General features: G+C 70.7%; 54 protein-coding genes, 2 tRNA genes and 2 pseudogenes (1 of these 58 running past the window's edge). 29 read left to right on the top strand and 29 right to left on the bottom strand.

Annotated features, from left to right (window positions below; translation table 11 throughout):
• Together ACFHWY_RS17055 and ACFHWY_RS17050 are read right to left on the bottom strand one after the other, a co-directional pair.
• On the bottom strand, positions 1 to 242 hold the 5' portion of the coding sequence (locus ACFHWY_RS17055; protein ID WP_416581178.1) for a hypothetical protein. The gene continues 34 nt to the left of window position 1, outside the view; only the first 242 of its 276 coding nucleotides appear in the window; its start codon is at positions 240 to 242; its stop codon lies beyond the left edge, outside the window.
• Entirely contained in the window at positions 239 to 823 is a 585-nt protein-coding gene (locus ACFHWY_RS17050) for a nucleotidyltransferase family protein (RefSeq protein WP_416581177.1), read from the bottom strand. Before ACFHWY_RS17050 ends, ACFHWY_RS17055 begins: the two co-directional genes overlap by 4 nt.
• A gap of 136 nt (positions 824 to 959) precedes the next feature.
• Between ACFHWY_RS17050 and ACFHWY_RS17045 the strand changes: the two genes are divergently transcribed.
• Positions 960 to 1730 (top strand): dTMP kinase, encoded by a 771-nt coding sequence (locus ACFHWY_RS17045; RefSeq protein ID WP_416581176.1) that lies wholly within the window; start codon positions 960 to 962, stop codon positions 1728 to 1730.
• On the opposite strand, the gene ACFHWY_RS17040 is transcribed toward ACFHWY_RS17045, so the two are convergent.
• Positions 1715 to 2410, bottom strand: a complete 696-nt coding sequence (locus ACFHWY_RS17040; protein WP_416581175.1) for an SDR family NAD(P)-dependent oxidoreductase — start codon at positions 2408 to 2410, stop codon at positions 1715 to 1717. The genes ACFHWY_RS17045 and ACFHWY_RS17040 overlap by 16 nt on opposite strands.
• A 123-nt stretch (positions 2411 to 2533) precedes the next feature.
• On the opposite strand from ACFHWY_RS17040, the pseudogene ACFHWY_RS17035 reads away from it, so the two are divergent.
• Positions 2534 to 2791 (top strand): annotated as a pseudogene (locus ACFHWY_RS17035) (MurR/RpiR family transcriptional regulator); the annotation flags it as partial.
• Positions 2792 to 3265: 474 nt separating this feature from the next.
• Positions 3266 to 4255, top strand: a complete 990-nt coding sequence (locus ACFHWY_RS17030) for a sigma-70 family RNA polymerase sigma factor (RefSeq protein ID WP_416581231.1) — start codon at positions 3266 to 3268, stop codon at positions 4253 to 4255.
• Between the two features lie 103 nt (positions 4256 to 4358).
• Here ACFHWY_RS17030 and ACFHWY_RS17025 read toward each other — a convergent pair whose 3' ends face one another.
• Positions 4359 to 5330: an NlpC/P60 family protein gene (locus tag ACFHWY_RS17025; protein ID WP_416581174.1), complete on the bottom strand. Its 972-nt coding sequence runs from the start codon at positions 5328 to 5330 to the stop codon at positions 4359 to 4361.
• A gap of 468 nt (positions 5331 to 5798) precedes the next feature.
• Between ACFHWY_RS17025 and ACFHWY_RS17020 the strand changes: the two genes are divergently transcribed.
• A complete protein-coding gene (locus ACFHWY_RS17020; protein ID WP_416581173.1) occupies positions 5799 to 6326 on the top strand; it encodes a DUF6232 family protein in 528 nt (175 codons plus the stop codon).
• On the opposite strand, the gene ACFHWY_RS17015 is transcribed toward ACFHWY_RS17020, so the two are convergent.
• Both ACFHWY_RS17015 and ACFHWY_RS17010 read right to left on the bottom strand, forming a co-directional pair.
• Positions 6323 to 6658 carry a DUF3817 domain-containing protein gene (locus tag ACFHWY_RS17015; protein ID WP_416581172.1) on the bottom strand — a complete coding sequence of 112 codons (336 nt, stop codon included), beginning with the start codon at positions 6656 to 6658 and terminating at the stop codon, positions 6323 to 6325. The genes ACFHWY_RS17020 and ACFHWY_RS17015 overlap by 4 nt on opposite strands.
• 25 nt (positions 6659 to 6683) lie before the next feature.
• A complete protein-coding gene (locus ACFHWY_RS17010; RefSeq protein WP_416581171.1) occupies positions 6684 to 7142 on the bottom strand; it encodes a hypothetical protein in 459 nt (152 codons plus the stop codon).
• A gap of 125 nt (positions 7143 to 7267) precedes the next feature.
• Here ACFHWY_RS17010 and ACFHWY_RS17005 point away from each other — a divergent pair, with 125 nt between their 5' ends.
• From ACFHWY_RS17005 to ACFHWY_RS16995, 3 genes are all read left to right on the top strand, one after another.
• Entirely contained in the window at positions 7268 to 7591 is a 324-nt protein-coding gene (locus ACFHWY_RS17005) for a DUF6158 family protein (RefSeq protein ID WP_416581170.1), read from the top strand.
• Positions 7591 to 7911, top strand: a complete 321-nt coding sequence (locus ACFHWY_RS17000) for a hypothetical protein (RefSeq protein WP_416581169.1) — start codon at positions 7591 to 7593, stop codon at positions 7909 to 7911. The genes ACFHWY_RS17005 and ACFHWY_RS17000 overlap by 1 nt, the downstream gene beginning before the upstream one ends.
• A 68-nt stretch (positions 7912 to 7979) precedes the next feature.
• Positions 7980 to 8510, top strand: coding sequence for a DUF1360 domain-containing protein (locus tag ACFHWY_RS16995; protein ID WP_416581168.1), 531 nt, complete (start codon positions 7980 to 7982; stop codon positions 8508 to 8510).
• A 56-nt stretch (positions 8511 to 8566) separates the two neighbouring features.
• Here the strand turns inward: ACFHWY_RS16995 and ACFHWY_RS16990 are convergent, their stop codons facing one another.
• The 3 genes from ACFHWY_RS16990 to ACFHWY_RS16980 form a co-directional block, all read right to left on the bottom strand.
• Entirely contained in the window at positions 8567 to 8764 is a 198-nt protein-coding gene (locus tag ACFHWY_RS16990; RefSeq protein ID WP_416581167.1) for a hypothetical protein, read from the bottom strand.
• A gap of 36 nt (positions 8765 to 8800) precedes the next feature.
• A complete protein-coding gene (locus ACFHWY_RS16985; RefSeq protein WP_416581230.1) occupies positions 8801 to 9088 on the bottom strand; it encodes a hypothetical protein in 288 nt (95 codons plus the stop codon).
• Between the two features lie 230 nt (positions 9089 to 9318).
• On the bottom strand, positions 9319 to 10425 hold the full coding sequence (locus ACFHWY_RS16980) for a 3-deoxy-7-phosphoheptulonate synthase (protein ID WP_416581166.1): 1107 nt from the start codon (positions 10423 to 10425) through the stop codon (positions 9319 to 9321).
• Between the two features lie 302 nt (positions 10426 to 10727).
• Between ACFHWY_RS16980 and ACFHWY_RS16975 the strand changes: the two genes are divergently transcribed.
• The 10 genes from ACFHWY_RS16975 (at position 10728) to ACFHWY_RS16930 (ending at position 20216) form a co-directional block, all read left to right on the top strand.
• Positions 10728 to 11882 carry an alkaline phosphatase PhoX gene (locus tag ACFHWY_RS16975; RefSeq protein ID WP_416581165.1) on the top strand — a complete coding sequence of 385 codons (1155 nt, stop codon included), beginning with the start codon at positions 10728 to 10730 and terminating at the stop codon, positions 11880 to 11882.
• Between the two features lie 130 nt (positions 11883 to 12012).
• Positions 12013 to 12228, top strand: coding sequence for a hypothetical protein (locus ACFHWY_RS16970; protein WP_416581164.1), 216 nt, complete (start codon positions 12013 to 12015; stop codon positions 12226 to 12228).
• A gap of 160 nt (positions 12229 to 12388) precedes the next feature.
• Positions 12389 to 13681, top strand: a complete 1293-nt coding sequence (locus ACFHWY_RS16965; protein ID WP_416581163.1) for a M16 family metallopeptidase — start codon at positions 12389 to 12391, stop codon at positions 13679 to 13681.
• Positions 13678 to 15027 (top strand): M16 family metallopeptidase, encoded by a 1350-nt coding sequence (locus ACFHWY_RS16960; protein ID WP_416581162.1) that lies wholly within the window; start codon positions 13678 to 13680, stop codon positions 15025 to 15027. Before ACFHWY_RS16965 ends, ACFHWY_RS16960 begins: the two co-directional genes overlap by 4 nt.
• A 56-nt stretch (positions 15028 to 15083) precedes the next feature.
• Positions 15084 to 15281: a hypothetical protein gene (locus tag ACFHWY_RS16955; RefSeq protein WP_416581161.1), complete on the top strand. Its 198-nt coding sequence runs from the start codon at positions 15084 to 15086 to the stop codon at positions 15279 to 15281.
• On the top strand, positions 15278 to 16300 hold the full coding sequence (locus tag ACFHWY_RS16950) for an aspartate-semialdehyde dehydrogenase (protein ID WP_416581160.1): 1023 nt from the start codon (positions 15278 to 15280) through the stop codon (positions 16298 to 16300). The genes ACFHWY_RS16955 and ACFHWY_RS16950 overlap by 4 nt, the downstream gene beginning before the upstream one ends.
• Positions 16301 to 16362: 62 nt before the next feature.
• A complete protein-coding gene (locus tag ACFHWY_RS16945) occupies positions 16363 to 16779 on the top strand; it encodes a CBS domain-containing protein (protein ID WP_416581159.1) in 417 nt (138 codons plus the stop codon).
• Between the two features lie 172 nt (positions 16780 to 16951).
• Entirely contained in the window at positions 16952 to 17320 is a 369-nt protein-coding gene (locus ACFHWY_RS16940; protein ID WP_416581158.1) for an SCP2 sterol-binding domain-containing protein, read from the top strand.
• The gene (locus ACFHWY_RS16935) at positions 17320 to 19380 is read left to right on the top strand and encodes a glycogen debranching N-terminal domain-containing protein (protein ID WP_416581157.1); all 2061 of its coding nucleotides are present in this window, start codon (positions 17320 to 17322) and stop codon (positions 19378 to 19380) included. Before ACFHWY_RS16940 ends, ACFHWY_RS16935 begins: the two co-directional genes overlap by 1 nt.
• 86 nt (positions 19381 to 19466) lie before the next feature.
• Positions 19467 to 20216 carry a lysophospholipid acyltransferase family protein gene (locus ACFHWY_RS16930; RefSeq protein ID WP_416581156.1) on the top strand — a complete coding sequence of 250 codons (750 nt, stop codon included), beginning with the start codon at positions 19467 to 19469 and terminating at the stop codon, positions 20214 to 20216.
• 31 nt (positions 20217 to 20247) lie between these two features.
• Here the strand turns inward: ACFHWY_RS16930 and ACFHWY_RS16925 are convergent, their stop codons facing one another.
• The 4 genes from ACFHWY_RS16925 to ACFHWY_RS16910 form a co-directional block, all read right to left on the bottom strand.
• Positions 20248 to 20949, bottom strand: a complete 702-nt coding sequence (locus tag ACFHWY_RS16925; protein WP_416581155.1) for a hypothetical protein — start codon at positions 20947 to 20949, stop codon at positions 20248 to 20250.
• Between the two features lie 73 nt (positions 20950 to 21022).
• Complete coding sequence (locus ACFHWY_RS16920) at positions 21023 to 21736, bottom strand: response regulator (RefSeq protein ID WP_416581154.1); 714 nt, start codon at positions 21734 to 21736, stop codon at positions 21023 to 21025.
• On the bottom strand, positions 21709 to 22905 hold the full coding sequence (locus ACFHWY_RS16915; protein ID WP_416581153.1) for a hypothetical protein: 1197 nt from the start codon (positions 22903 to 22905) through the stop codon (positions 21709 to 21711). The genes ACFHWY_RS16920 and ACFHWY_RS16915 overlap by 28 nt, the downstream gene beginning before the upstream one ends.
• Positions 22895 to 24073, bottom strand: a complete 1179-nt coding sequence (locus tag ACFHWY_RS16910) for a sensor histidine kinase (protein ID WP_416581152.1) — start codon at positions 24071 to 24073, stop codon at positions 22895 to 22897. The genes ACFHWY_RS16915 and ACFHWY_RS16910 overlap by 11 nt, the downstream gene beginning before the upstream one ends.
• A gap of 457 nt (positions 24074 to 24530) precedes the next feature.
• Between ACFHWY_RS16910 and ACFHWY_RS16905 the strand changes: the two genes are divergently transcribed.
• Positions 24531 to 25376 carry a cellulose binding domain-containing protein gene (locus ACFHWY_RS16905; RefSeq protein ID WP_416581151.1) on the top strand — a complete coding sequence of 282 codons (846 nt, stop codon included), beginning with the start codon at positions 24531 to 24533 and terminating at the stop codon, positions 25374 to 25376.
• A gap of 160 nt (positions 25377 to 25536) precedes the next feature.
• On the opposite strand, the gene ACFHWY_RS16900 is transcribed toward ACFHWY_RS16905, so the two are convergent.
• The 8 genes from ACFHWY_RS16900 to ACFHWY_RS16865 form a co-directional block, all read right to left on the bottom strand.
• Positions 25537 to 26142: a GTP-binding protein gene (locus ACFHWY_RS16900; protein ID WP_416581150.1), complete on the bottom strand. Its 606-nt coding sequence runs from the start codon at positions 26140 to 26142 to the stop codon at positions 25537 to 25539.
• A complete protein-coding gene (locus ACFHWY_RS16895; RefSeq protein WP_416581149.1) occupies positions 26123 to 26500 on the bottom strand; it encodes a DUF742 domain-containing protein in 378 nt (125 codons plus the stop codon). The genes ACFHWY_RS16900 and ACFHWY_RS16895 overlap by 20 nt, the downstream gene beginning before the upstream one ends.
• A gap of 8 nt (positions 26501 to 26508) precedes the next feature.
• The gene (locus ACFHWY_RS16890) at positions 26509 to 26922 is read right to left on the bottom strand and encodes a roadblock/LC7 domain-containing protein (protein WP_416581148.1); all 414 of its coding nucleotides are present in this window, start codon (positions 26920 to 26922) and stop codon (positions 26509 to 26511) included.
• Positions 26923 to 26939: 17 nt separating this feature from the next.
• Positions 26940 to 29390, bottom strand: a complete 2451-nt coding sequence (locus ACFHWY_RS16885) for a nitrate- and nitrite sensing domain-containing protein (RefSeq protein ID WP_416581147.1) — start codon at positions 29388 to 29390, stop codon at positions 26940 to 26942.
• Positions 29391 to 29557: 167 nt separating this feature from the next.
• The gene (locus ACFHWY_RS16880; RefSeq protein ID WP_416581146.1) at positions 29558 to 31150 is read right to left on the bottom strand and encodes a prenyltransferase/squalene oxidase repeat-containing protein; all 1593 of its coding nucleotides are present in this window, start codon (positions 31148 to 31150) and stop codon (positions 29558 to 29560) included.
• Positions 31137 to 32042, bottom strand: coding sequence for a terpene synthase family protein (locus ACFHWY_RS16875; protein WP_416581145.1), 906 nt, complete (start codon positions 32040 to 32042; stop codon positions 31137 to 31139). The genes ACFHWY_RS16880 and ACFHWY_RS16875 overlap by 14 nt, the downstream gene beginning before the upstream one ends.
• A gap of 9 nt (positions 32043 to 32051) precedes the next feature.
• Positions 32052 to 33431 carry a cytochrome P450 gene (locus ACFHWY_RS16870; RefSeq protein WP_416581144.1) on the bottom strand — a complete coding sequence of 460 codons (1380 nt, stop codon included), beginning with the start codon at positions 33429 to 33431 and terminating at the stop codon, positions 32052 to 32054.
• Between the two features lie 318 nt (positions 33432 to 33749).
• A tRNA-OTHER gene (locus ACFHWY_RS16865) sits at positions 33750 to 33825 on the bottom strand.
• Positions 33826 to 34499: 674 nt separating this feature from the next.
• Between ACFHWY_RS16865 and ACFHWY_RS16860 the strand changes: the two genes are divergently transcribed.
• Positions 34500 to 35444, top strand: coding sequence for a hypothetical protein (locus ACFHWY_RS16860; RefSeq protein WP_416581143.1), 945 nt, complete (start codon positions 34500 to 34502; stop codon positions 35442 to 35444).
• A 373-nt stretch (positions 35445 to 35817) separates the two neighbouring features.
• Here ACFHWY_RS16860 and ACFHWY_RS16855 read toward each other — a convergent pair whose 3' ends face one another.
• From ACFHWY_RS16855 to ACFHWY_RS16835, 5 genes are all read right to left on the bottom strand, one after another.
• Entirely contained in the window at positions 35818 to 37236 is a 1419-nt protein-coding gene (locus tag ACFHWY_RS16855) for a tyrosine-type recombinase/integrase (RefSeq protein WP_416581142.1), read from the bottom strand.
• 129 nt (positions 37237 to 37365) lie between these two features.
• Positions 37366 to 37438: transfer RNA gene (locus tag ACFHWY_RS16850), tRNA-Arg, on the bottom strand.
• Between the two features lie 89 nt (positions 37439 to 37527).
• Positions 37528 to 38577, bottom strand: a complete 1050-nt coding sequence (locus tag ACFHWY_RS16845) for an alpha/beta hydrolase (protein ID WP_416581141.1) — start codon at positions 38575 to 38577, stop codon at positions 37528 to 37530.
• A 66-nt stretch (positions 38578 to 38643) separates the two neighbouring features.
• A complete protein-coding gene (locus tag ACFHWY_RS16840) occupies positions 38644 to 38850 on the bottom strand; it encodes a hypothetical protein (RefSeq protein ID WP_416581140.1) in 207 nt (68 codons plus the stop codon).
• Between the two features lie 58 nt (positions 38851 to 38908).
• On the bottom strand, positions 38909 to 39319 hold the full coding sequence (locus ACFHWY_RS16835; RefSeq protein WP_416581139.1) for an HPF/RaiA family ribosome-associated protein: 411 nt from the start codon (positions 39317 to 39319) through the stop codon (positions 38909 to 38911).
• Positions 39320 to 39662: 343 nt separating this feature from the next.
• Here ACFHWY_RS16835 and ACFHWY_RS16830 point away from each other — a divergent pair, with 343 nt between their 5' ends.
• From ACFHWY_RS16830 to ACFHWY_RS16820, 3 genes are all read left to right on the top strand, one after another.
• On the top strand, positions 39663 to 40490 hold the full coding sequence (locus ACFHWY_RS16830) for a single-stranded DNA-binding protein (protein WP_416581138.1): 828 nt from the start codon (positions 39663 to 39665) through the stop codon (positions 40488 to 40490).
• Positions 40491 to 40577: 87 nt separating this feature from the next.
• Complete coding sequence (locus tag ACFHWY_RS16825) at positions 40578 to 41555, top strand: cobalamin biosynthesis protein (RefSeq protein ID WP_416581137.1); 978 nt, start codon at positions 40578 to 40580, stop codon at positions 41553 to 41555.
• Entirely contained in the window at positions 41552 to 43135 is a 1584-nt protein-coding gene (locus ACFHWY_RS16820; RefSeq protein WP_416581136.1) for a cobyric acid synthase, read from the top strand. The genes ACFHWY_RS16825 and ACFHWY_RS16820 overlap by 4 nt, the downstream gene beginning before the upstream one ends.
• Here ACFHWY_RS16820 and ACFHWY_RS16815 read toward each other — a convergent pair.
• The gene (locus tag ACFHWY_RS16815) at positions 43104 to 43505 is read right to left on the bottom strand and encodes a rhodanese-like domain-containing protein (protein WP_416581135.1); all 402 of its coding nucleotides are present in this window, start codon (positions 43503 to 43505) and stop codon (positions 43104 to 43106) included. The genes ACFHWY_RS16820 and ACFHWY_RS16815 overlap by 32 nt on opposite strands.
• Between ACFHWY_RS16815 and ACFHWY_RS16810 the strand changes: the two are divergent.
• The 4 genes and pseudogenes from ACFHWY_RS16810 to ACFHWY_RS16795 form a co-directional block, all read left to right on the top strand.
• Positions 43440 to 44345, top strand: a pseudogene (locus ACFHWY_RS16810) (uridine kinase family protein); the annotation flags it as partial. The gene ACFHWY_RS16815 and the pseudogene ACFHWY_RS16810 overlap by 66 nt on opposite strands.
• Positions 44323 to 45693: a dipeptidase gene (locus ACFHWY_RS16805; RefSeq protein ID WP_416581134.1), complete on the top strand. Its 1371-nt coding sequence runs from the start codon at positions 44323 to 44325 to the stop codon at positions 45691 to 45693. The pseudogene ACFHWY_RS16810 and the gene ACFHWY_RS16805, both read left to right, overlap by 23 nt.
• A gap of 62 nt (positions 45694 to 45755) precedes the next feature.
• Positions 45756 to 45962, top strand: a complete 207-nt coding sequence (locus ACFHWY_RS16800) for a hypothetical protein (protein ID WP_416581133.1) — start codon at positions 45756 to 45758, stop codon at positions 45960 to 45962.
• A 104-nt stretch (positions 45963 to 46066) separates the two neighbouring features.
• The gene (locus ACFHWY_RS16795; RefSeq protein ID WP_416581132.1) at positions 46067 to 47635 is read left to right on the top strand and encodes an ATP-dependent DNA ligase; all 1569 of its coding nucleotides are present in this window, start codon (positions 46067 to 46069) and stop codon (positions 47633 to 47635) included.
• A gap of 62 nt (positions 47636 to 47697) precedes the next feature.
• Here ACFHWY_RS16795 and ACFHWY_RS16790 read toward each other — a convergent pair whose 3' ends face one another.
• Positions 47698 to 48507: an SURF1 family protein gene (locus tag ACFHWY_RS16790; protein WP_416581131.1), complete on the bottom strand. Its 810-nt coding sequence runs from the start codon at positions 48505 to 48507 to the stop codon at positions 47698 to 47700.
• A gap of 283 nt (positions 48508 to 48790) precedes the next feature.
• Here ACFHWY_RS16790 and ACFHWY_RS16785 point away from each other — a divergent pair, with 283 nt between their 5' ends.
• The gene (locus tag ACFHWY_RS16785; protein ID WP_416581130.1) at positions 48791 to 50260 is read left to right on the top strand and encodes a cobyrinate a,c-diamide synthase; all 1470 of its coding nucleotides are present in this window, start codon (positions 48791 to 48793) and stop codon (positions 50258 to 50260) included.
• Here the strand turns inward: ACFHWY_RS16785 and ACFHWY_RS16780 are convergent, their stop codons facing one another.
• Entirely contained in the window at positions 50261 to 52393 is a 2133-nt protein-coding gene (locus ACFHWY_RS16780; protein WP_416581129.1) for a transglycosylase domain-containing protein, read from the bottom strand.
• Between the two features lie 121 nt (positions 52394 to 52514).
• Here ACFHWY_RS16780 and cobC point away from each other — a divergent pair, with 121 nt between their 5' ends.
• Complete coding sequence (cobC, locus tag ACFHWY_RS16775) at positions 52515 to 53588, top strand: Rv2231c family pyridoxal phosphate-dependent protein CobC (RefSeq protein WP_416581128.1); 1074 nt, start codon at positions 52515 to 52517, stop codon at positions 53586 to 53588.
• Positions 53588 to 54688 (top strand): nicotinate-nucleotide--dimethylbenzimidazole phosphoribosyltransferase, encoded by a 1101-nt coding sequence (cobT, locus tag ACFHWY_RS16770; protein WP_416581229.1) that lies wholly within the window; start codon positions 53588 to 53590, stop codon positions 54686 to 54688. Before cobC ends, cobT begins: the two co-directional genes overlap by 1 nt.
• The last annotated feature ends 139 nt before the right edge of the window (positions 54689 to 54827 follow it).

Raw genomic sequence — 54827 nt, 5'->3', positions numbered from 1 at the left:
GTGCGGATCACCCCGATATCGCTGGTGATCGGCACATTCGGGAAGCGCTCAGCCACCCGGCGCACAATCTCCTCTCGCCGATGCGCGCTCTCGACCTCGCCGTGCAGCACGAGGGCGCGTTCGGTGCGGACCACGGTGATTCCCTGCTCGGCGACGGCCGGATCCCCGGCGAGCAAATTGTGGATCTCCGCCTCGACGTACTCGTCGGGCGGCCCGGCCCCGGAGTCGTGTTGCGCGGTCACAATGTTCCCCTCCCGTCGGCCGTGCCGGGCTGCGGCACGACGTCCAGCCTGTCCAGCAGCACCAGGAACGATTCGGCGTACGGCGAGTGCTGCGTTTCCTTGCGTACCCGTTCCCAGTCGATCTGCTCTCGCAGCGACCGGGCGAGCGGCAGGCCGCGAGCGAAGTCGCAGTAGTGCTGGGAGAAGCTCAGCAGTTTGTGCACCATCAGCTGCGTGGCCGACAGCACCGGCATGTGGATCGCGTCGACCGGCCGTACCACCGTGTCACCGAAGGTCTCCTCGGTCACCGGGGTCTCGATCGGGCGGTGGATCAGGTCCACCATCCGGCCGCCGTCGTAGACCTTGACCAGCCAGTCCTCCGGAGGCCGTTCGGCGGTGAAGCCGGCCTGAACCAGCGCCTCCATCGCGGGCTCGACGTCCTGTTCCTGGATGAGGAAGTCGACGTCGTGCTCGCTGGAGTGTCCGCCGTGCGCGTACACGGCGAAGCTGCCGCCAAGGGCGAATGCTATGTCCGACTGCTTGAGCACGGCGGCGACCTTCTTGAGAGTGTGTAGGAGAGTTTCGTCGTCGCGCTCGGCCATCTCGCCTCTCCCGTCGACCTGATCGGGGTGCCACCGGTGGGATCCCGATCGGTACCCGGCATTCCGGTCGCCCACACCTGCACGCCTTGTGGAACGGTGCGAACAGTTAACGAAGAGGACAACTGGGACAGGGCGTATGCGTGGGTCGGATAACCTGTGGAGAGTGGCCAGTTCGACGGGAGTCCCCGGATCGACGGGAGTCCGGCGCGTCGCGACCCGGCTCCGTACCGTAGCCCTGATCGGTATCGACGGATCGGGCAAGACCACCCAGGCCCACCGGCTCGCCGAGGCACTCAACGCGGCGGGACACCCTGCCACCTACCATCGCAATGCCGGCGGCCGGCGGTGGTTGGGGCGGGCCGCCCAACGGCTCGGCCGGCCGGACGCGCAGGGGCTCGTCGGCCGCGACGGGATGCTCCTGGTGGAGTCCCTACTGCGGTGGCTGGCTATCGCGATGACCCTGCTCGGCAGCCTGTTCAGCGGACGGGTGGCCGTGATGGACCGCTACGCCGCCTGCCAGTACGCCAGCCTGCACGCGCACGGCGGGCACCTTTGGGAACGTCTCGTCAGAGCGGCCTACCGACTCTTCCCCCGACCGCAGGTGACGTTTCTGCTGACGGTGGAGCCGGGTGTGGCGTACCGGCGGATCGAGCGTCGGGGCACCGACCACGAGAGCCTGGAGTATCTGAGCGCCGCCGACGGGGCCTACCGGGCGCTGCCGGAGTATCCGACGTTCGTACTGGTCGACGGGGATCGACGGCCGGACGACATCGCACGCGACATTCGAGGGCACCTGGCCGGCTGGCTGGCAGCCGATGCCGAGCCGGTCGGGCAGGACCGGACGAGGGCCCATGGGCCGGATCCGGGCCCGGCATGGGACCTGGTGCCGCTTCAGGCCCGACCGTAGACCGGAACGGCCGCGCCGCTGGTCGGCGCCGACTCGTCCGAGGCCAGGAAGCGGATCACCGAGGCGATCTCCGCCGGATCGACCCAGCGCGACTGGTCGGCGCCGGGCATCGAGTCCCGGTTGGTCGGCGTGTCGATGACGCTCGGCAGCACCGTGTTGCAGCGGACCCCGGCGTTCTTGTACTCCACCGCCACAGCGGCGGCGAAGCCGAGTACGGCGGCCTTCGCGGTCACGTAGCCGGCGACGCCCGGAAAGGGCGTGAGGGCCGCCCGGGCGGCCATGCATACCACCGCGCCGCCTCCGGCGGTGACCAGGTGGGGCAGCGCGGCCCGGGTGACGAGGTGGGTCGGGCGGAGGTTGAGAGTCAGCATCCGGTCGAAGTCGTCGATCGAGGTCTCGTGGACCAGGCCGGTGCTGGCGTACCCCCCGACAAGGTTGACCACGGCGCGCAGTGGCGCCGCCGGATCGCCGGCAGCCACCTCGGCCGCCCGGGCGGCATCCTTCGGGTCGGTCAGGTCCGCGACGAGCCGGACCGGCGCGTTGGCCTCCGGCCGGCGGGTCGGGGTCGGCTGCTGGCGTTGCGGTGCGACCACGCGCCATCCCGCATCGACGAACGCGGCGGTGACGGCCGCGCCGAGCCCGCCCGTGCTCCCGGTGACCAGCACACTGCGATCCGCCATGACGTGAGGCTAGTACCGCCGCCCGGTCGGTGGGCAGCCGGCCCCCACCCGACCGGGGCTTCTCGGCCCGGCGGGGAGGGCGGCCCCGGTGGACCGGTGGCAGGCTGGTGCCGGCATTCCCCCGCCGGGGGAGCCACGACGGTGGCGCTGACCAACTTTCCGCGCTCGCCGGTCACCGGGGCCGCCGAGGATGTGCTGACCACCGCGGCCCGCGAGACCACCTACCGTGACGGCCAGCCGGCTCGCCCAACTGACCGTGGTCGACTGCCTGTACGTCGGCGTGGCCGTGCGCAACCGTGTCCCCGGACCCGCAAGGCGCTCGAGGTGACCGCCGAGGCCGTCCGCTCCCACCGGCTCGGCTCCGCCCGCAGGCGGGCATGATCGGTGTGGCGGACCGGCGAGGCGCCCGTTGCGGCCCGGAGTCTCAGGCGACCTTCGCCAGGGTGCGCTGGCCCCGTTCGCCGACCGGGCATAGGACCGGGGCGCGGATTGTTCACCATGGCGTGGGGTATTACCACCGGCGTGGATGAACCAACTGGTCCGCGTACGCGTATCAGGCAGTGACCAGGATCGCAGTACGGCGGTGACCCGGTCGCTGTGCCTGAGGGGCCGGGCAGTGTTGCCTGGACCGGGACGGACGGCGGTCTGTCGATCCGTCGACCTTACGAATGCCTGCCGGTGACACCCAGGCAGGATGCTGACAGCAAACATGGACCGTGCTCTCAGCTGATTATCAGGCATTCGTGACACTTTCGACCCACGACGAGGAATCCCCGACACGTCTCATCTGTTGTGTAGATGTCAGCACCTGTGGGCACAGCGGATGTTGACCGGGGAGCGCTGATGGACGTGGGGATGGCAAGGAACCGGGCAACCGGCGCGAGCGAGGGGACCGTGGGCACCGTGGACAAGAACATCGGGATGCGTACCGACGAGGTTGCCGAGGAGCGCGACCTGGTCGGAGTCTACCTGCACGAGATCTCCCGGACGCCACTGCTGGACGCCGCCAAGGAGGTCGACCTCTCCAAGGCCGTCGAGGCCGGGCTCTACGCCGAGCATCTGCTCGGCGAGGACCGCGTACCCGACGGGGCCACCCGGGATGACCTGGCGCGGTTGGTCTCCGACGGAGAGCAGGCCAAGGACCTGTTCATCCGGGCCAACCTGCGACTGGTCGTGTCGATCGCCCGGCGCTACGTCCGTTCGGGGATGCCCATGCTGGACCTGATCCAGGAAGGCAACACCGGCCTGGTCCGAGCGGTGGAGAAGTTCGACTACGAACGTGGCTACAAGTTCTCGACCTACGCGACCTGGTGGATCCGTCAGGCGATCAGCCGGGCGATCGCTCAGCAGGAGCGCACCGTGCGGCTACCGGTGCACCTGGTGGAGGACGTCAACCGGATGCGCAACGTGACCCGGCAGCTAACCCGTGAACTGGGCGGCGACCCGGAGCCGGAGCAGATCGCGGCCTCCCTGGGCGTGACCGTCGAGCGGGTCAACGAGCTGGTCCGCTGGTCGCAGGACACCGTGTCGCTGGACACCCCGATCGGTGACGACGGCGACACCAACCTCGGCGACCTGGTTGCTGACAGCGACGCCCCCTCGCCTGAGGAGATCGTGCTGACCGGGCTGGAGCGGCAGCGCATCGAAGGGCTGCTGAACCACCTCGACGACCGCTCGGCCGGCATCATGCGGGCCCGCTACGGGCTGGAGGACGGCCGGGAGCACTCCCTGACCGAGGTGGCCTCGCGGTTCTCGCTCTCCCGGGAGCGGATCCGGCAGCTGGAGATCCAGGCGCTCGGCCGGCTTCGTGAGCTGGCCCGCGCCGAAGGCCTGCAGGCCGCCTGAGCTGGTAGAGATCGACGGCGAACGGCCGGCGTCCGACAAGGGAACGCCGGCCGTTCGCCAGCTGCGGCGGCCACCGCCACCGACCCCGACGCGCGGGATCAGGTCAGCGGACCCTGCCGTAGCCGTACGGTGTCATCAGGTCCACGTCGCGCTTTTCGACGTTGCGGCCGAAGGTTGGTGCGTGGATGACCTGCCCGCTGCCCACGTAGATCGCCACATGGCCGAGGCCGCGGTAGAAGACGAGGTCCCCGGGGCGCAGCTCAGCGCGGCTGACGTGTGCCACCACACCCCACTGCATCCGGGTGTTGTGCGGCAGCGAACTCCCTGCGGCCCGCCACGCGGCCGACGTCAGCCCGGAGCAGTCGTAGCTGCCCGGCCCGTCGTTGCCCCAGCCGTACGGCTTGCCGAGCGCACCGTAGGCGTACCGCACGGCGACGCCCGCCTTTCCGGAGACGGCGGGGGCGTCGGCTGCGTTGCTGGCCTGGTTGGTCGGGCGTTCAGCCGCCCGGCCGTACGCCTGCCGACGCAGCTCGTAGAGCCTGGCCAGGTCGCGTTCGATTCGCTGCTTCGCCGAGGCCAGTTCCCGTGACTGCGCCGCCTGCCGGTTGAGCGTGACGTCGAGGCGGGTCTTCTCGTCGAGTAGCCGGCGCTGGTCGGCGGTGAAGCCGGCGATGGTGGCCTGCCGTTGTCGGGTCAGGTGATCCAGCGTCCCGAGCCGGTCGAGCACCGTGGTCGAGTCGCCGCCGTGCAGCAGCGCGTCCACCGTGCCGAGATTGCCGGTCTTGTACGCGGTCACCGCCATCTCACCGACGTCCGCTCGGCTCCGCTCGGTCTGCTGCTCCAGCGGGCCGATCCGGGACTCCAGCCGCTCGACGGCGGTTCGGTTCTCCTTGATTTTCTCTCGCAGTTCGTTGTGGGATTCCACCACGCGTTCCAGTTCGGTGGAGGACTTCTCGATCCGCCGGGTCAGCTCGGCGGGCGAGGGTTCGGCCCGGGCCACCGTCGCCGGCACGACCAGTGCCAGCGAAAAAGCGGCGGCTGTCAGGGCACGCAGCGTGTGCGTCAGGGACGACAAGAGCTCGGACGCTCCTCTCCCGGGGCCGGCGCGGGCTGCTGATGCTCCGCGACGGCGTCGGCCCGGTGCCGTCCGGTCGGACGGCGGCCGGCCGAGCCGACCTGCCCAACCTAGTACGGGGCGGGAGTCGACCGCAGAGAAAGTCGGGACGATTGGTGGTGGTGGGGCGGTGTAGAGCCAGGCAAGTAGGATTAATTCCTTATATAGCCAAATATCGGACTAGTCGCTCTCGGCGCATGACGTCGGATGCCCGGCCGCTATAACCGATAAGACGGACTTGGCATGCTCTTTCCGGCGGGGTGGCCCCCGGCCTGCCCGCCCTGACCACCGCAAACGGCGGGAAGGACTGGCGCCGACGGCACACAATGAAGCGCACAGCCGGAACTTTCGCCTACCGGTCTCGCCAGCCGGTATCGATGGAAGAGGTCGGCGGGGCCGACCCGGCACCCCGGTCGTGGGAGGAGGGCCGTGAACCCCGAAGGCGCGAGGACCCACCCGCCGCGGCCACCACGCGGCGCCGGCCGGGAACCGACGCTGCTCTACGCCCGACCCGGGATCATCGTCACCGTCGACCGGTTCACGGTCGGCCGCACCAGCTGGCGCGTCGCCGAACTGACCCACCTGCAGAGCACCCGAGGACCGCACGACCGGGTGGCGACCCGAGCCGTCCTGGTCACCGTCACGGTGATCGGTGGTGTCGGCCTGCTGCTCGGGTTCACCGGAGGGCTGCAACGGCTCACCGCCGGGGCCTACCTCATCCTGGGCGCCGTGTTCCTGGTGCCGGTGCTGCTCGCGGTCGCCGGCGACCGGTGGCGTCCGCCGGCGTACGAACTGTGGGGCCGCGTCGCGGGGTCGGACGAGTTGCTGTTCAGCAGCGACGACGAACGCCAGTTCGGCCAGGTGAGCCGGGCGTTGCGCCGGGCGCGGGAGATGAACAGCTACGGCGCCTGGGAGGACCCGCTCACAGTCGCGCGACCTTGGCGACCCCGGCGCTAGCCGGCAACCGGTTCCGGCGCCTGCTCCTGGCCTCGCTGCTCGGCCGCGACCAGGGCACTCACCCGGCGCTCGGCCCAGAACGAGACGAACGGCACGGTGCCGGCGAGCATCACCAGGATCATCCGCCTGAGTGGCCAGTTGGCCCGCCGGGACAGGTCGAAGGCGGCGACCAGGTAGACCATGTAGAGGAAGCCGTGCGCCTGGCCCACGGTCTCCACCACGATCGGCTGGTCGAAGCCGTACTTGAGTGGCATGCCGATCACGACCAACAGGATCAGCACCACGCCGACGACCCAGGCGATCACGCGGTAGCGGGTGAGGGCAGCGCGCACTCTCTCGTCCGTTCTTCAGACCCGGTCAGCCGGGATAGTCGCCGGGCTTCGCGCCCGGATTGGCGTTCAACCAAGACAGGTAGCGGTTGTAGGCGGCCAGATCGGCGTCGCCTTCACCGGCGGTGACCCGGGTGGCCCGTACCGGCCGACGAATCCCCGGTCGCGGACGGCCCGCACCGGCGGTGCCGGCCAGGCCGGCCGTGGTGCCGATGGTGGCGGCGTCATCGGCCAGCCCGGTGCCGCGTTGCGCCGAGCCGGCCACGTCGGTGGTGGACCTGTCGCCCAGCGCGTGACGGACCTCCCGCCACCAGACGAAGACCACGAACCCCGCGAAGATCGGCCACTCGACGGCGTAGCCCCAGCTGATGGCATTGCCCGCCGAGGCCCGGCTGACCTGCCACCAGCCCAGCGTGAGGAAGGTGATCACCAGAACGACCATGGCCGCGTGGCGGAAGATCCACGCCGGGGTCCAGAGCCGCTTCATGGCAACGAGGGTACCGGGAGCCGTCGGAGCTCTCCGACACGGCGTCGTAGTGGCGGCGATGGTTTGGCCCCACCCGCAGCGGGCAACCGTACAGATGCCAACCCACGACTGACGAGGGGGCGGAGATGACGGCATCGGGACCGCAGGACGGATTTCCTGCCAGCGGCACGGAGGTTAGCCCCGAGCAGCGGATCCCCGAGTGGGGAGACGATCGTGTCGCGGCCCCGGCGGCCGACGCCGACCTGCCCGGCATCGATCCGGCCGAGCTGGCCGAAGAGGATCTCATCCGTGAGGTGCAGAGCCTGCACCGCACCCGGCTGGACACGCTCCGGCACGCGACCGACTCGGCGCTGGCCAACCACCTGCGGCGGACCGCCGAACTGGAGACCGAGTACCTGGCCCGGCACCCCGGACGCGAGGTCGACCCGAGTCGGCTGCGGGGCCACTGATGGGGTACGCGCAGCGGGGCGTCTCCGCCCCTCCCGAAGTCGCCTTCAACACGGCGACCGACCCCGACCGGATCTCCGCCTGGCTGCCCGAGCCACTGCTGTCGGCCGATCCCGATCGCGACGGTGACGTCCAGCGGTTGCGGGCCCGGTGGGGTGCCCGGCACGACGACTGGTCCGCCGAGCTCTGGGTGGAGCCGGCCGATGCCGGTGGGTGCTGGCTTCGGCTCGAACTCGGCGGGGGCGACGAGGCCGACCGGTTGGCCGACGAGGCGTTGACCAACCTCGCCCGCGAGGTGGCCGACAACCTGCAGGCAGGCTGAGGCGGGGCGGCCCGTACCGGGCCAGCCCACCCCCGCCGGGCGATCGTTGCGTGACTCGAAGGAGACCGGTGAGCGAACTGAAGCAGAAGGCGGCGCGCCTCCGCCAGGCGTACGCACCGCACGAACACCGTCCACTCGGCGGATACCTGGCGGCGATGGGCACCTACGCCGCGGTGACCGGCGCGATCGCGGGCCTGGCCAAGGTGACCGGCCGCAGTGTGCCCGAGCGGCCGGCCACATCCGACGTGGTGCTCGTCGCCATCGCCACCCACAAACTCAGCCGGCTGCTGTCCAAGGACGCGGTGACCAGTCCGCTGCGGGCGCCGTTCACCCGCTACGACCGGCCGATCGGCAGTGGCGAGGTGATGGAGCAGGTGCGCGACTCGGGCAGCTCCACCCGGCACGCCATCGGCGAACTGCTCAGCTGTCCGTTCTGTCTGGCGGTATGGGTGGCCACCGGACTGACCGGCGGCCTGGTCCTGGCCCCTCGGCTCACCCGGATGGTCGCCACCGCCCTCACCGCGGTCGCCGCCTCCGACTTCCTGCAGATGGGGTACGCGGTCGCCCAGCAGGCCGCGGAGGGCAAGAAGGAGACCTGAGTCCCACCAGACGGCCGGCCCGGGATGCGTGGGCCGGCCGTCTGGTGCTCGCGGACTCAGCGCTGCATGCCGGACCAGCCGCGCGGAGACTCCGGTTCCCGTTCGTCCTCGTCGGCCCCGGTGATGATCTCCCGGTCGACGGCGGTCCTGTCGTGCTCGTTGGCGAAGTCGGGCTCGGGCAGGGTGTCCGTGCCCTCCGGGGGCTGGCCGAGCGCCTGCATCCGTTCGTGCCGATCTTCCTCGGGCTGGGACATCGCGCTCCTCTCCTCGTCGCCGACCTGCCGGGTGGCTCAGCCCACCGAACCACCCAGCAGGTCGGTCACCTCGTCGACCGCGTACTCGCCCTGCGGCAGCGCGTTCAGCCGGGCGAGCAGTTGCGCGGGCAGCTCCGCGGCCACGGCGCGACGGTAGATGTCCACCTGGCTGATCCGTTCCTGCCCGTGGTAGAGGTCGTCGAGCAGCTCGTCCAGCGGCCGGGTGTCCACCTTGTCGATGTCCACCTCGTCCGGGGCGGCGGCGGCCGTGCCGGGCAGTTCGGTGTTCAGCGGATCGAGCGCGGCGGTGTCGACCACCGGCATGTCGGCCAGGATGGCCTCGGGCAGTCGTGCCTCGGTCGTGGGCACCGCGGGTGCCCCGTTCACGGGTACGTCGTCGGTCACGCTTGTCGCCTACCCGCGACCGAACCACCAAAACCCCGCACCCCACCGCCCGCTCTCCCCGGTTGACCAAGAGGTTCTTGTTGTCCTGAGGGCGCCTTTCCGCGGCAGAGACCCTCCGACCAACGCGGCGGGGGCGGGGTGGCGGTTGGTCAGGCGGGGGTGGGGAGAGGGTAGGGGTGGGTGGCTCGGCGGGTGCGGACGGCGCCGGCGAGTTCGGCGAGCACCTCGTCGGTGCTGTCCCAGCCGATACAGGCGTCGGTCACCGACTGGCCGTAGGTCAGCTCACGGGTGGGATCGAGGTCCTGCCGGCCGGGTACGAGGAAGCTCTCCAGCATTATCCCGACGATGCCGCGCTGGCCGGCGGCGATCTGCCCGGCCACGTCGGCGGCGACCTTGGGCTGGTTGCGGTGATCCTTGCCGCTGTTGGCGTGGCTGGCGTCGACCACCACGCGTTCCGGTAGCCCGGCGGCGCGTAGCAGCTCCAGGGCGCCCGCCACGGAGGCCGCGTCGTAGTTCGGCGATCCGCCGCCGCCCCGCAGTACCAGGTGCCCGTCCGCGTTACCCCGGGTGTGCATGATGGCGGGGGTGCCGGAGACGTCGATGCCGGGGAAGACGTGCGGTACGCCGGCTGCCCGGATCGCGTCGACCGCCGTGCCGATGCTGCCGTCCGGTCGGTTCTTCATGCCGATCGGCATGGACAGGCCGGAGGCGAGCTGGCGGTGCACCTGGCTCTCCACGGTGCGCGCCCCGATCGCCCCCCAGGCGACGGTGTCCGCGATGTACTGCGGGGTGATCGGATCGAGGAACTCGCAGCCCACCGGCAGGCCGAGGCGCAGCACGTCGAGCAGCAGTGTCCGGGCCCGGCGCAGGCCGGTGTTGACGTCGCCTGAGCCGTCCAGCCCGGGGTCGTTGATCAGACCCTTCCAGCCCACCGTGGAGCGCGGCTTCTCGAAGTAGACCCGCATCACCACCAGCAGATCCTCGGCGACCCGATCGGCCGCCTCGCGGAGCCGGTGTGCGTAGTCCAGGGCCGCCGCGGGGTCGTGGACCGAGCACGGTCCCACCACCACCAGCAGGCGGTCGTCGGTCCGGTCGAGCACCCGACCGACCGCACGCCGGCCGGCCAGTACGGCGGACACGAGGTTTTCGTACAGCGGCAGCTCGTGGTGCAGCAGAGCCGGGGTGGTCAGCGGCACGACACGGTCGATCCGCTGGTCGATGACCCGGTGGTTCTCCGGGGTCGTCACGGTGGGCATCCTTCCGCCGACCGCACCCGGGGCCGGTGCCCAGGTCGAGCCGGCTGCTCGTACGCGAAAGGGCAGGAACGAAAGCTCCTGCCCGGCCGGCTCGAAAACGGTGACGTCAGATCAAGATGAGGTCACCGGCTTGCGGGCCGGCTGCCTAAACCATCGATACGAGCGCGTCACGGCGGTAAGCGTACCCGACGGTGTGCAGACGCTCATCCCCTTGTCGACCAAGCCTCGCTCTGCGTTCACCTACATCGATGGAACCGTCGGTAGTTTCGGCGCCACCAATCGTCGCTCACCCGGAGGTCCTGATGGATCGTCGTACCGTTCTGCGCGCCACCGTGGCCGGTGGTGCCGCCGCCTTCTCCGGCAGCATCTGGGCCGGCGCCGCCTCGGCCGCCCCTGCTCAACCCGGCCCCAGCCCGTACGGCGCGTTGCGCACCGCCGACGCCAACGGCATACAACTGCCCGCCAACTTCACCAGTCGGGTGATCGCCCGCTCCCGCCAGTCCGTGCCGGGCACGTCGTACAGCTGGCACGACGCGCCCGACGGTGGCGCCTGTTTCGTCGCCGGCACCGGCTGGATCTACGTCTCGAATTCTGAGATCACCCCGGGCGGTGGAGCCTCGGCGATCCGCTTCGACGCCGACGGCGGCATCGCCTCGGCGTACCGGATCCTCTCCGGCACCAACCAGAACTGCGCCGGTGGCGCTACCCCGTGGGACACCTGGTTGTCCTGCGAGGAAGTCAGCCGGGGCTACGTTTACGAGACGTACCCGCAGGGCGGCATCACGGCGGTGCGCCGGGCGGCGATGGGACGGTTCAAGCACGAGGCCGCCGCCTGCGATCCGGACCGTCGGGTGATCTACCTGACCGAAGACGAGAGCAACGGCTGCCTCTACCGGTTCCGGCCGACCACCTGGGGCAGCCTCTCCAGCGGCACCCTGGAGGTGCTGGTCGCGGGCACCTCCACTAGCGGGCCCGTCACCTGGGCGCGGGTGCCGGACCCGTCGGCAACGAGCACGCTGACCCGCAACCAGGTTTCCGGGGCCAAGCGCTTCAACGGTGGCGAGGGTTGTTGGTACGCCGACGGCACCTGCTGGTTCACCACGAAGGGCGACAACCGGGTGTGGGCGTACGACGCGGTCAACCAGCGCATCGAGCTGTCCTACGACGACTCGCTGGTCTCCGGCAGCGCACCACTGACCGGTGTGGACAACATCACCGGCACCCGCTCGGGAGACCTCTACGTGGCCGAGGACGGCGGCAACATGGAGATCAACATCATCACGCCGGCCGGGGTGGTCGCGCCGTTCCTGCGGATCACCGGTCAGTCGTCCTCGGAGATCTGCGGGCCGGCCTTCTCGCCGGACGGCACCCGGCTCTACCTCTCGTCCCAGCGAGGCACCTCCGGGTCCTCCTCCGGCGGCATCACCTACGAGGTACGGGGGCCGTTCCGGGCCTAGCGCCCGGCGGCACTTCCGCGCGTGCCGTCGGTTAGGAGGGGCCCTTCTGATACACGAGGCGTTGACAGGGGGCCCCTCCCCGCACGGGGTGCAGGCGTGTGGGTGATTCGGGCGGGGTAAGGCAACCAGCATGAGCGACGCGATGAGCGACCAGGAGCGGATCGAGTCCCGAGCGCACCTGTTGCCCGAAGAGGCGGCGGTCGGCAGCGAGGACGCCGAGGCCCAGGCCGAGGCGATCCTCGCCGAGTCGGACGTCCGTGAGTCCGACCGGAACGCCGCGCCGGACACGATCCTGGAACGACGTACCTCCGAGGGGACGGTGACCCCGATCGAACCCCCCGACTGATCCCTACCGGACGCGCGGTGGTCGTGGCGGGTGACTGCCGTGCGGCCGGCGGCTGCCGTGTGGCGGTGCCCGGTGGGCACGGGGGCGGGGCTCGGACCCGGGTGGGTGTCCGCCGCGTCCGACACCCGTCGCAGCCGGGAGATCGGATAGCGTCGGTGCCATGCCCGACAGTGGTTACCCCTGGCCCATTTCGATGACCCGACTGGACAACGGCCTGCGCGTGGTGGTCAGCGAGGACCGTACCGCCCCGGCGGTCGCGGTCAACCTCTGGTACGACGTCGGTTCCCGTCACGAACCGGCCGGTCAGACCGGTTTCGCCCATCTCTTCGAGCACCTGATGTTCGAGGGCTCGACGCACGTCGCGAAGACCGAGCACATGAAGTTGGTGCAGGGGGCGGGCGGCTCGCTCAACGCGACCACCAACCCGGACCGGACCAACTACTTCGAAACGGTCCCGGCCGAGCACCTGGAGTTGGCGCTCTGGCTGGAGGCCGACCGGATGGGTGGGCTGGTGCCGGCGCTAACCCAGGAGACGCTGGACAACCAGCGGGACGTGGTCAAGAACGAGCGACGGCAGCGCTACGAGAACGTGCCGTACGGCGACGCCTGGCTGCGGTTGCTGCCCCTGCTCTACCCGCAGGGCCACCCCTACCACCACGCCACCATCGGCTCCATGGCCGACCTCAACGCCGCCGACCTGGCCACCTTCCAGGCGTTTCACCAGGCCTACTATGCGCCGAACAACGCGGTACTCACCGTGGTCGGCGACACCACCGCCGACGAGGTCGTCGACCTGGCCCGGAAGTACTTCGGCGCGATCCCGCCGCGTCCGGAGATCCCACCGGCGCCCGATGGCCGGGTGGTGCCGGCCGCCGGGGTGCCCGCCGAGGAGAGCGTCGTCAGCGACGTCCCGGCCCCCCGGGTCTTCGTCGCGCACCGCACCCACCCGTTCGGCAGTCCGGGCTACGACGTGGTGACCGTGCTGGCAACGGTGCTCGGCAGCGGCCGGGGCAGCCGGCTCTACCAGCGGCTCGCCGACGGTGAGCGGATCGCCCAGCCGGACCTGGTCGGGGCGTACGGGGTGGACCTGGCGCACGCACCGGCGCCACTGATCGCCACGGCCACCGCGCGTCCCGGGGTGACCGGCGAGCGGCTGGCCGCCGGGCTCGCCGAGGTGATCGACGAACTGGCCACCGTCCCGGTCACCACCGCCGAACTGGACCGCGCGCAGGCGCTGCTGGCCACCGCATGGTGGCGCCAAATGTCCACCGTGGATGGTCGGGCGGACGCCCTCGGCCGGTACGCCACACAGTTCGGCGACCCGGCCTCCGTGGCCGAGCGGTTGCCGGCCTGGCTCGCGGTGACCGCCGAGCAGATCGCCGAGGTGGCGGCCGAGGTGCTCGCCGCCGACAACCGGGTGACCCTGACCTACCACCCTGAGGAGAAGTCGTGACTCTGATCGCCGACCGTCCAGGACCGGGCGAGGCCCGCCCGTACCGCTTCCCGCAGGTGGTCCGGCGCGCCGTCGCCGGCGGTCAGGTCGTCGCCGCGCACCTGCCCGGGCAGAATCTCGCGGTCGCGCTGCTGCTGTTGGACGCCGGGGCAGGCCGGGAGGTGGTGGGCAAGGACGGGCTCGGCGGGGTGCTGGCCAAGGCGCTGGAGGAGGGCACCACGCAGCGGGACGCCACCTCGTACGCGTTGGCCATCGAGGCGCTCGGCACCGAGCTGGTGACCGGGCTGGACTGGGACACTTTCCAGGCCAGCGTGCAGGTGCCGGTGGACCGGCTGGGCGCGGCCGTCGAGCTGCTCGCCGAGGCGGTGCGTACCCCGAGGCTGGATCCGGACGATGTACGACGGGTCCGCGACGACGAGGCGACCGCGCTGCGGATGGACTGGGCCAACCCGGGCCCGCGCGCCGACGCGGCGTTGCGCGCCGACCTTTTCGGGGCCGGTAGCCGCTGGGGCCGCCCGATGTACGGCGACCCCGACTCGGTGGCCGGCCTGGACGTGGAGGACGTCACCGTCTTCCACTCGGAGTGGTTCATCTGCCCCGGTACCCTCGTGGTCGCCGGTGACCTGGACCGGGTCGACCTGGACGCGCTGGCCGCGGCGGCCTTCGCCGGCACCGGCGGCCCTGCCCCGGAACGGGGCGCGGCGATCGGGGTGCCGGTCCGCGCCGGGCGCCGGATCATCCTGGTCGACCGGCCTGGCTCGGTGCAGTCCACGCTGCGGCTCGGACATCCCGCACCGCACCGGGCCCACCCGGACCATGTGTCGACGGCCCTCGCCGGCACGGTGCTCGGCGGGGCCTTCACCTCCCGACTGAACCACCTCATCCGCGAGGTGCGCGGCTACACGTACGGCATCAGGGGCGACTTCGCCTCGTCCCGCCGGTTCGGCCGTTTCGCGGTCAGCTCCGGCGTGCAGACCGCCGTCACCGCACCGGCTCTGGTGGAGACGGTCGGGGAGATCGCGCGTACCCAGGCCGGCGGGGTCACCGAGGACGAGCTGGCGGTGGCCCGGTCCTGGCGGGCCGGGCAGCTTTCGGTCGAGCTGCAGAACCCACGGGCGATCGCCGGTGCGCTGAGCACGCTGGTGGTGCACGATCTGCCGGACGACTACCACGCCCGGCTGCGTGAGGCGCTGCTCGTCGCCGATGTGGCCCAGGTCTCCGCGGCTGCCGCCACGCACCTGCACCCTCAGGCGCTGACCATGGTGGTGGAGGGCGATGCCGCGCTGATCAGGGACGAGCTGGCCGCCACCGGCCTCGGCGAGCTGACGGATGATCCGGTGGGGTGAGTCAGGTCGGCACGTCGGCGCCCGCTGCGGCACCGAATCCGGGCGAGGTGGGAGTTGTGACGTCGGTCGCGATGGTGGTGGAACTGGCCGAGATGTTCCGGTCCAAGAAGTGGCCCGGTGTCGTTCTTCCAGAGATCCGGCCGTTGCGGAGTCGACTGTCCTGGCACGCGGCGGCGCGGACCGGCGACGGCGACCACGGTCGGTCGGAAAGCGCTCCCGGTGGACGTGTCGGGGTGGGTAGCCTCGCGGCATGAGGATCGGCATTGTGGGAGCCACCGGCCAGGTCGGTGGCGTGATGCGGCAGGTGTTGGCGGAGCGGGAGTTCCCGGCAGAGCAGGTGCGGATGTTCGCCTCCGCACGTTCGGCCGGCCGAACCCTCCGGTGGCGCGACGAGGAGATCACCGTCGAGGACGCGGCCACCGCCGACTACTCGGGGCTGGACATCGTGCTCTTCTCCGCCGGCAGTGGCTCCGCGAAGGAGTTGGCTCCGCGGGTGGCCGCCGCCGGCGCGGTCGTCATCGACAACTCGTCGGCTTTCCGGATGGACCCGCAGGTGCCGCTGGTCGTCGCCGAGGTGAACCCGCACGCCGCCGCCGTCCGGCCCAGGGGCATCATCGCCAACCCCAACTGCACCACGATGGCCGCGATGCCGGTGCTGCGTCCGCTGCATGCCGAAGCGGAACTGGTCAGCCTGATCGTCTCGACCTACCAGGCGGTCTCCGGTGCCGGGCTGGCCGGGGTCGCCGAGCTGGACGAGCAGGTTCGCAAGGTTGCCGAGACCGCCGCCGGGCTCGCGTTTGACGGTGCCGCGGTGGACTTCCCCGCCCCCCGATCGTTCGCCCGGCCCATCGCGTTCAACGTGCTCCCGCTGGCCGGCTCGATCGTCGACGACGGTACGGCGGAGACCGACGAGGAGCAGAAGCTCCGCAACGAGAGCCGCAAGATCCTGGGAATTCCGGGCCTCAAGGTCTCCGGCACCTGTGTGCGGGTGCCGGTCTTCACCGGGCATTCGCTGCAGATGAATGCTCGCTTCGCCCGGCCGATCAGCCCGCAGCGGGCACACGAACTACTCGCCGGTGCACCCGGTGTCGCGCTCTGCGAAGTGCCGACGCCGCTGCAGGCTTCCGGTCAGGATCCGACGTTCGTCGGACGCATCCGCGCCGACGAGACCGTCGAGTACGGCCTCGCCCTCTTCTGCTCCAACGACAACCTGCGCAAGGGTGCCGCGCTCAACGCCGTGCAACTCGCCGAACTGGTCGCCGCCGAGGGCTAGGGCGTTACTGGGCGGGGCGGGCGGGTAACCCCGTCGTTGCCCTACACCGAGAGGGAGGCGCCATGACAACGGTCGGAGAGTTCATGACGACCCGGTTGGTGACCATGAACGGCGACGCTACGCTCGTCGAGGCGGCCCAGGAGATGCGTGACTCGGCAATCGGCGACGTGGTGGTGATGGACGGCGACAACGTCGTCGGCATCGTCACGGATCGGGACATCACGGTCCGAGGTGTCGCGGAGAACATGCCCCTGGACACCACCCGGCTGAATCAGGTCACCACCACAGAGGTGGTGACGGTCAGTCAGTTCGACAACGTGGTGGCCGCCGCCGACCTGATGCGGACGTACGCCATACGGCGGCTGCCCGTGATCGAGGACGGCCGGCTGATCGGCCTCGTGTCAATGGGTGATCTGGCCGTCGAGCGCGAGCCGCAGTCGGTACTCGCCGACATCAGCGCCGACGACCCCAACAACTAGACCCCGCTCACTCATACCGCGCGACAGGTTCACCGAGCCGGCTCCCCGCAACCGCGGGGGGCCGGCTTCGTGTCGCTGGGCGCCGTCCGCGACTTCACCCGATCCGGGCGAGGTTGACGGCTCGTCGGACGGGGACCCGACCCCGACACGAGTGACCGGGAGGAGGGCGGAGATGCCGGACGCGACCACACGGTTCTTCGAGGACCTCGACCACCGGGGGTACGAACCCCTGCTGGCGAAGGTGACCGGAGCCCTGCGCTTCGATCTGCACGAGGGGCCGCGGACCACGCACTGGCTGGTGACGATCGACCGGGGAGAGATCAGGGTCAGCCAGGAGGACATGGCGGCGGACACCGTGATGGGCGCCAGTCCGGAACTGTTCGAGGACCTGGTCACCGGCCGGGAGAACGGTCTGGCGGCGCTACTGCGGGGGGACATGACGGTGACCGGCGACGCACGCCTGGTGGTGCAGGTGGAACGGGTATTTCCCGGACCGCCGCACGCCCAGGGACCGCATCGCTACCGGAAGGGGGTGCGGTAATGGCCCCGAGCCACACCGTGCGGATCCTCGACGGCAACACCTTCGTCGTCTGCGAGGCCACCGGGGACATCGAGGCGACACCGACCGAGCCGACCGGACTGTTCTCCCTTGACACCCGCTTCCTGTCCAAGTGGGTGCTCACGGTCAACGGTGAGCGGCTCAACGCTCTGTCCTACGACGACCTCCAGTACTTCGAATCGCGTTTCTTCCTGGTGCCCGGGCAGGCCACCCACTATGTCGACGCGAAATTGTCGATCATTAGGGAGCGGACGGTCGGCGGGAGCTTCCGGGAGAGCATCACCATTCTCAACCACGACGAGGAGGCAGTCGACCTGGAGATCAGGATGGACGCCGCCTGCGACTTCGCCGACCTCTTCGAGGTCAAGGACGAGATCCTGAACAAGAAGGGCGAGATCTACTCCGAGGTCGAGCCGGACCGGCTGCGCCTCGGCTATCGGCGCGGCAACTTCAGGCGGGAGACGATAATTTCCTCCTCCGTGCCGCCCCGCTACGACCGCCACGGCTTCGGGTACACCGTCCACCTGGAACCGAACGAGCAGTGGGACACTGCCGTCGACGTGCAAACCGTGGCGCTCGGGCCGGGCGGGCGGGACCTGCGGATGGGGTTGCGGGTGCAGGGCACCGAGCGGCTCGCGCTGCAGCACGACCTGGAGGAGTGGATCGCGAGGGTGCCGAAGGTGAACAGCGAGCACGGGCAGTTGGCCGCGACGTACCGGAAGTGCATCGTCGACCTGGCCGCGTTGCGCTTCTCGCCGCTGTCGCTGGGCGGCCAGACCCTCCCGGCCGCCGGCCTGCCCTGGTTCATGACCATGTTCGGCCGGGACAGCATCCTGACCTGCCTGCAGACGTTGCCGTTCACGCCCGAGCTGAGCGCGACCACGCTGCGGATCCTGGCCGCCCTGCAGGGCACCCGGTTCGACGACTTCCGGGAGGAGGACCCAGGCCGGATCCTGCACGAGATGCGCTACGGCGAGAGTGCCGCGTTCGAGGAACAGCCGCACTCGCCCTACTACGGCGCGGTGGACTCCACGCCGCTGTTCGTGGTGCTGCTCGACGAGTACGAGCAGTGGAGCGGCGACGGCGCGCTGGTCAGGGAGTTGGAGCAGGAGTGCCGTCGGGCGTTCAAGTGGATCGACGACCACGCCGACCTGATCGGCAACGGGTACATCTGGTACGAGCGGCGCAACACCGAGACCGGCCTGGAGAACCAGTGCTGGAAGGACTCCTGGGACTCCATCTCCTACCGCGACGGCACGCTGCCGCCGTTTCCCCGGGCAACCTGCGAGGTGCAGGGGTACGCGTACGACGCGAAGATGCGCGGGGCGCGGCTGGCCCGCGAATTCTGGGGCGACCCCGCGTTCGCCGAGCAGTTGGAACGGGAGGCGGTGGGCCTCAAGGAGCGGTTCAACCGGGACTGGTGGGTGGCCGACGGCGGCTACTACGCGCTCGCGCTGGACCCGCAGGGTCGGCAGTGCGACGTGCTCAGCTCCAACATCGGCCACCTGATGTGGAGCGGAATTGTCGACGACGAGCGGGCCGAGCAGATCGCGCAACACCTGGTCGGGCCGCGGCTCTTCACCGGTTGGGGAGTTCGGACGCTGGCCGAGGGGGAGATCCGCTACAACCCGATCGGCTACCACAACGGCGCGGTGTGGCCCTTCGACACCTCGTTCTGCGCGTGGGGACTGCGCCGGTACGGTTTCCCGGACGAGGCGGCCATCATCGCCAACGGGATTCTGGACGCTGCCAGGTACTTCGACGGGCGGCTGCCGGAGGCATTCGGTGGCTACCCGCGTGAGCAGACGAAGTTCCCGGTGGAATACCCGACCGCGTGCAGCCCGCAGGCGTGGTCGACGGGCGCGCCGCTGCTGCTGCTGCGTACCATGCTCGGTCTGGAGCCGCACGACGGGCACCTGGCCGTGGAGCCGCGACTGCCGGTGGGTATGGGGCGGATCGAGGTACTGGACATCCCGGGCCGTTGGGGCCGGATGGACGCCTTCGCCCGGGGCCGGGTCGACCTGCACAAGCTCGCCGACTGATGGATCCGGCCGGGCCGCGGTGACCAGCGGCCCGGCCGAGCGCCGGTCCCTACCGATGCGTAACCTACTCAGGGTAAAGTTCACGGATGCCGGAACTCGTGTACCCGCCCGTTATCGCCGCCGCCAGGACGATGTTCCGGGTCCTCGACCTGAAGCTGACCGTGCAGGGCGCCCACCACGTGCCCCGGACCGGCGGAGTGGTGTTGGCCAGCAACCACGTCAGCTACCTGGACTTCATCTTCTGCGGGCTGGGCGCGCTGCAGTCCCGGCGACTCGTCCGGTTCATGGCCAAGGACGCGGTTTTCCGGCACCGCGTCTCGGGTCCACTGATGCGCGGCATGCGACACATCCCGGTGGACCGGCGCGCGGGCGCCGACTCGTACGCCGCGGCCGTGGGCGCGTTGCGGGCCGGCGAGGCGGTCGGAGTCTTCCCGGAGGCCACGATCAGCCGGTCCTTCACCGTCAAGGACCTCAAGAGCGGCGCCACCCGGATGGCCTGCGAGGCAAGGGTCCCGGTGCTGCCGGTCGCGCTCTGGGGTACCCAACGGTTGTGGACGAAGGGTCGCCCGCGCACGCTCACCCGCCGGCACACCCCGATCTCGATCGTGGTCGGCGAACCGATCGACCCGTCCGGATATCCGGACGCCAACGCGATAAGCGTCGAGCTGCGCACCCGGTTGCACGCGCTGGTCGACCGCGCCCAACGGGAGTACCCGGACCAGCCCTCGGGCCCGGCCGACCGGTGGTGGCTACCGGCACATCTCGGCGGCAGCGCGCCGACCCCGGAGCAGGCCGTCGCGCTGGACGCCGGCGACCGTCGCGCGTCGACCCCCTGACCGGGTCCCTGCCCCGCCCGCCCCGATCCGCCTACTGCTGCCCGGAAACCGCGCCGTATGGCAGCAGGTCGGAGTGCCGCGGCCGGTAGTAGTCGTCCCGGCTGTGGAATTCGATGGGCAGCGAGCCGGGCAGCAGCACCCGCACCGAGCCGGCCAGCGGCGTGACCCGGGCCAGCCGGGCCAACGCGTCCCGTTCCGGCGGCGACAGGTCGACCAGCTCGGGCCGAACCAGGCGGAAGGTTGCCACCGCGTGGCGGACCTGCCGGGCGAGATCGCCGATCTGGGCGGCCGGACCGCTCAGGGCGAGCGCCGGTTGCTGGATGGTGCGCAGCGCGTCACAGACCACCAGCAGCCGGGCCGGGTGACTCCCGGTGGCCGGCCGCAGCTCCAGGCGGGACGGCCACTGCCAGCGGATCTGCCCGCTGACCAGGCCCGGCATCCGGGAAACCCGGCGGCTCCCCGCGCCGACAAGGGCAAGCGGCCGACCCATGCTGACGTACGCCACGCGGTGGTCGGTGACGGTCACCGTGACCGGGGCGGGCAGCACCCACGCCCGCCTGGTCTCGCTCGGGCTCAGCAGGTGACCCGCGACGTCCACCCGGTAGCGGCCGAGCACCCGCTCGCCACCCTCCGGCACCAGCTCGTGCCGACGGTCCAGCACCGGGCCGGCGGTGTCGTCGACCGCGTCGAAGCGATGCGGGGAGATGAAGAACGGGGACGCATCATCGTGCATCGTCAGACCTCCGGTGCAGACGGCATCTGCGGACGAGCCTCGCCCAGCCCGACCCCTGCTGTCATGACGCCCGTTAGGGGGTCGGCCAATCGGTCGACGCGTGCGACCGGTAGATGCCGATTTCCTCCGGTCGGACGAGCCCGTCCTCGATCGCCCGGGCCAGCAGCGCCGACTTCGTGGCCGCCGGCCTGCCGGCCCGGGTGTACTTGATTCTCGCCCGGTCGACGTACTGCTTGACGGTGTGCTCGCTGATCCGCATCCGCCTGGCCACCGACGCCTTCGACATCGACTGGAACCACAGCAGCAGCGCCTCGCGTTCCTTGTCGGACAGGACCGGCCGGTCCGGACGCGGATCGCCCACCATCGCCCCGGCCAGTGCGGGCGCGACATAGGGCCGGTCGCTCGCCGCGTCCAGCACGGTCGCCACGCAGTGCTCCCGCCCCTCGTGCTTGGCGAGGAACGCCACCGCTCCGGCGTCCAGCGCGGCCAGCATCGTCTGTGGATCGGAGTGCTCGGAGTAGACCACCACCCGCCGGCCTGCGGCACTCAACTCGGCGAGCTTGTCCAGCACCAGCCGGCCGTGGAGGCGCAGATCGAGCAGGACCACATCGGCCTCCGGCGCGGCCCGCAGCACCTCGTCGGGATCGTCACCCGTGGCCAGCACCGTCAGCCGCGGCTCGGTGGCCAGCCAGGCGCGCACCCCGTCGATGACCACCGGATGGTCGTCCACGATCGCCACGCCGACGGGTCGCGCCGGCGTCACCGGTGCCACCGCGTCTGCGTCCATCTGATCATCCCGTCCCGTTCGTAGAGGTGCTCGACCTGGCCGCCACTGTCCACCGGTAGGTGCCCGGCCGGGTCGGGGCCGGTTCGGTCGGGTGTGACGAGGCTGACCACCACCTCGTCCGGCCCGGAGACGACGGTCAGTCGGGCCCAGTCGTGCGCGTCCGCGAGAACCGCGGCGAGCGGTTCGGCCAGACTGCGCCGGATCGGTACGGGCAGCGACGGCGGCGTACCGATTGTGACCAGGTCGATGGGGAGGCCGTTGCGTTCGGCCAGGTCGGCTGCGGCCCGCACTTCGTGCAGGAGCGGATGGGGTACGTCGTCGGACTCGGCGATCAGCCGCCGTAGCCGGGTCGCGGCGCGCACACATCGGCGCTGCACCTCCGCGTCGGCCGGATCGGCCCGCCCCTGCGCCAGTTCGGTCAACAGTTCGCTGGCGGCGTGGCTGACGAACGCCAGCCGCTCGCGCCGGTCGTGCCGGGTACGCTCGGCGGCCTCCCGCTCGGCCACCATCGCGTTCGTGGACGCCGCCGTGGCGGCCCGGACCCGGGACAGCGTGCCGAGTGTCGCGGCGCCGGCGAAGAACGCCACCGGCAGCGACGAGGTGCCGTACAGGGCCATGGCGGACCGGGCCAGGTCGGCGGCGGCGGTCGCGCCGTACAGCGCGACGGCCGTCAGCGCGGTGCCCGCGTGGGCGACCAGCAACGCGAGCAGCCACCGCACCGGCCGTCCCCAGAGCACCACCACGAAGAACCAGGCGAGCGTGCCCCAGACCCAGTTGGCCGGGCTGAACAGCTGCGCGCGACCAACCGCGGCGAAGACCGTCACGTCGACCAGGAGCAGGGCGGCGGCCAGCGGCAGTACCGGCAGTGGCCTGTCGCGCAGCAACCGGATCCCGGCAGCCACCCCGACCGTGGCCACCAGCAGCCAGCCGCCGATCACCACCGGGGGTACCGCCAGCGTCGGTCGGGCGGCCAGCACCGCCGGCAGCCCGATCACGAGGTGCCAGACCAGCGCGATGGTCACCGCCACGACGCGGGCCCCCCGGTCGGAGGCGTGTGCCAACGCCACCGCCGCGCCGGCTCCGTCGGCCGCCTCCGTGGTTCGGGTAGCCGGTGGCGGGTAAGGTTTCCCCGGCTGCGGGAGGAGGGTCGTACCCGGCTCAGCCGACATCCGACCACTCCAGCCGGATCCGGGTCCCGTGGCCGGGAGCGCTGTCGACGTCGACCCGACCGCCGATCGCCGCCATCCGGCCGCGCACCGACTCGCGCAGACCGTACCGGTGCGTGGGGACCGTCGCCGGGTCGAAACCGGGACCGTCGTCGGCGACCTCGACCGTTACGGTGCCGGCGAACCGACGTAGCCGTAGGGTGCTCCGGGCGCCGACAGCGTGGCGCGCGACGTTGGCCAGTGCGGCGTGGGCGCTCTCCGCGACCGCCTCGGCGACGGGTGCCGGCAGGGTGCACGGCGGCAGGTCGACGGTGACCGGAAGGCCGGGCAGTCGGGCGCACATCTGCCGCAGCCGCTCGTCCAGCCGGGCCGTCGCGTCGGGTGGCACCGACCTGGCCTCGGCCAGGGTGGCGAGGGTGCGCAGGTCGGCGGCGCACCGCTCGCGCAGCGCCGTGGAGGGGCCGGCCACCGCGCCCTGCCCGACCATGGTGAGGGTGGCCAGCACGGTGTCGTGCAGGTCGCGGTTCTGCTGCCGCTCCGACGCCCGCGCGGTGCGGGCGACCAGCGCGTCCCGGGCGGCCCGCTGATCGGCCAGGAAGGCGGTGTCGGCCCGAGTGATACGTTGTCGCATCACCGTGGTCATCAGCGCCGTGCAGGCGGTCTGTGTCAGCAGCGTCGCGGCATGTGCGCTCGCCTCGGTCGAGTTGCCGGCCGTGTGCGCGCCCGTCGCGTAGGCGACGGTGACCAGCACTCCGGCCGGGATGGACCAGCGGGCCGGAGCGGTCGCCTGGGCGTTGATCACGGTGGTGCTCGCCAGCACGGCGATCCAGCTTGCCTCGCCGGGCAGCACCTCGGGCGCGACCAGTACCGGGATGGCCAGGCAGGCGGCACTGGTCAGCGCGACGTCGCCAGCGACGAGCGGTGCGCCGATGCCGTGACCCCAGGCGCGCAGCGTGTACCAGATCGACCAGAAGGTCAACACCGCGATGGCCGGCGCCAGCAGGCTCGGGCGCACCGGCGGGGTACGCACGGCGAGCGCCACGACGACGCAGATCAGCCCGCAGGAGAGCCGCAGCAGCGCCGGCAGCCGGGTGAAGATGAATGCCAGTGCGCCGGCACCCGGACGTTCCAACGGGGCGGTTGGCGTGGTCGGGCTGGGCAGGGCCGGCATCGGGAAGGCGTCCTTTGCGACAAACGACCCGATCCGGGTCCGCGCTGCGGAGATCGACGTCGGAGAATAGCATGCGATGAGGGTCGCGACTACCGTGGGTATCGAAAGCGCCTTCGTTCTGTCAGGGTCCGGTCGCCCGGCGCTGGCATGCGTCTTCTCTGTGCCGCCCGGGGTGGCGGCCGGCAGTCGATGCTCTGCACGGTAAACCTGGATACGGCGTGTTATGTAGACAGGCATCTATTAATACAGGGGGGTGTGACGATTCGACCTATGGCCAGGGTCGCACTCACCGTCGGGTTGCTCGCCGGCAGCATCGGTGTCGGCGGCCTCGCCGGCGCGGTCCCGAATGCCGACCGCCCGTACGGCACTGTCGCTCACCCCGGGCTGCTCGCCGTCGGCGACTTCGACCTCTCCCGACCCGAGACCGCCGCCACCGGCCTACAGGTGCCGTGGGGGGATGGACTTCCTGCCCGACGGCAGTGCTCTGGTCGCCCAACGCCTCACCGGTCAGGTGGTACGCATCCGTACCGGCCAGCAGCCCGAGCCCGTCGTGACGATCTCCGGCGTGACCCCGGTCAGCGAGGGTGGACTGCTCGGTCTGGCCGTCTCACCCAGCTACGCCCAGGACGGTTGGATCTACGTCTACTTCACCACCGCGTCCGACAACCGCATCGCCCCGGTTCCGGCTCGCCGCGCCGCAGACCCAGCAGCCGATCCTCACCGGGCTGAACCGGGCGGCAATCCACAATGGCGGCCGGATCGCCTTCGGTCCGGACGGGATGCCCTACGATCGCCGGCAACCGACTCTTCGTGGCGGGCCTGCGCGGCATCCGGCTGTGGAATGTGCCGCTCAACGGATTCGGGGGAGTCGGCACCCCGACTGCGGAACTGGTCGGCGGCTACGGGCGGCTGCGCACCGCGCCGCCCACGACTGCGCCGCCCACGACTGCGCCGCCCACGACTGCGCCGCCCACGACTGGACCGGCCGCATGCACGGTCGCCTGCCTGGACCGCCAACCAGTGGAACACCGGGTTCACCGCGGACGTCCGCGTCACCAACCGCGGCCCAGCCCTGACCACCTGGGCACTGACCTGGTCGTTCAGCGGCAACCAGCAGGTCACCAACGGGTGGAACGCGCAGGTCACCCAGTCGGGGAGGAGTGTGACCGCACGCAACGCCTCCTGGAACGGCAGCCTGCCGACCAACGGCACAGTGAGCGTCGGCTTGCAGGCCACGTACGCCGGTACCAATGACCGCCTGACCGACTTCCACCTGAACGGCGCCTCCTGCCAGCCGGGCTGACCCGGCCGGGCGGCGGCCGATCCATGTCGACGCCACGATTGCCGGCCCGGGACGATGCGTCCGGGCCGGGAACCTCGGTTGACGGGCCTTGCGCCGTGCTGCGATGTGGTGCACGCCCGGCGCGAGCGAGCCCGTCTCGGCGGTGTCGTTGCTCGCGTCTCTATGCCGGCTGAGGTTCGCGGGTCAACCCTCGTCCCTTCATGACATGTTGCAGCAGCCTGATGAGGACATCCTTGGACGATTCCTTCTCCCGGGCGTCACACAGCATGATCGGGATGGCGGGGTCAAGATCGAGCGCGACTCGCACCTCGTCGAGGCTGTAGCGCTTCGCGTCGTGAAAGCAGTTCACCGCGACGATGAATGGCAGTTTGGCTCGCTCGAAGTAGTCGACCGACGGGAAGCAGTCGGCGAGCCGTCGGGTGTCCGCCAGCACCACAGCCCCCAGCGCACCGAGGGCCAACTCGTCCCAGACGAACCAGAACCGGTCCTGGCCGGGCGTACCGAACAGGTAGAGAACGAGGTCGTCGCTGATGGTGATCCGCCCGAAGTCCATTGCCACAGTGGTGGTCGACTTCGTCTCCACCCCGGACAGGTCGTCGACGCCCACGCCTTGCTCGGTGAGGAGTTCCTCGGTGCGTAGCGGCTTGGTTTCGCTGACAGCACCGACGAGGGTGGTCTTGCCGACGCCGAAGCCGCCCGCGACAAGAATCTTGATGGCAGTGGGAAGGATCGGGCGATCCTCCCGATCAGAGTGCACGTAGTCCATTGATGAGCGCCTCGAATACGCTGTTGTCGGGAAGGGCGGCGGCCTCGCGGGGTTCGGAGACCCGCACGAGTCCGCGATCGAGCAGTCCGTCGAGCAGAACCCGTACCGTGCCGAGCGGCAGGCCGAGGTTGGCGGCGACCTCGGCCAGTGCGATCGGGCGTTGGCAGAGGTCGACTATCTGTGCGTGCTCCGGTGCCATCCACGCCTCTTGCGGCGGCGCAGTCCGGGTCGCGAGGATCAGTGCGACGACGTTGTGGCCGTTACGTGGTTTGGCCCGCCCGCCGGTCACGGCGTACGGCCGGACGACGGGCCCGGCGGCCTCGTCTACCCAGTGGGGTTCTGTTTCGGGCGTCGTCATGGCGGCCCCTAGATGTTTGTGGGCTGGATCGACCGAGTTGGTGACGCGAGAAACTTGCCGGCCCGTGTCACGACCATCGCCATCTCGTAGGCGATGAGCCCGACATCGGCTTCGTCAGCCGCGAGGACGGCCAGGCAGGCACCGCTGCCGGCGGCCGAGACGAACAGGAACGACGAGTCCATCTCGATGATGGTCTGCCGTACCTTGCCGCCGCCGAACCGCTTCCCCGCGCCCTTGGCGAGGCTCTGGATTCCCGCTGACATTGCTGCCAGGTGCTCCGCGTCGTCGCGGGTGAGTCCGGCGGAGGAAGCCAGGAGTAGGCCGTCGACGCTGAGCACGATGGCATGCTCGGCCTGTTTGACCCGCCCGACCAGGTCGTTGAGCAGCCAGGTCAGATCGGCGCTCGCGGAGTTCTGCTGCACTTGCCCGTTCCTCTTTCTCACCGATCGGATTCGGTCGCGGAACTTCCGTGGTCCACGTGGCCCTGCTCTTCGCCGTCGCCGAGTCGTTGCGCCTCGGCGCGTCCGCGACGGGTACCGCTCTGATAAGAGCTCATCCGCGAGCGAACGTGCTCGGGTGACCTTTCCTTGTCGGTCTCGGCGGCGTCCTGGCCTTCCGCCGGCGCCCCGTCGCGCAGTTGCGGTGCGAGGTGGGCCTGGCGGCGCCTCATGGGTAGTCCTCCCTCGGTGTGCGCGGTGGCGGTTGCCGCGCGCTGCGCCGGCGGCGGGGCGCCGCGAGGCGAGTCGCCCATCTCGGGCGGAGGGCCGCCGCGGGACGGGTCGTCCACCACGGTCGCGGCTTCGTCGGCGGCCCGGCGAAGTGGCAGCGGCGGTGCGTCGGCATCCGCTGGTGGCCGAGCGAGGGTCGGCAGCTCCACCGTGGGACGGTGCAGGGGTTGCGGCTGCGTCACCGCGACCGTCGTCGGATGGGTCACCGCGGTGCCGACGCCGCCGCCCACGGTGATCGTGTTTGCGGTGGACATGCTGCCGCCGCCCGTCGTCGACGTCGTGGTGGTGGCGTCGGTCACCAGGCTCTTGGGGACCAGCACCACAGCGGTCGTACCGCCGTACGGCGAGGCCTTGAGCTGAACGCGGACCTGGTGTTTCGCGGCGAGTTGGCTGACCACGAACAGTCCGAGCTGGGCGGCGGTGTCGAGGTTGAACTCGGTGGGGGTGGCGATGCGTGCGTTGGCCGCGGCGAGGTCGTCCTCGCGCATCCCGAGGCCACGGTCCTCGATCTCGATGACGAAGCCGTTCGCCACCAGCTGCCCCCGGACCTCCACGTCGGTGGTCGGGGGAGAGAAGGACAGGGCGTTCTCGATGAGTTCGGCGAGCAGGTGGATGACGTCGCCGGCGGCGCGGCCGGCCAGTCCCACCGACCCGAACGGCAGGACCCTCACCCGCGTGTAGTCCTCGACCTCCTGCAGGGCGCCACGGGCGACGTCGACCATCGGCACGTTCTTGCGCCAGGCGCGGCCGGGTACCGAGCCCGACAGGACGATGAGGTTCTCGGCGTTGCGCCGCATCCGGGTCGCCAGGTGGTCGATGCGGAAGAGGTTCTCCAGGTCGTCGGCGTCCTGCTCGCTGCGTTCCATCCCATCGAGGAGGGTCAGCTGGCGGTGCAGCAGGGCCTGCTGGCGCTTGGACAGGTTCAGAAAGACGTCGCGCACACTGCGCCGCAGTTCCGCCTGCTCGACGGCGGCGCGGACGGCGGTCTCCTGGACCCGGTTGAATGCCTGGCCAACCTGCCCGATCTCGTCCGTGCCGAAGTCCAGGGGTGGTGCTTCGGCGGCCACGTCGACCTTCTCGCCCCGCCGGAGGCGTCCGACCACCGCGGGAAGCCGCTCGTCGGCGAGCCGGTCGGCGGCGTCACGGAGTCGCTGGAGCTGGGCGACCAGGGCACGCGCGGTGGTGATGGACAGCACGATCGAGGCGATGACCGCCAGCAGACCCAGGCCGGCGGCCAGGACCAGCCGGATGATGACGCCGACCGCGACCGGAACCGCCCGCCCTACCAGGTTGTCACCGCTGCCGAGCACCATCTCCTGTAGATGGGTCAGTGCGGCGCTGGCGACGGCGTCCCAGTCCGACGCGGTCACCGCCGGCTTCGTCGCGGTGCGGTCGGTGACCACCCGGTCTTCGAGCTGGCGCAGGTTCGTAAACGCCGTCCCGTTGATTACCTGGTTGAAGTCGGCCCGGTCGGACTCGTTCATCTTGTTCGGTGTACGGGCGGCCAGGAACCGCTGAGCGACAACCAGTTCGGTAAACCTGAATTGCTCGCCGTCAGTCATTCGGCCAGCCGCGATAATGCCGGAGAGCAGGGCATCTTCCTGCGAAATCAGTTCCCTGAGCCGGTACAGCTCGATGAGGTTCTGCGTGTCCTGTGCGATTCCGGGGTCGTCGAGGGTGCCGACGACGTCGTAGATCTGGAACAGCTTTTCGACGAGTGTGGCGTAGGTGTCCACGGTCCGTCCGCGGTCGATGGCCCGGTCGTCGATGGAGCTCCGGACGGCGGCCAGCCCATCGAGCGCGGCGATGGCCTCGTCGACGCGCTGCTCGGCCTCGACGTCGGCGGCCAGCGTGGCTCGCCAACTGCGGGCGGTGGCCCGGAAATCGGTTGCCCTGGTGTCCACGCTCTGGCGAGCGGCGTCCAGCGCGTCCTTCCGGTCGGTGGTCGGGCCGCCGAGGTAGGCGACGGCGAGTCGCCGTTCCACCTGGAGTTCCAGCAGTAACGGCTCGCTCGGCGAGACGATCTGGCTGTCGATCACCTGGACGCCGAGCAGGTTCACGCCGTCTCGTAATGTGACCCATGCTGCGAACAGCCAGAGAGCAACAAGCGATACGAGGAGTGCAATAACCTTAGTGCGCAGATTCGCACTGGAGGACCGCATCAGACCGTCCCAAGCCGAGCATCGACGAGCTTGTCGGCCGGATGAGCCGCAAGCGCTGGTGTAGACAGACCGAGAAACGCTAGCAGTTATCCGACTATCGGCTCAAGGTCGCAGGTAACAGATCTGTCCGTTGTGGACACAATTCTCCGATGATAGCTGATCAACCGCTACTGTCCCGCCCAGGCGGGTACGGCGGCCAGCCAGCCCGCCGCCCGGTGCTGAGCAGCCAGTACGGCAGCACGAACGATCACCGTGGGCTGATAGAGGTCCTTGTCATGCCACAGCGCCAATCCGTCACGCCCGTCGTGATGACCGAGATAGGTGTGGGCGCGACGGATCGCCGTGACCACCTCTTCGCGCCGCTGTCCACTGGCGATCAGGGTCTGCACCGCGTACGCGGTCTCCTCGGCCGTGCCCTCCCAGGTGCCCCACGAGCCGTCGGCGCGTTGCGTCGCCAGCACCCAGTCGGCGGCGCTGGCGAGCGAAGCGTTCACCGCGGGCCTGGGACCGAACTCCGCCAACGATGCGGCGCAGCACGCCGTGGCGTAGAAGCGGGAGGCGTGCCAGCGGTCATCCCAGCTGCCCTCGGCGGCCTGGCGCTCCTGCAGCGCCACCACCAGCTGGCGCACGGTGGTCCGGTAGCGGTGGCCCGGCTCAGAATTTCCGCCCGTGTGCTGCCCGAGGGCGTCGAGCACGTGGGCGTTGGTGGTGACGCTGAAGCCGTCCTCGCCGGGCCAGGTGCAGAAGCCCTCGCCGGTCTCGAAGTGGAAGAGGCAGTCCGGGGACACCGCAACCCCGAGCCGGGTGAGCGCGAACAGCGCGACCGAGGTGGTGTCGGCGTCGGCCGGCAGGCCGGGCCCGGTCGGTGTGCCCGCCGAACCCAGGTTCGCGGTGAGGCTCTCGACCAAGCCGGGAGACGCCGTCAACGGGATACCTGCCCGCACCAGGGTGGCGGTCACCCAGGCCCGCTCGAAGACGGTGATCGGCGTCGCGCACGGTACCGGGCCTCCGTAGCGGCGCACCGTCTCCTCCAGGAACGTCACGGCCTGCCTCCCGTCGTGGCGGTCCGGCGTACCGAGCCACGCGGCCGTCGCGGCCGGCGAGGCCCCCACCGTCCCGGGCGCCATCGACAGCACGCCCGAGGCGGTCGGGGCGAGATCGGGCAGGACCTCCAGGGCGTGCCACAACTTCTCGGGCACGGGCGCCCCGGTCGCCACCATGCGGCGGACGGCGCACAGCCGCTGGCGACTCATACCCGCAGGTAGGTCAAGCGTTGGCCGCCGCCAGCGTGGTTCGCCCGACATCCGCGCAAGGTGGCCGAGGTGCTCGTTGAGCGAGTCGACAAGTGCCGGCACGATCAGGTCGATGGCGGGTGTGTCCGGTAGCGGCCCGCAACCGCGCAGCAGCAATGTCAGGTTGTCCAACGCCCGGTCGACGGCGCGCGTCACCTCGGCGGCGTTCGAGGTGGACGGTGGGCGCAACGCCGCGAGCAGTGCCTCCGTCGCACTCAGGGTGGGGACGAGCGCGTAGCCTCCGGGTGGTCCCCACCCGCCCGCCGGGCCCTGGGAGTCGAGCAGGTACCGCACCCGGTCGGCGTGCCCGACCAGCCATGGAGCGAGGCTCACCAACCGCGCGGTCTCATAGATCGACGGGGAGGTGTGGCCGGCGGGCTCGCGCAACATCGCGGCGACCAGGTCGCGGGCCAGCCCGGCGAGGTCCATCATCGACCCGGCCGGTGTGCCACGGTCAACGGTCGTCATCGGTGCCCCAGAAGTCGCCTCCACCGTAGAAGGATGTGGTGAAACCCAGCTCACGCCGCAGGTAGCCGGCCTCCCGTGGGCACCGCTCCGCCAGCGCGTCCAGCAGAGTCCGGCAGCCACGGATCTGGTCGCCGACCTGTCGACGCACCTCGGCCTGGCCGACCCCCAGCATGAGGATGTTCAGGTCGCCGGCCTTGATGTCGCGGCCGTAGCTGGCCAGGTCGTTGACCAGCCGCAGGACCTTCTCCACCGTCAGGCTGGCGGTGATCAGCTCGGCGAGCCGCTGCTCGTTGTCGCAAGCTCCAGTAGCGATCCAGTGCGAGACATTCACCCAGGTGGCGCCGTAGCCGGGGGCGTTGTCCAGATACTCACCCGGGCCGGGTAGATCTGTCGGGTCCGCAGCCTTGGCCGCCCGCCACTGCCACTCCCTCAGCTCCGCATCGAGCATCCGGTGCAACTCCTTGCGCCACGAATGCTGGAGGCGGTCGAACGCTGGCGCCGCGGCGAGGTCATCGCGGATGTCGGCGAGGAACCGTCCCAGCGGATCGTCGGCGGCCGGCGCGTCGCCGGCGGCGACGGACAGGCAGGCCGTCACGGTCGCGGCGGCCGCCTCGGCGGTGGTGGCCACCGAGTCGATGTGCCAGTCCTCGGCGGTGACCCACAACGACGCCCGGTTCGCGGTACGCAGCTCGGCCGCGCTGCACCATGGCGCGATGAACGCGGTGGACAACGCCAGGGCGCTCAGCATCGTCGCGTCGACCGGAGGGTCTGGAAAGAGACTGGGGTACGCGGCGACCTGGGCCTGCAGGTCACGTTGACCCTTGGACGCCACGGCACAGATGCGTCCCTGCTCGGCGGCGAGCTCGAACGCGGTGGCGGGGGGTGGGGACATGATCGGCTCCTAGCGGGCGACGGAGGGTACACGCCCTGTGAGCGTCAGCTCGACGCGTCGTCGTGGACGCAGCGACGCGGCGACCCGTATCCCGGGCACCGAAGGTTCGGTCAGGGCGAAGCGGTACCTGCTGATCAAAGTCGCGACGATCAGCTGGGCCTCCAACTGGAACAGCTGCTCACCCAGGCATCGATGTATTCCGAGGCCGAACGGGTAGTAGGCGGAGCGGTGCCGCTGTTCGGTCCGTTCCGGTGCGAACCGCTCCGGGTCGAAGGTCTCCGCGTCCGGGCCCCAGAACACCTTCATCCGGTGAGTGGCATAGGGGGAGAGGATCACCGTCGCGCCCCTGTCGATCCGCACCCCGCCCAGCACGTCCGGGCCGGCGGCTCGGCGGGGGACGATCCAGCCGGCGGGAAACAGCCGCAGGAGTTCGTCGAGCACCATGCGGGTGTAGCTCAACTGGGGCAGGTGATTGGCCCGGACGGGACCGGCGCCGACTACATCGTCGATCTCGGCGTAGAGCCGGCGGGTGACGTGCTCGTGCGTGGCGAGGACGGGCCACAGCCAGGTCAGTGCCGCGTAGCTCGTCTCGGTGGTGACGGCGACCATCGAGACCAGGTCGTCGCGCATCTGCTGCTCGGTGAGGGGCTGCCCGTCCCGGCTCGCCCGAGCCAGGGTCGACAACACGTCCCCCTCGGTCCCGGGCTGACGCAGCGCCTGCCGGAGAACCGGTAGTAGAATTCCGTCGATCTCCTGCACCGCTCGATGGAAGCGCCGGTCGCCCGGCATCGGTACCCACCAGGGCACGACGGGGGCGAGTAGCCGCGGGGCCATGGCGGTGACTATGGACTCCTGCGCCGCCATGATGCGCAGGGCCTCATCGACGTTCAGCCGGTCGGCGAAGAACACCCGCATGATGGCCGCGCAGACGAGGCGGGACAGCTCCGACCCGATGTCGACGACCGTGCCGTCCTCCGCCGCCCGGTCGAGTCGGTCGGTCGCCCCGTCGACCGCCTCGGCCATCGTGTCGACCAGCGACTTGATGCGGGCCGGGCGGAACAGCGGAGCCAGCGTCTTACGGCTTGCCGCCCACGTCTCACCCTCGGAGAGGATGCCGTCGCCCACGAGCCGGCGGACCGAGCGCCACAGAGCGGTGTTGTCGCCCCGGAGGTAGTTGCCGGCCCTCTCCTGCAACACCTGCTGGACATGATCGGGATGGGTCACGAGGTACGGGCTGGAGATCCCGAGCCCGAGACGGACGACCTCACCGTCGGCGGCGTTACCGACGTCCACCAGGGACTGATGCGCGTCGCGAAGGGCGCTCGGCAGCGCCTTCCAGACCGGTACTTTCCTGGGCTTGCCAACTGCTCTGGCCTCCGGTGTCTCCACTGCGGATGCTTCCTCCTCCGGCTCGCTCCAGTAGTTGCAGGTCGCGCAACTTCCAGGACTAAAGGCAGCCCAAGTGTGCAAGTTGTGAGGGCGATCTAGCAATGGGTGATCGCCCCCGTTGCGTGGCCATGCCCGTACCGGTCACCGGTTCTGGGCGTCGGCCACCCCCACCAAGTGCTCACTCAGGCCGAAGACATGGCCTGCAAGGGCACCGACGTCACGATCGCGGCGACACCGGACATCTGCCGGTAGACCTGTGGTGTCATGCCGCACGTCGGGCGTTCGGCGGCGGCCTCGCGCCGGGGAAGTTGGCGGTGCGCCCGGCAGGATTCGAACCTGCGGCCTTGGGGATTAGAAGTGGTATTCACGTTCTGGTCCCTGGCTTCACGAGCTTCTTTAGCTGCAAAAACTCTTGCTCCGAGTCGCTCTACTTTCGCTGGCAACCTGCATTTCGCACCACGAATAGCTCCACGGGTGGCCAGGAGGACGCTAGGTGCCCCGTGGTGTGGTGACACCTGTAATCCCGTTCGAGTGCGTTCGAGGGTCCGATGGGCGGGTGGCGGTTCCTCTGGGATGTAGGAGTCAGCTTCGCCGGCAAGTCGACGGCCAGCGAACCTTGACATCTTCAGGAGCGCCGGACCGCAAGCACTCCCGCTATGGTGTCTGAGGGGCCGAGGCTGGCTGGCTCCCCATGTGAGCTTGAGTGTTGCGGTCCGGAGATTGCTCCAGTTGTAGCTCTCGGTTGCGCTGCTCTTCCTTAAGGTCCTCTACGCTAGGCGACACCCTTGCTGAGACCACCTCAATGCCAGCCTTCCCTCAAAATTTCCGCAAGGTCGAAGGAAATTACTCCTCAAAAAGTGATCCCTGAGCTGCAGGAAGTCTTCGATAAAAGCAGTCCGAGGCGGCTACAGGCGTTGACACGCCTTGATCCGCATGGTCGACTCTAACTACAGGTCACTGCGGCATGACGCAGGGTAGTGACCGAACGGGGGCATTAAGAGAGAAATTCAGCGGACGCCTTGCGTCATCTACTTGTTTAATTAACGTTCGTATCAGCAGATCGGAAAAGTGTTGCGCATCAAGCAGTTCATCTCCTCTGGCCTAATGGCGACCGTGGCGGCGAGCACGCTAGTCCTCAACATGGTCACGCCAGCTTCCGCCAACACGGGTTCTGTGACGGATCGAGTTGATCGAGCCCTCGCCGCAGCGGGCGTGGATTCGGCCTCGCCTGCCAAGATCTCAGTTGGTGACTCAAAGGTCACCATCAGTTCCGAGAGCCCGTCGGCCAGCATTAGGGCCGGCAAGAAGGTAGCGTCCATCGCTCTCGCGGCGCCGAGCAAGTCGAGTTCCACCTACCGTGGCACGGGTCGGGCTTTCAGCCGTGTTGCTCCCGATACTGACGCTGTAGTTCGAAACGAGAACGGGTCGGCGCAGATCGTTAGCGTGATGCAGAGCGATGCCGCGCCGACGCAGCAGCGGTACGCGGTCGGCCTGCCGGCTGGTGAGAAGCTGGTGCCGAGTGGTTCGGGCTTCAAGATCGTGGATCTGTCGGGCAAGGCTACGGGGGCCGTCGAAGCACCTTGGGCCAAGGATGCAACCGGAAAGAGCCTTCCGACCCGTTACCTCGTTCAGGGCGGCACCCTGATTCAAGAGACCGACACCGCTGGTGCGGTGTTCCCTGTCGTGGCCGACCCCAAGCTCACCTATGGACTCGGTGTCTACTTGAACATGTGGGGCTACGAGCTTCGCGCTTACGTGATTGAAATCATCGCACTCGGCGGGGTTGGCTTCGTTGTTGCTTGTACGGCGACCGGCTATATCCCCAATCCGGCGCTGAAGATTCTTGCACAGTTGATCTGCGGCGCTGCCTCAATCAACCTGACCAAGGTCTGGACGGCGATGGTCGACACCTATAACACCACGAGTATCAACAATCGCTCCTGCTACCAGGTGAAGATTGTGCCATCGGTGGCCTCGAAGCTTGTCACTGTCGGCTCTTCTAACTGTAGCTGACTGGAAAGAGTGATGGGGCGGCCCCCAGGGGCCGCCCCATCACTCTGGCCGTACCGGCTGCCGGCTACCGGCTGCCTTCCCGAGTGAGGAGGAATTCCGCGAGCGCCACCGGCAGCATTCCAATCACTCCTAGTAGAGCGGCCTGCCAAAACGGTAGGTCCACGATCATTCCGACCGCAAACAATAGCAGTAGCGCTGCAGGATACGCGAGCTTTACATAGCGTCTCATGGCGCGACTGTAGCATATGAAAAGAAGGAGGGTAACTGTTCTTAAATAGAGATCATCTCAACGAGATCCGGGTAAGTGGCGGTACTCCAAGGGGGCAAGGCTACTGTAAGTCGCCAGCCCGTACTGGGCTGCCCTGCGTCAGCCCTATTGAGGCTCTGCAACGGTAGCGCCACGACCTGGAACTGCCTTGACCGAACCCTCTGCGGAAAGTAGGGCTAAGGCTCGGTGGGCGGTGCCGATCGAGACACCATGTATCGCAGCCAGCTTCGCGACTGCAGGAATCCTGTCACCGGGTAGTAGTCGCCCGGCTGCGATCTCTCTCCGCAATTCACGAGCGATCCTCTGGTACGGGCTGCTCGCCACCGTGCGCTGTGTTGGCACTGCGGGGCGCGGTGGCATCCGAGCGGCCAGCGTCCCCGCAGCTCGCTGGTCCGACTCCGAGAGCCAGGCGGCGTACACCCTGAGCGTTGTCGTCCCACCACCGCCGTGACCAAGCCGTCCGGCCACAGTCCGCACGTCGACACCCGCGTTGATTAGCTCGGTTGCCGAGTAGTGGCGCAGCGAGTGAATGTGGCTGTCGATGCCGAGCCGGCTAGCGAGTCGGCCGTACCGCTGGGTGATGGTGTCAGGGCGGTAGCCACGCCTGTTGTCTGGCCCGGGGGAGAAGACATAGTCGGTAGGGTCGTTGTCCGTATCGAGCTGCGCTAGGCGGTCGATGTACCGGCCGTGCAGTTCGCGCAGCACTTCGATCGTTTCCGGGTCTAGCGCCACCCGCCGCTGTTGGTGCGTCTTGGTGTCCTTCTCCTGGATTTGGCCGTGCACATCTAGGTAGGCACTGCGCCGCAGCGTCAGCACACCGGCGGCCAGGTCGAGATGGTGCCAGCGCAGCGCGGCCAACTCGCCGCGGCGGGCGCCGGTCGTCATGGCGAGCCAGACCAGCGCGCCCCAATCCGGGTCACGCCACGCCTCGCTGATGATGCGGGCTGCGTCGGCCGGACTCGGCGGCTGCGGGTCGGGGTGCGGCGGTGCAGGTGGTTCGGCCTGGCTGGCAGGGTTGACGCCGATCCAGCGCCACCGGACCGCCCGGCTGAGAGCACCACTGAGGATCCAGTGAATTTGCCGTACCGATGAAGCGCTGAGCGGCTTGCAGACGTGCAGCCGGCACTTCGCGGTGCAGGTGTGCTCGCCGTCCACGCGGTGCTTTACGTACGCCTTGCCGCCGCACCAGTCGCGGCAGCGGCGCAGGCTCGCGTAGAACGACTCCAACGTCTCGGCGTCGAGTCGGCCGACCGGCAGTTTGCCGAGCACGGGTCGTACAAGCTTGTTCAGCTTGTTCTCGTAGCCCATGCGGGTGGTCGGCTCGATGTCCACCACTTCGAGCCACCGGTCGAGTAGCTGGTTCAAGGTGGCGCGGGTGCGCGGGCTGCGCTTCTCGTCGACCTGGTTGAGGAAGCGGGTCCGTACCTTCTCCGCCTCTCGCTCGGCGGTCCGGCCCGCCGGGACGGTCTCGGTGAGGTAGTGCCGCTTGCCGGTGAGCGGGTCAACGCCCGCATAGACCCTCACGCGGAGTGATCCGCTGGGGAGCTTCATGATCTCGCCGCGCTGCCGCTTCACGCCTGCCACGAGGCCGACAGTAGCTCGATGGCTCCACGAATAGCTCCACGCGAGCCGGCTTGACGGAAGAAGTGCCTGTGCGCCCGGCAGGATTCGAACCTGCGGCCTTGGGATTAGAAGTCCCCTGCTCTATCCGCTGAGCTACGGGCGCGTCGAGTACGGCGCGAGAAGGGTACCGCCGTCGGTGCCTCGCATGCTGGAACGGGTGGGCCCGAGCGCTGGCGTGCCGGTAAGGGTGGTTCAGGCGTCCGCGCCCGCCTGGGGCGTGGTCAGCGCCGCTGATGCGGCCCTGTTGCCTGTTGGCTCGCGGGGTTGCGGTGGGGCCGGGCGGTGGGTGGTCGCTCCGGCGCCGAGGAACGCCTCGGCCCACCGGCCGACCTCGGCGAGGACCTTCTCGCGTACGGTGGGGCCGGAGAGCGTCAGGTCGTGCAGACCACCGTCGAACCGGGCCACGGTGACGTGCTGGCCGAGGCGGGGAGCCCAGCGGACCATGTGTTCGACGTCGAGGACGGCGTCGGCGAGGCTCGCCGAGTCGTGCCACTTGATGCCGCGGAAGGATCGGGTGGAGCAGGCGAGTAGCACCGGTACCGGGACGTGCAGCCCGGCGCGCAGCCGCCGCTGGCCGGTGCGGATGGCGTCCACCCAGCCGGCCCGGACGGGGAAGCCGGCCAGCGGTTTCCAGGCCAGGTCGTACGTCCACTCGCCCCGGTGGTCGGCGTGGATGCTCTCGCCGTACACGGTGCCGAGCCGGAACGGGAGGATCCGGTGTGGCGCCCGGCGGCCCAGGCGCGCGACGGCGGTCGCGAGGGGGCGACGCACGAACCAGGGTGCGTTGAGGTCGAAGAAGGGGCTGTTGAGGAACAGTCCGTCGACCAGCCCGTTGTCGCGGCGGGCGTCCGCCCAGAGCGAGATGATCAAACCGCCGGTCGAGTGGCCCATGGCGAGCAGGGTGTCGTGCCCGTCCCCGCCGCGGATGATCTCTGCGGCGGCGTCCAGTTCGGGGAAGTAGTCGCCGAGGTCGCGGCAGAAGTTGGCGGTCTGGTGCGGCAGCAGGCTGCGACCGTACTTGCGCAGGTCCAGGGCGTAGAAGTCCCAGCTCCGGTCGGCGAAGAAGTCGGCGACGTGGGTCTGGAAGAAATAGTCGACGAAGCCGTGCACGTAGAGCACGGCGCGTCCGGTGGGGCGCTCGGCGCGGCGGCGGACCAGGGTGGCCACCACCGGGCCCTCGTCATCGCGGCCCAGGTCGATGGTGTGCCGCTCGTACGGCGGGCCCAGCACGTCGGGTTCCACGCCGCCGACGGTACGCCGGCAACCTACCCAGTGGTAGCCCCCGCTGTCCCTTAGTTGCGGCCGGGCTCAGTCGCCCTCGGCCTCGCGGCCGGGCGGCTCCTGCGAGGTGGTGACGCGCCCTCGGCCGGGGCCGTACGGCGACACCTGGTCCACCGGCACCGAACGGTGCTCCCGGCTCGGCGAGGAGTCGCCGGCCGGGTTGGGGCCGTCGCTGTCCTGGACCAGCCGGGTCTCGCCGCTGCGGCGCATCTCCGGTTGCTGCACGTTGGGCATGTCGTTCACCTCTTCCTGGTCGGTGCGCCGGCCGGGCGGTCCCTGGCCGGCGGCACGATCACCTCTGGTCGGTCGTCGCGGCTTCGGCCGGCTCGTCGCCCGGTGCCGCAGGGCCGGGCGGGGTGTTCACCCGCAGGTGCTTGTTGTTGCGCGGCTCCTGGCGGGTCTTCGCGTCGTTGAGCTTGCGGCGCAGGTCGTCGCGGGCGTCGTTGAGCGCCGCGTGCAGGTCTTCTTCGGTCGAGGTGGTGACGATCTTCTGCCGGCCGGCGATCCAGCATTCCAGTGTGACCTTCTGACCCTTGGCCTCCCGGTCCTTGACCGACAACTCCAGTTCGGTGGCGTCGGCGTGGAAGGTGGCCAGCCGGGCGTCGAGCGTGGCGAACTGGGCGACGATCCAGTTCCGGTCGGTCTGCGAGAAGCCGGCGCCGAGCCGGAGGCACTCCGTGACGGTGGCCGGGTTCGGGCTCATCGCCGCACCTGACCAGGGACGCGGGCGGAATGGGTGTTGGTCGTCTGCATGATCGCTGACCTTTCGTTCGACGTCGTGCTCACTGGTGCGGTTGACACATCCCTACCCAGGTCGGCTCCGTCCGGAACGTGGCCATTCGCCGCCTGTGGATCATCGCGGTCCGGGCCTGGACGGGTCAGGGTCGACCGGCCTAACACGCCAGGACCTTGATCAGGCGGTTGTCCACAGATGCTCTCGTCGTCCACAGGTGCGGCCTGCGGGGCTGCCCGAGGGCGGTGTCGGGGCGCAGGCTCAGGTTCGAGTCGGCTTGCGAAGACAAGGTCTAGGTTCCGCTGGAGGGACGATGTTCGATACTAATGTGACGATTGTCGGCAATGTGCTGACAGCGCCTGAGTGGCGCCGGACCACCCAGAGCAACACCCTGGTGGCCAACTTCAAGGTCGCTTCGACGGCCCGGCGTCTCGACCGCGACAGCGGGCGCTGGGTCGACGGCAACAGCCTGCGGGTACGGGTCAACTGCTGGCGGAAACTCGCCGAGGGGGTCGCCGCCTCGGTGGCGGTGGGCGACCCTGTTGTGGTCTGCGGCCGGCTCTACACCCGCGACTGGACCGACGACGCCGGTAACCACCGCACGCTCTACGAACTGGAGGCCGTCGCCGTCGGCCACGACCTGTCCCGGGGCCGGGGCCGGTTCCTGCGTAACCGGCCCAGTCTGGCCACCAGCGCCGTCACCGACGCCGAGGCCGCAGACCGGGTACACGGTGAGCCGACCGAGCCGGTGCCGGACGACCAGGTACCCGCCCGACTCGACGATGGTCCGCTCGACGACGACTTCGAATTGCCCGACCCCACCCCGTCGAGGGTCGGGCGGTCCGACGGCCTTGGTGACGAGCAGGGCTGGCCCGACGGCGCGGCGCCGGCCTCCGGCGCCGAGACACGGCCCGTCTCTGGCGGTGATGAGCTGCTCGCGTCCGAGGATCTCGACCAGGTCCTCGACGCCGAGCAGACAGCCTCGGTCGTGCTGGCGGCCTCCGACGGGTCGACCCCGGCGCGGGCCGTGATCACCGTGCCCGAGGAAGGGTTGGCGGTGGGTCCGGAGGAATCGGGGGCGGATGTCGCCGTCACCGGGCGGGGCCGCCGAGGGCGCGGGAGGCTGCCGCAGCCCGCCTGACGGGCCGACCGGGCGGTCAGCCGGCCTGGTGCCAGGCTCGGCTAGGCTGGCCGCCCGGGGGTGGTACGGGTGCGACACGCGGCAGCGGTGGCTAACGCCGTGGGGATAGTCACGGGGTACGCGCTGGACACGCTCGTCGGTGACCCCCGGCGCGGACACCCGGTGGCCGGGTTCGGTCGGGCCGCCGCCACCCTGGAGCGCCACATCTACCGACCCGACCGGCTCGCCGGCGGCGTCTTCACCCTGCTCTCTGTCGGCGTGCCAGTGCTGGCGGGAGCCGTCGCCGCCTACGGAACCCGGCATCGGCCGGTCGCGCGTGCGGCCCTGGTCGCCGCCGGCACCTGGGCGGTACTGGGCGGGCGCAGCCTGCGCCACGAGGCGAAGTCGATGGGTCGGGCTCTGCGCGCCGGTGACCTGCCGGTCGCCCGGCAGCGGCTCGGGCATCTCTGTGGGCGGGATCCGTCCTCGCTCGACGAGCACGAGTTGGCTCGGGCGACGGTGGAGTCGGTTGCCGAGAACACCTCTGACGCCGTGGTCGCCCCGCTGGTCTGGGGCGCGGTCGCCGGGCTGCCCGGCCTGCTGGGCTACCGCGCGGCGAACACCCTCGACGCGATGGTCGGTCACCGCAACGCCCGGTACGCCCGCTTCGGCACCCCGGCCGCCCGCCTGGACGACCTGCTGAACCTGGTGCCGGCGCGGCTGACCGGTTTGCTCACCGTCGCGCTGACACCCACCGGCAAGGGCGCCCGGGACCGAGCCTGGCGGGTGTGGCGGCGGGACCGCGACGACCATCCCAGCCCCAACGCAGGGCAGTGCGAGGCGGCGATGGCTGGAGCGTTGGGCGTGCGGTTGGGCGGGCGAAACGTGTACTTCGGCCGGACCGAGGTGCGTCCGTTCCTCGGTGACGGGCCCCGCCCCGAGGCGCGGCACCTGCCCCGGGCCGCCCGGATCTCCCGCGCGGTCGGGCTTGCGGCGCTCGGGCTTGCGGCGGCGTACCCGCTGACCGCCGGTCGCCTGGTCGGTGCCGCCGTCCAACGGGCCGGCCGGTCGTGGCTCCGGCGGTGACCGGTGGGCTCCTGGTCGCCGGGACGACGTCGGACGCCGGCAAGAGCGTGCTCACCGCCGGCATCTGCCGATGGCTGTACCGCCAGGGCGTGAAGGTGGCGCCCTTCAAAGCGCAGAACATGTCGAACAACTCCGTCGTGGTGGTGGGCGCGGACGGCCGGGGCGGCGAGATCGGCCGGGCCCAGGCGATGCAGGCGGCGGCCTGCGGGATCGAGGGGGACCTGCGGTTCAACCCGGTGCTGCTCAAGCCTGGCAGCGACCTGTCCAGCCAGGTGGTGCTGCTCGGCCAGGCCGTGGACACGATGACCGCCGAGACCTTCCGCAGCCTGCGTCCCCGGTTGGCCGAGACCGCGTACGGGGCGCTGGCGCAGCTGAGGTCGGCGTACGACGTGGTGATCTGTGAGGGGGCCGGCAGCCCGGCGGAGATCAACCTGCGGGACGGCGACTACGTGAACATGGGCCTGGCCCGGCAGGCCGGCCTGCCCACCATCGTGGTCGGTGACATAGACCGGGGCGGTGTGTTCGCCGCCATGTTCGGCACCCTTGCCCTGCTCGACCCCGCCGACCAGGCGCTACTCGCCGGCTTCGTGGTCAACAAGTTCCGGGGCGACGTCGGCCTGCTCGCCCCCGGTCTGCACATGCTGCACCGCGTCACCGGCCGCCCCACGTACGGTGTGCTGCCCTGGGCGCTGGACCTGTGGCTCGACGCGGAGGACTCGCTCGCCTACGGTCGGGTGCTCGGCCGGCCGGCCGCCCCGCACGGCACCGAGTGGCTCGACGTGGCCGTCCTGCGGCTGCCCCGGATCAGCAACGCCACCGACGTCGAGGCGCTGGCCACCGAACCCGGGGTGCGCGTGCGGCTGACCGTCGAGCCGGCGGAGTTGGCCGCCGCCGACCTGGTCGTGCTGCCCGGCTCCAAGTCGACAGTGGCCGACCTGGCGTGGCTGCGTGAGACGGGTCTCGCCGAGGCGGTCACCGCGCACGTGGCGGCGGGCCGCCCGGTGCTCGGCATCTGCGGCGGCTTCCAGATGCTGGCCCGGGCCATCCACGATCCGGTGGAGAGCCGCCGGGGCACGGTGCCCGGCCTGGGTCTGCTCCCCGTCGAGATCACCTTCGCTGCGCAGAAGACGGTCCGGTCCGCGTCCGGCACCGCCGCCGGTGACCTTCCGGTACGCGGCTACGAGATCCACCACGGGTACGTCTCGGTCGCCGACCCGGAGCTGCCCCCACTGCTACGGGATGCTGGTGGCGTCGGCGAGGGTGCGCTGCGCGACCTCGTGCACGGCACCCACTGGCACGGCACCTTCGAGTCCGACGAATTCCGCCGTTGGTTCCTCACCCGGGTCGCCCGCCTCGCCGGGCGTACCGGCTTCCGGGTGGCGCCGGCGACGTCCTTCGCCGCCGTCCGCGAGCGCACCCTCGACCTGCTCGGCGACCTGGTCGAGGAGCATCTGGACACGGACGCCCTGTGGCGGCTGATCGAGACCGGTCCGCCCGCCGGCCTGCCGTTCGTGCCACCCGGAGCCCCGCCGCGCAGAGCCGGGACGGTCAGCGACGGACGTCGGCGACCTGGTCGGTGAAGGGCAGTCCCGCCGACCGCCACGCCTCCACGCCACCGATCATGTCGGTCGCCTGGTTCAGGCCGAGGGCGCGAAGACTGGCAGCGGCGAGGCTGGAGCTGTACCCCTGGCAGCACAGCACCACGATTTCCAGGTCGTATCCGGTGGCCTCCGGGATGCGCCAGTCGCTGGCCGGGTCGAGCCGCCACTCCAGCACCGTCCGGTCGAGCACGATGACGCCGGGCAACTCGCCCTGATTCCGTCGCTGGGCGTCGGTGCGGGTGTCGATCAGGAGGGCTCCCCGGGTCGCGGCCTGCACGGCTTCCTGCGGCGTCAGCCGGGTCATGCCCGCGCGGGCCTGTTCCAGCAACGCCTCGACACCAGGACTCATCACGGAATGGGACACGCCACGAGCATGCCGTCGCGCGCACGGGCGTGCGGTCCGAAGCGGTCCGGGACAACCCGATCGGTAACGTCGGTATCCGTGGCGGCGGTCTTCGAGGCGTACGCCGGACTGGCCCGGCGGGTGCTGGCCGGTCCGGCCCGGTTGGGGCGTACCCGGTTGGTGGCGGTAGACGGTCCCAGCGGCGCGGGCAAGACCGTCTTCGCGGCGCGCCTGGCCGATGCTGTCGCCGCCGAGTTGGCGGGCGTCGGGGCGGCGGGCCTCGCGGCGGCCCGGTCGCCGGTGGTGCACACCGACGATCTGCTCGACGGGTGGGACGACCAGCTCACCTTCTGGCATCGGCTGGAGGAGCAGGTGCTGGCGCCGGTGCGGGCCGGGCAGGTCGGTGCCTACCGGCGCTACAGCTGGGTACGCCGTCGGTTCTTGACCAGGTCGGTGCCGGTGCCGGCCGCGCCGGTGCTGATCGTGGAAGGGGTCAGCGCGGCCCGGGCCGCTGCCGTCGCCGAGGCGACCCTGGCGGTCTTCGTCACCGCGCCGCAACCGCGACGGCTGGCCCGGGCGGTGGCCCGCGACGGGCCGGCGATCCTGCCGGAGCTGCGCCGCTGGCACCTCATCGAGCAGGCACACTTCGCCGCGGACGGCACCGAGGTCCGGGCCGACCTGCTGGTCGACGGTGCGCCCACCCTGCCTCACGATGCCGACCGCTACTACCTGCGGGCCACCCGACCGCGGGCGCTGCCGGAGGGGTGCCGCCCCGGGTGACGCGAACGTCGGCCCTGGGTGAGAACGGCATACGATGCCGGTCATGACCACACCGATCGTGACCGAGGCCGACCTGCGAGAGTCAGTTACCCGGGAGCTGCCCGGTGTCCGGGCCGACCTGGAGCGTCTCGTCCGCATCCCCGGCATCGCCTTCGAGGGCTTCGATCACTCACACGTGGAGCGTTCCGCCGAGGCGGTGGCCGAGTTGCTGCGTGGCTGCGGGCTCGACGTCGAGGTGGTGCGCGCCGGTGGCCAGCCGGCGGTGATCGGCAGGCGGGCGGCACCGCCGGGCGCGCCGACGGTCATGCTCTACGCCCACCACGACGTGCAGCCGATCGGCGACCGGGCGCTGTGGGAGTCCGACCCGTTCGAGCCGGTCGAGCGGGACGGCCGGCTGTACGGGCGCGGCGCCGCAGACGACAAGGCCGGCATCATGGCCCACGTCGCCGCGCTGCGCGCGTTCGGCGACCACCTACCGGTCGGCGTGGTCGTGTTCGTCGAGGGGGAGGAGGAGTACGGCTCGGACTCCCTGGAGCGACTGCTCGCCGAGCACCGGGACGAGCTGGCCTCCGACGTCATCGTGATCGCCGACTCGACCAACTGGGATGTCGGTGTGCCGGCGCTGACCACGTCCCTGCGCGGCATCGTCAACTGCTTCGTCGAGGTACGCACCCTGGAACACGCCGTGCACAGCGGAATGTTCGGCGGTGCGGTGCCGGATGCGCTCACCACCCTGGTCCGGCTGCTCGCCACGCTGCACGACGACGCCGGGAACGTGGCGGTGCCGGGCCTGGTCGCTCGCGAGGGGGCCGGCGTCGACTACCCCGAGGACCGGTTCCGGGGCGAGGCCGGGCTGGCCGACGGGGTGCGGCTGTTCGGCAGTGGGCGGATCACCGACCGGTTGTGGACGAAGCCGGCGCTGGCAGTGCTCGGCATCGACGCCCCGGCTACCGGCGAGGCGCCCAATGCGCTGGTCCCGACCGCCAAGGCCAAGCTCAGCGTACGGCTCGCGCCGGGCGACGAACCGAAGCGGGCGTACGCGGCGTTGCGCGGGCACCTGGAGCGGAACGCGCCGTGGGGCGCGCAGGTGGAGATCACCTTTGAGCACGACGGCGCACCGTGCGTCATCGACGCCAGTGGCCCGATGTTCGACGCGGCCCGGTCGGCCTTCCGTACCGCCTGGGACGGCACCGACGCGGTGGAGATCGGGGTCGGTGGTTCCATCCCGTTCATCGCCACCTTCCAGGAGATGTTTCCGCAGGCGGCGATCCTGGTGACCGGGGTGGAGGACCCGCACGCCCGGGCGCACGGGCCGAACGAGAGCCTGCACCTGGGCGAGTTCGCCAGGGTCTGCCTGGCCGAGACGTTGTTGCTGGCCAGGGCTGCGCAGGTGCGGCAGGGAACAAACCCGTAACTTCCGGTGGTCGGTGGCCGTTTCCGGTGTGTCGGACGCGGGGCTGTTGTAGCCTCTCGAACATGCGTACGAATGAGGTTCTTGCCCGCCTGGAGGCTGCTGTGAGCGCCCTGGGAGACGTGGACGTCGACGCCTGGCCCGAGGACACGCTCAGGGAACAGCTCGGCGAGTTGTCCGCCGCCCTGGTCGCCCTGGACACGTCGCTGACCCGCATCGCCGACGGCGTCCGAGCCCGCGGCCTGCGGATCGAGGAACCGGTCCCGGTCTGACGCCGCCGCTCCCAGTGCGCCGGCAGCGCGCGTCAGGAGGGCCCCCTCCTGTATACCAGGCGTTAACCGGGGTCCCTTCCTTGCGCGGCTGGCAGGATGAGGTCGTGCGGTTCTTGGACCTGGCTGCCACCTCGGCCGCCGTCGGTGCCATCAGTGGCCGGCGGGCCAAGGTGGAGTTACTCGCCGACGCCCTGCGACGGCTCGACCCGACCGAGATCGTTGCGGGTGCCGGCTGGCTCGCCGGCGAGTTGCGGCAGCGACAGACCGGCGTCGGCTGGGCTGCGCTGCGCGACCTGCCCGCGCCGGCGGCCGAGCCGACCCTGACCGTGGCCTCGGTCGATGCGGCGATCGACGGGATCGCGGCGGTGAGCGGCGCGGGCTCGCAGACCCGTCGACGGGCCCTGGTGCGGACGCTCTACGCCACGGCGACCGCCGACGAGCAGCGCCTGTTGACCGGCCTGTTCCTCGGCGAACTGCGCCACGGCGCCCAGGCGGGGCTGCTCGCCGACGCGATCGCCCGGGCCGCCGGGGTACCGGTCGCCGCGGTGCGCCGGGCGTTGCTGCTCAGCGGTGACCTTCGGGCGGTGGCGGTGGCCGCGCTCGGCGGCGGGGCCGCGGCGCTGGCCGGGTTCGGGTTGCAGGTGGGGCGGCCACTCGCGCCGATGCTGGCACAGAGCGCGCCGTCGGTCGACGAGGCGCTCGCGGCCACCGGTGCGCCCGCCGTGGTCGACGTCAAGCTCGACGGCATCCGCATCCAGGTGCACCGCAGCGGGTCCGACGTCGCCGTGTTCAGCCGCAGCCTCGACGAGATCACCGCACGGGTGCCGGAGGTGGTCGCCGCGGTACGCGCCCTGCCGGCCCGGGAGATCGTGCTCGACGGCGAGGCGATCGGCCTGGACGCCGCCGGTCGGCCGCTGCCGTTCCAGCAGACGTCGAGCGTGGCCGCCCGCGCACCGGTCGCCGCGGCGGTCAGTGCCGCCGCTGAGCGGACCGCTGAGACCGTTCTCGTGCCGTACTTCTTCGATTTGCTGCACCTCGACGGCGTGGATCTGATCGACGTGCCCGGCCGCGAGCGGTGGGCCGCGTTGAACGGCATGGCCGACGCCTCGCGCCTGGTGGGGCGGGTGGAGGTGGGCGGCCCGGAACAGGCCGGCGCGGCGTTCGCCGCCGCGCTCGACGCCGGCCAGGAGGGCGTGGTGGTGAAGGCGCCCGACGCGCCCTACGACGCCGGCCGGCGCGGCGCGGCCTGGGTGAAGGTGAAGCCCCGGCACACCCTCGACCTGGTGGTGCTCGCCGTGGAGTGGGGCAGCGGGCGGCGTACCGGCTGGCTGTCGAACCTGCACCTCGGGGCGCGCGACCCGAAGAGCGGCGGGTTCGTGATGCTCGGCAAGACGTTCAAGGGTCTCACCGACGAGCTGCTGCGCTGGCAGACCGAGCGCTTTCTCGGCCTCGCCGTGGAGCGCGGGGACTGGTTGGTCCGGGTCCGACCCGAGCAGGTCGTGGAGATCGCCTTCGACGGCGTGCAAACCAGTCGACGTTATCCCGGCGGGGTGGCGCTACGCTTCGCGCGGGTGGTGCGCTACCGCGGAGACAAGACCCCCGCCGAAGCGGACACCATCGACGCCGTGCGCGCCGTCCAAGCCGCCCGCCCGGCGCAGTCCTCGTCGATCTAGGGCTCTTCGTCGTTCCTGGAGATCAGCGAGCGACACTTGTCCCTAGATCGACGTCTCGTGGATCAGGCGGCGGGAACGTCGGCGGCTCGGTCGCGAGGGCGGTCGTCGGTCACGCCGGCCAGGCGGCGGGCCTCCCGGCGGGCGACCCAGCCGTAGCCGAAGAGAGTCATCGCCGCGAAGATCCACCACTGCACGACGTAGCCGAGGTTCTGCCAGTTGTTGGTGTGGCCCACCGTCACCGCCTTGAACAGCGGGTCGGCGGCGGGGGTCTGCTCGTCGAGCAGCAGGTACGCGCCGTGCACCGGATACGGCAGCTCTCCGGCGAGCTGTGGCACGGACACCCGACGACTCTCCAGTAGGCCGTCGCGTCGGGCCACCTTGGCGTCGCCACTCTCGCTCGCGTGGATCCGTCCCTCGACGGTCACCTCGCCGGCCGGTGCGGGCGGCACCGCCGGCCGGGCGATCGCCCCACCCGGGGCCGGCGGAATCCAGCCCCGGTCCACCAGGACGGCGGTGCCGTCGGCCAGAACCAGTGGGGTGACCACCTCGAAACCGACCCGGCTCTCGACCGTCCGGCCCCGGACCAGGACGACGTTGTCGGTGTCGTAACGACCGCTGACGGTGACCCGGGTGAAGGTCCGCTCCTGCGCGGGCGGCGCGCCGGCCGTGCCGGGCTCTGCGATCGGCGCGGGCAGTGCCTCCCGCAGCGGTACCGGGTCCATCCGCAGGCCGGCGTCGATCCGCTCGTTGACGGCCGTGCGGCCGTGGTAGCGATCCAGTTGCCAGTTGCCGAGCAGCACCATCACCGTGGCGGCGGCCAGGGCCAGCGCGAGGATGCCCAGCCAGCGCGGCGTCAGCAGGAACCGGTACACGCCACGAGGCTACCCGTGTGACCGCCGCCACTGCGTCGAGCCGCCACCGTGGCCACCTTGCCGTCGTGCCGTGACGCCGCCGCAGGCAGTGGCCGTCGATACGCCGGGACGAAGTGGCGCGGACGTGGCGGAGCGTGCCCGCGTCGGGGCGGTCCGCCACGGGTGGTTCGCCCCGACGCGGGTGAGGACCGGGATGGTACGTGTGCCTCGCCGGGTTCGGCTATCGTCACGCGGGCGGAGCGCGCCGACGGTCGGCGCGCCGTCCGTTCGCGAGGAGCCGATGATGACCGTCGTGCCGCGTCTGGTGCTCAGCGCCCCCTCTTCTGGACATGGCAAGAACGCATTGGCGATCGGTCTGCTCGCCGCGTTCGCCGACCGGGGCCTCGACGTGGCCGGGTTCAAGGTCGGACCGGACCAGGTGGACGCCGCTTACCTCGGGCTCGCCGCCGGCAGCCCCGGACGCACCCTGGACCCGCGGTTGGTGGGCACCGAACGGTTGGGCCCGCTTCTCCTGCACGGCGCGGCCGACACCGGTCTCGCCGTGGTGCAGGGCAGCATGGGCCTGTACGACAGTCTCACCGGCCGGCACGAGACGGAGTCGACCGCCGCCGTGGCCACCGCGCTGCGCAGCCCGGTGGTGCTGGTGGTCGACGTCGCCGCGATGGGGCAGTCGGTGGCCGCGCTGGTGCACGGCTTCCGGGCGTACGACGAGCAGCTGTGGATCGGCGGCGTGATCCTCAACCGGGTCGCGTCTTCCCGGCACGAGACGTTGCTGCGTGAGGCGCTCGACGACATCGGCATACCGGTCTACGGCGCGCTGCGTCGCCATGATCTGCCCTCGGTGCTACCGTCGCGCCGGCACGGGGTGATGCCGGTGCTCGAAGGCACCGGCGACGCCGCCCGGGCGGTCCGCCGGTTGGGTGAGGCGGTGACCGCCACGGTGGACTTGGAGCGGCTGATCGGGCTGGCGCGTTCCGCCCCGCCGCTGGGGGTGCAGCCGTGGTCGTCGGCGGGCGCACCGCCCCTTCCGGCGGGCGCCGCACCGCCCGTCGTCGCGGTGGCCGGGGGGCCGGCAGGTAGCTTCAGCCACGCCGAGACGGTCGAGCTGCTGCGCGCCGCCGGGGCTGAGGTGGTGACCGTCGACCCGTTCGCCGACGAGGTGCTGCCGGCCGGCACCCGGGCGTTGGTGGTCGGCGGTGCCTTACCCGAGTCGTACGCCGAGCGACTTTCGGCGAACCGTCGGCTCTGCATCGCGGTCGCCGAGTTGGCCCGGACCGGCCGGCCGGTGATCGGCGAGGGTGCCGGCCTGCTCTGGCTGGCCCGGGAACTGGACGGGCTGCCGATGTGCGGGGTGATCGACGCCGTCGGTACCAGTCGGGACGGACTGGTGGTCGGTTACCGCGAGGCGACCGCGCAGGAAGACAGTGTGGTCGCCGCCCGGGGTGAGGTTATGGTCGGACACAAGGAGCATCGTGCGGTGCTCACCCCTCGGGGCGGGCCGCGGCCGGCGTGGAGCTGGCCGGGCGGTGCGCCGGAGGGGTTCGTTTGGCGAGGCGTGCACGCCTCGCAACTCGTTCCGCACTGGGCCGCGTACCCCCGCATCGCGCCGCGCCTGGTGGCCGCCGCTTCGGCCGAGCCGGCCACGGTCGCGGCCGGGGACGGTGGCGCTGCCCCGACCGATCGGGCTGTTGTCGCCCCGGCCGGCCCGGCGGGCGTCGCGGGTTGCGGCCCGGCCGGAGGGCCGTCCGCCTGATCAGCCGACTATCCGGTCCGACGGCGGGACGAAGTCCCGGGCCGGCTTGCCCTTGAGGGCGTCGCGGAGGGTGTTGGAGACCGCGGCGATCGGGATCTGCGACTGACCGTCACCCACCGCGTTGAACGGGTTGTCCGGGTCGGAGATGAAGCTGGCTGCCGCCAGCTCCGGGGTGTAGCCGACGAACCAGGCCGACCGGGTGCTGTCGGTGGTGCCGGTCTTGCCGGCCACCGGCCGGCCGACCGTGCCGCGCACGCTGTCCGCCGTCGACCAGCCGCCGCAACCGCCCCTGGCCGGGGTGTCGCCGGTGGGGCAGCGGGCGGCGTCGGTGGCGGCCCGGGCGGCGTCGGCGCTGACCACCTGTCGGCAGCGCGGCTTGGCGACCTCCCGTTCGATTCCGCCGGCCGTGCTGAAGGTGGTCGGGGTGCCGTCCCGGTTGTAGATGGCGTTCACCGGTATCGCCTCGCAGTACCGCCCGTCGGCGGCGATGGCGGCGTAGGCGTTGGCCATTTCCAGCGGGGTGGCGTCGGAGACGCCCAGGGTGAACGCACCCCACTTGTTGGCCCTCGACGGTGAGGCGTGTTCGCGGTCCACGTCGGTACGCCAGCGCAGCCCGAGCTGCTCGGCGAGCCGTACCGCCTTCTCCGCCCCGACCTGCTCCTCCAGCCAGACGAAGTAGGTGTTCACCGACTTGCCGAAGCCGGACCACATCGTCTGGGTGCCGCTCATCGCACCGCTGGCGTTGGACGGCTGCCAGCCGTCGTAAATTTCGGATCGGTAGCTGTGCGGCGCGTTGAAGGTGGTGTTCAGCGTCATGCCGGCGTCCAGCGCGGCCAGCATGGGGAACATCTTGAACGTCGATCCCGCCTGGTAGCCCGGTAGGTCACCGCCGCCCATCAGCGGTGCCACCGTGTTCGGATAGTTCGCCTTGATGTTGGGCCCGGCCTCGGGGTTGGAGCTCAGCGGGTTCTCGTCCAGGTTCAACGAGTAGGTGCGGTTGACCGCCATCGCCTTCACCCGCCCGGTGCCCGGCTCGGAGACCACGATGCCGTTGGCGAACGGGCTGCCGGTGTTGCCCTTGGTGCCGACGTTCTTCTCTGCCGCCGCCTGGATCTTCGGGTCCATGCTGAGCACGATCCGGTAGCCGCCCCGGCGCAGCTTGTCAATCCGTTGCAGCCGGTTCTCCCCGAAGGCGGGCTGCGCGCTCCACCAGTTCTTCAGGTAGTCGCAGAGGAAGCCCCAGCTGTTCCACTCCTGCGGCACCGAGGCGCAGTCGTTGGGTGGGTAGGTCAGCCGTAGCCGGATCGGCTCGGTCTTCGCCGCCTCGGCCGAGTCCGGCGAGAGGTAGCCGAGTTGCGCCATGTTGTTCAGCACGTAGTTGCGTCGTTCGGTGGCGCCCTTCTGGTCGGAGCTGGCCGGGTCGTACTGGGAGGGGGATTTCACCAGACCGGCGAGGGTGGCGGCCTCGACGGGGGTGAGTTCCTTCGGAGTTTTGGAGAAGAAGATCTCGCTGGCGGCGTAGATGCCGTACGCCCGGTGTCCGAAGTACGCCGAGTTGAGGTAGCGCTCGAGGATGTCCTCCTTGGTCAGCTCCTTCTCCAGGTCGACCGCCAACCGCATCTCCTTGATCTTGCGGATCGGGGTCTGTGCGGTCGCCTCCTGCACCTCCATCGGGGTGCTGGCGCTGTCCCGCAGCGCCATCCGGACGTACTGCATGGTCAGCGTGGAGGCGCCCTGTGAGACGCCGCTGGAGCGGGCGTTGGCCACGAAGGCGCGGGCGACGCCCTTCGGGTCGACCCCGTGGTGTTGGTAGAAGCGGCTGTCCTCGGCGGCCACGATGGCCTGCTGCATGTTCGGCGAGATGTCGGCGAGCTTCGTGTACTGCCGGTACTCCTCGTAGAACATGGTCAGCACGGTCTTGCCGTCGGGCGCGTACACGTAGGAGGTCTCGGCGGGCAGGGCGGTGGCCAGCAGGCGGGTCTTGCTCTCCACGGCGTGCGCGGTCGCCTTGGCGCCGAGGCCGGTGACGGCGACCAACGGGTACGCCACGGCGGCGACGACGATGCCGGCGATCAGTGCGGCACGAAGAAGAGGGACGAGACGACCAGCGGCAGCAAGGGGTCGGTTGCTCACTCCGTTAAGTTATGACATTTCCGATTCGTCCATGAGAAATACTCATGAAGTGATCGGTGGTGATGTGGTTAACCCTGCCGGCTGCTGTCCCACCCGGCGGCTTCCCGGCAGGATCGCCGTCATGCATGGTCAGTCGACCGGGACGTCCTACGAACCGGACCTCGCCCACCACGGCGACGCGGAGGTGGGCGCGGGCCTGGTCGACCTTGCCGTGAACGTGCGGCGCGCACCGATGCCGCCATGGCTGGCCGACCCGATCCGGGCATCGCTTGCCGACCTCGCCGGCTACCCCGACCCCCGCCCGGCCCGTGCCGCCGTCGCCGCCCAGCACGGCCGGCCACCGGCCGAAGTGCTGCTCACCGCCGGTGCCGCAGAGGGCTTCGTGCTGCTCGCCCAGGCGCTGCGCGGGGTACGCCGACCGGTGGTGGTGCACCCGCAGTTCACCGAGCCGGAGGCTGCGCTGCGGGCCGCCGGGCACATCGTGCAGCGGGTGCTGCTCGACGCGGCGAACGGCTTCCGGCTTGATCCGGACCGGATCCCCGACGACGCCGACCTGGTCATGATCGGCAATCCGACGAATCCCACCTCGGTGCTGCACCCCGCCGCCGTCCTGGCCGCCCTGGCCCGCCCCGGTCGGGTGCTGGTGATCGACGAGGCCTTCGCCGACACCACCGCCGCGTCCGGCGTACCCGGCGAGCCCGAGTCGCTGGCGAACCGCCGGCATCTGCCGGGGCTGGTGGTCGTGCGCAGCCTCACCAAGACCTGGGGCCTGGCCGGGCTACGGATCGGCTACCTGCTCTCCGACGCCGCACTGCTGCGCCGGCTGGCCGCCGTACAGCCGCTCTGGGCGGTCTCCACGCCGGCCCTGGCCGCCGCGTCGGCCTGCGCCGGCCCCGAGGCGGTACGGGCCGGGCGCGCCATCGCCGCGCAGCTGACGGTCGACCGCGAGCACCTGGTCACCCGGCTGTCGACCCTGCCCGGCGTACGCGTCGCCGGCCAGCCGGCCAGCGCCTTCGTGCTGGTGCGGATCTCCGGCGCCAACCGGATCCGGCACGCTCTGCGGGAACGCGGCTGGGCGGTACGCCGCGGCGACACGTTCCCGGGCCTCGGTCCGGACTGGCTGCGGATCGCGGTACGAGACCGGATGACCACCGATGCTTTCACCGAGGTGTTGGCGGAGATCATGGAGGCATGATGCTGGAGACGACCATCGCGGCGATCTGCCCACTCGACGAGCCGGCGATGACCGCGGCCCGCCATCTGCAGGCCCGGTTGACCAAGCCGGCCGGCTCGCTCGGTGTCCTGGAGGAGTTGTCCATCCGCCTCACCGGGCTGGCCGGCGCCTGCCCGCCACCGCCACCCAGCCCGGCGGCTTTGGCGATCTTCGCCGGCGACCACGGGGTTCACGCCCAGCGGGTGACCGGTTGGCCGCAGGAGGTCACCGCGCAGATGGTCGCCAACTTCCTGGCCGGCGGCGCGGTGGTCAACGCCTTCGCCCGGCAGGCGGGAGCCTCGGTGACCGTGGTCAACGTCGGAGTCGCCACCCCGCTGCCCGTACCCGCACCGACCGACACCGACCACCATCCAACCGGTACGGACGGACCCGACGTTCCCCGTCTGGTCGTCGAGTCGGTACGACTCGGCACCCGGGACATGACCGTCACCGCCGCGCTGAGGCGGGAGGAAGCCCGGGCGGCGGTCGAGGTCGGGATCCGGATTGCCGGGGAGTTGATCGACGCGGGCGCGGGGATCCTGCTGACCGGCGACATGGGCATCGCCAACACCACCCCGGCCGCCGCGCTGATCGCCGTTTTCACCGCAGTGGACGCCGCCGAGGCGACCGGCCGAGGCACCGGTGTCGACGACCCCACCTACCAACACAAGATCGAGGTGGTACGGGCCGCGCTGCGCCGCCACGATCCGGACCCGGACGATCCGCTCGCCGTGCTGGCCGCCGTCGGCGGCCTGGAACACGCCGCGCTGACCGGGTTCGTGCTCGGTGCCGCCGCGCGCCGGGTACCGGTGCTGCTGGACGGGGTGATTGCGGTCTCCGCCGCGCTCGCCGCGGCGGCCCTGGCCCCGGACGCGGTCGGCGCCATGGTCGCCGGGCACCGCTCCGCCGAGCCCGGCGCGACGATCGCGCTGCGCCGGCTCGGCCTGACGCCGCTGATCGACCTCGGCCTGCGCCTAGGCGAGGGCACCGGTGCGTTGCTGGCCCTGCCCGTGGTCGCCAGCGCGGTCCGGGTGTTGCACGAGGTAGCCACCTTCGACTCCGCCGGGGTGGCCGAACAGTGAATTGGCGACCCGTTCGGCTCGCGAGGAGTGCAGCGCAGCGGAGCCCCGCAGTCGCGAGCGAAAGGCTGATCCGGTGAGCGCGAGGAGTGCAGCGCAGCGGAGCCCCGCAGTCGCGAGCGAAAGGCTGATCCGGTGAGCG

The sequence above is a fragment of the Micromonospora sp. LOL_024 genome (assembly GCF_048060415.1).
Taxonomy (GTDB): Bacteria; Actinomycetota; Actinomycetes; order Mycobacteriales; family Micromonosporaceae; genus Micromonospora.
The sequence above is the reverse complement of the archived record's forward strand: the minus strand, read 5'-3'. Positions and strand labels throughout refer to the sequence as shown.

Bases quoted from the DNA above. Each gene is read 5' to 3' on its own strand.
- ACFHWY_RS16990 (WP_416581167.1), bottom strand. From the start codon at position 8,764: ATGTCCCAGCCCGAGGAAGATCGGCACGAACGGATGCAGGCGCTCGGC.
- ACFHWY_RS16970 (WP_416581164.1), top strand. From the start codon at position 12,013: ATGAGCGACGCGATGAGCGACCAGGAGCGGATCGAGTCCCGAGCGCAC.
- ACFHWY_RS16975 (WP_416581165.1), top strand. From the start codon at position 10,728: ATGGATCGTCGTACCGTTCTGCGCGCCACCGTGGCCGGTGGTGCCGCC.
- ACFHWY_RS16840 (WP_416581140.1), bottom strand. From the start codon at position 38,850: ATGCCCAACGTGCAGCAACCGGAGATGCGCCGCAGCGGCGAGACCCGG.
- ACFHWY_RS16815 (WP_416581135.1), bottom strand. From the start codon at position 43,505: ATGAGTCCTGGTGTCGAGGCGTTGCTGGAACAGGCCCGCGCGGGCATG.
- cobT (WP_416581229.1), top strand. From the start codon at position 53,588: ATGCTGGAGACGACCATCGCGGCGATCTGCCCACTCGACGAGCCGGCG.
- ACFHWY_RS16895 (WP_416581149.1), bottom strand. From the start codon at position 26,500: ATGACGACGCCCGAAACAGAACCCCACTGGGTAGACGAGGCCGCCGGG.
- ACFHWY_RS16905 (WP_416581151.1), top strand. From the start codon at position 24,531: ATGGACTTCCTGCCCGACGGCAGTGCTCTGGTCGCCCAACGCCTCACC.
- cobC (WP_416581128.1), top strand. From the start codon at position 52,515: ATGCATGGTCAGTCGACCGGGACGTCCTACGAACCGGACCTCGCCCAC.
- ACFHWY_RS16965 (WP_416581163.1), top strand. From the start codon at position 12,389: ATGCCCGACAGTGGTTACCCCTGGCCCATTTCGATGACCCGACTGGAC.
- ACFHWY_RS16945 (WP_416581159.1), top strand. From the start codon at position 16,363: ATGACAACGGTCGGAGAGTTCATGACGACCCGGTTGGTGACCATGAAC.
- ACFHWY_RS16910 (WP_416581152.1), bottom strand. From the start codon at position 24,073: ATGCCGGCCCTGCCCAGCCCGACCACGCCAACCGCCCCGTTGGAACGT.
- ACFHWY_RS16920 (WP_416581154.1), bottom strand. From the start codon at position 21,736: ATGGACGCAGACGCGGTGGCACCGGTGACGCCGGCGCGACCCGTCGGC.
- ACFHWY_RS16785 (WP_416581130.1), top strand. From the start codon at position 48,791: ATGACCGTCGTGCCGCGTCTGGTGCTCAGCGCCCCCTCTTCTGGACAT.
- ACFHWY_RS16940 (WP_416581158.1), top strand. From the start codon at position 16,952: ATGCCGGACGCGACCACACGGTTCTTCGAGGACCTCGACCACCGGGGG.
- ACFHWY_RS16900 (WP_416581150.1), bottom strand. From the start codon at position 26,142: ATGGACTACGTGCACTCTGATCGGGAGGATCGCCCGATCCTTCCCACT.
- ACFHWY_RS16930 (WP_416581156.1), top strand. From the start codon at position 19,467: ATGCCGGAACTCGTGTACCCGCCCGTTATCGCCGCCGCCAGGACGATG.
- ACFHWY_RS16885 (WP_416581147.1), bottom strand. From the start codon at position 29,390: ATGCGGTCCTCCAGTGCGAATCTGCGCACTAAGGTTATTGCACTCCTC.
- ACFHWY_RS17030 (WP_416581231.1), top strand. From the start codon at position 3,266: ATGGCAAGGAACCGGGCAACCGGCGCGAGCGAGGGGACCGTGGGCACC.
- ACFHWY_RS16950 (WP_416581160.1), top strand. From the start codon at position 15,278: ATGAGGATCGGCATTGTGGGAGCCACCGGCCAGGTCGGTGGCGTGATG.
- ACFHWY_RS17050 (WP_416581177.1), bottom strand. From the start codon at position 823: ATGGCCGAGCGCGACGACGAAACTCTCCTACACACTCTCAAGAAGGTC.
- ACFHWY_RS17010 (WP_416581171.1), bottom strand. From the start codon at position 7,142: ATGAAGCGGCTCTGGACCCCGGCGTGGATCTTCCGCCACGCGGCCATG.
- ACFHWY_RS16980 (WP_416581166.1), bottom strand. From the start codon at position 10,425: ATGCCCACCGTGACGACCCCGGAGAACCACCGGGTCATCGACCAGCGG.
- ACFHWY_RS17040 (WP_416581175.1), bottom strand. From the start codon at position 2,410: ATGGCGGATCGCAGTGTGCTGGTCACCGGGAGCACGGGCGGGCTCGGC.
- ACFHWY_RS16875 (WP_416581145.1), bottom strand. From the start codon at position 32,042: ATGTCCCCACCCCCCGCCACCGCGTTCGAGCTCGCCGCCGAGCAGGGA.
- ACFHWY_RS17045 (WP_416581176.1), top strand. From the start codon at position 960: ATGCGTGGGTCGGATAACCTGTGGAGAGTGGCCAGTTCGACGGGAGTC.
- ACFHWY_RS16805 (WP_416581134.1), top strand. From the start codon at position 44,323: ATGACCACACCGATCGTGACCGAGGCCGACCTGCGAGAGTCAGTTACC.
- ACFHWY_RS16835 (WP_416581139.1), bottom strand. From the start codon at position 39,319: ATGAGCCCGAACCCGGCCACCGTCACGGAGTGCCTCCGGCTCGGCGCC.
- ACFHWY_RS16915 (WP_416581153.1), bottom strand. From the start codon at position 22,905: ATGTCGGCTGAGCCGGGTACGACCCTCCTCCCGCAGCCGGGGAAACCT.
- ACFHWY_RS17000 (WP_416581169.1), top strand. From the start codon at position 7,591: ATGGGGTACGCGCAGCGGGGCGTCTCCGCCCCTCCCGAAGTCGCCTTC.
- ACFHWY_RS16800 (WP_416581133.1), top strand. From the start codon at position 45,756: ATGCGTACGAATGAGGTTCTTGCCCGCCTGGAGGCTGCTGTGAGCGCC.
- ACFHWY_RS16830 (WP_416581138.1), top strand. From the start codon at position 39,663: ATGTTCGATACTAATGTGACGATTGTCGGCAATGTGCTGACAGCGCCT.
- ACFHWY_RS16985 (WP_416581230.1), bottom strand. From the start codon at position 9,088: ATGCCGGTGGTCGACACCGCCGCGCTCGATCCGCTGAACACCGAACTG.
- ACFHWY_RS16935 (WP_416581157.1), top strand. From the start codon at position 17,320: ATGGCCCCGAGCCACACCGTGCGGATCCTCGACGGCAACACCTTCGTC.
- ACFHWY_RS16925 (WP_416581155.1), bottom strand. From the start codon at position 20,949: ATGCACGATGATGCGTCCCCGTTCTTCATCTCCCCGCATCGCTTCGAC.
- ACFHWY_RS16880 (WP_416581146.1), bottom strand. From the start codon at position 31,150: ATGACGACCGTTGACCGTGGCACACCGGCCGGGTCGATGATGGACCTC.
- ACFHWY_RS17005 (WP_416581170.1), top strand. From the start codon at position 7,268: ATGACGGCATCGGGACCGCAGGACGGATTTCCTGCCAGCGGCACGGAG.